Genomic DNA, 52,751 nt, shown 5'->3' with positions numbered 1-52,751 from the left:
GCCTCGCGGTGCTGACCCTGGAATTGCCGCCGCTGCGCGCGCGCGGCGCCGACCTCGAACTGCTGAGCCAAGCGTTCCTGCAGCGGATCGCGGCCGAGACCCGGCGCCCGATCGAGGGCTTCGAGCCGGAGGCGCTGGAGGCGATGCGCGCCTACCCCTGGCCGGGGAATGTCCGCCAGCTCATCGCCGTGATCCGGCGGGCGGTGGTGATGGCGAGCGGGCCGCGCATCCGCCTCCAGGACCTGGCACTCGAGCCGGCCGACCTGGTCGCCAACGACGAGCCGCTCCCGCCCCGCAAGGGCGGGCGGAGGACAACGGGCGGGTCGGAGCAGGAGAAGGAGCTCCTCGCCTCGGCGCTGCGGCGAAGCAACCACTGCGTCGCTGCGGCGGCGCGGCTGCTCGGCGTCTCCCGGGTGACCTTCTATCGCATGCTGCGGCGCAACGGGATCGCACTCCCGCGCCAGACGAGGGAGGACGATTCATGACTGGCCTCGCCGAAGGGCGCGTGCCCGCCCGGACGCGGATGCCGGGGTGCGCCGCCGCCAGCCGCCCGGCTCCCGGCCCCCTCGCCGGGCCGGCCGCGCTGGGGATCGCCCTCGCCGCGCTCCTCGCCGCCGCGCCCGCCCGCGCGCAGGAGGCCGTCACCGTCGAGGATCTGCGCCGTCTGCGCGCGATGCTGGAGCAGCAGCAGCGCCGCCTGGAGGAGCAGGACGCGCGGCTCGCCCGGCAGCAGCGCCTGAGCGCGGCGCCGGCGCGCGCGCTCGAGGGCCTGCGCCGCGCGCTGCGGGCGCCGGGGCCGGCCCGCCCACCCGCCGCCCCGGCGCAGGCCGCCCCCGGCGCGCCCGCCCCGCCCCCTGTCGTTGCCGCGCCGGCGCCGGGCGCGCCCTCCGCCGCCGCGCCGCGCGACCCCCAGGCCCCCTCCACCGCGGCCGAGGCGGCCGCCGTTCGGCGCCGGGAGGAACAGCGCGTGCTCGCGACCGACCCGACCCTGGCCCGCGTCGGCGGCGTGCTGACCCCGCGCGGCGTGATCTCGGCCGAGAGCTCGGTCGAATACCTGTACACGCAGAACACCCAGGCGATCGTCAACGGCTTCTCGATCATCCCGGGCATCACCTTCGGCACGGTGGACATCCGCCGCGCCACCCAGCGCGCCGCCATCGCCGCGCTGACGCTGCGCTACGGCATCACCGACCGCCTGGAGATCAACGCGCGCATCCCCTGGGTCTGGCGCGGCGACACCATCCAGACCGCCCCCGCCGACATCAACGCCTCGCCCATCACCGTCAGCCCGACCGGCAGCGGGCTCGGCGACGTCGAGTTCGGCGCGAGCTACCAGGTCAACGACGGCCTCGACGACTGGCCGGTCTTCATCGCCAACCTGCGGGTCAAGAGCGACACCGGCCGCAGTCCCTTCGACGTGCCGATCTATCGCGTCACCGACCCGCAGGGCGGGTTCCTGCGCGGCCTCGAGCGCGAGCTCGCCACCGGCACCGGCTTCTGGTCGGTCGAGCCGGGCGTGACCGTCGCCTGGGCCTCCGACCCCGCGGTGTTCTTCGGCGGCCTGCGCTACATCTGGAACATCGGCCGCACCGTCTCCCTGCAGGATCCGGCCGGCGGCCCGCCCACCCGCACCCGTCTCGAACCGGGCGACGGCGTCGGCCTCAACTTCGGCGTCGGCTTCGCCCTGAACGAGCGCACCTCGCTCAGCCTGGGCTATGATCACATCTTCGTCATGTCCTCCCGCGCCGGCGGCCGCAACATCGCCGGGTCGGGGCTCGACATCGGTTCCTTCAACTTCGGCTTGTCCTACCGGGCGTCCGAGCGGCTGAGCGTCAGCCTCGGAGTCAGCGTCGGCGCGACCGAGAACGCCCCCGACGCCCGCATCATCCTGCGCGTCCCCTACCGCTTCAGCCTGTAGAGGCGGCGCACCGCCCGGCCCCCGCCGCGCCGGTCCCTGACCGCGCGGCGGAGCGGCCGCTCGCGCGCGTTCGCCCTGCCGTCCTGCCGTTCCGAACGAGGCGCCGGCAGCGCTCCGGCGCACGCCCGCGCGCATCTGCCGCGTCACGCCGACCGTCGGGCTGTCGCGCGCCGCGCCGCCCTGCGGTGTCCGCGTATCCGCATACGCTGTTAAGGGAACGTAAACCACGCCGCGTTGCGCGTTACACATCACGCGCGGCAAGCTCATTGTGGCGCGCATTACGAACGCCCTGGTTGCGCACACCGCGGCGAGGTGGCGCGCACGAAGAGGTGAAGGCGAGGAAATCCGAGGGTTTGCGGCGGATGCGCCGAAGCCGCGACGACGCTGGCATGGCCGTTGCTCCTGTTCCGGCGCGCGCCGGGTGCGTGAGGAGAGAGCAGTGTTTCCCTCGGCTCTCCCCTCGCCTGCCCGGCGGCAACGGCCGATGCGCGCGGCGGTCGGCCGCCGTCAACCGCAACACCAAAAGGGTCAGGCACATGCGTGCGCTTCTTCTCGCTTCGGTCGGTGTCGTCGCGCTGAGCGGCGCGGCGTTCGCGAACGGCAACGGTAACGGCAACGGTCATTCCACCTTCCCTGGACAGGGCCATGCCATCGAGGACTACTACGCGGCCGCGCTCGCGGTGAACCTCGGCACGACCGCCGGAAACCATTCCGGCACCCTCGGCCAGAACAACGCCGTCTCGATGAGCGCGAGCTTCGGCGGCCTGCGCGGCATCGCCAACGTCAACCAGAACGCCGGAGCCAACAGCCAGCAGCAGAACGCGGTCGCCGTCGCCTATGTCGAGGGCTGCGATTGCCACATCGCTGGCCAGGGCAACGGGAGCAGCAATGGCGACGCGAACGCGAACTCGGTCGCGGGCAATGCCGGCTCCGTAATCGGCAACCGCAGCACGAACTTTGGCGGCAGCGCCTCGGCGTCGCTCGACAACTCCTTCGGCAATGCGACCGGGCTGGTGCAGGTCAACCAGAACGCCGGCGCCAACAGCCTGCAGCAGAACGCTTCCGCAGTGACGATGGTGGAGAACATCCGCGGCCGGGAGCAGGACCGTGACGCCTGGGCGATCGCGGGGAACGCCGGGATCGTGACCGGCTCCGGCAACTGGAGCTTCGACGTCGGGCACCGCAGCGCGGCCAGCCTGAGCAACTCCTTCAACAACTTCACCGGCGCGGCCAACGTCAACCAGAACGTCGGCGCCAACAGCCTGCAGCAGAACTCGACCGCCCTCTCGGCGATCACGTACTGCGGCTGCGCGGCGGAGGACCTCTCGACCACCATCGCGGCGGCGGGCAACCTCGGCGCGGTGATCGGCAACCACGCGAGCGCCGGCCTCGGCAACGCCAGCGTGTCGATGTCGAACTCCTTCAACAACGCGACCGGCGTGGCGCAGGTGTCGCAGAATGCCGGCGCCAACAGCCTGATGCAGAACGCGGTGGCGATCGGGGCGATCTATCAGCGCTGATCGTCGGAGAGGCGCCGGCGGCCGCTCGGCCGCCGGCGCGCTTCGCCATGCCGGCTCCGTGTCCGACACCGCCAGGGAATGCAAGGTCAGCCACCATGAAGCACGTCCTGCTCGCGCTCGTCCTCGGCGCGTCCCTCGCCGCCGGGGGTGCCGGCGCTTCGGAGCCGCCGGGCAGCGGCGACGCCTTCGCCGGCCTCGCGCCCATGGACGCGGCCGATTTGGCACGAAGCTCGGGACGCGCCGGGCTTTCCCCGGAGGGCGGCAACATCGCGCTGCTACAGAACAACCAGGTCGGCGCGAACACCGCCACCGGCAACAACACCATTACCGGCTCGCTCAACGGGACCGCCGGCGTCACCACTGTGTTCCAGAACACCGGCAACAACTCCCTCTTCCAGGCCACGACCGCGATCAACATCACCGTGCGCTGAGGCGGACATGGGCGGGCAGCGGTTCCAGGCGCGCATCGCCGCCGGCGCCATCGCCGCGCTGGCGCTGCTCGCTGCGGGCTGCGCCGCGCAGGCGCCCGGCGGCGCCGGCGCGCCGGCCCCGGCGCGCGTGATGCTGAGCGAGACCGCGACCGGCGGCCCCAACCTGCTGCTGCCGGTGCGCGACATCCGCTCGCGCCGCTTCGCCACCACCATCCGCCAGCGCTTCGACTATTCCTGCGGCTCGGCCGCCCTCGCCACCCTTCTCACCTACCACTACGGGCTGCCGACGACGGAGGAGGAGGTGCTGCGCGACATGATCGCGCATGGCGACGCCGAGCGGATCCGCACCGCCGGATTCTCGCTCCTCGACATGCGCAACTACCTGGCGCGGCGCGGGCTGCGGGCGAACGGCTACCGCCTGCCGCTCGCGCGGCTCGCCGAGGCGCGCATCCCGGGCATCGCCCTGATCGACACCAACGGCTACCGCCATTTCGTGGTGGTGCGCGGGCTGTCCGAGGACCGCGTGCTGCTGGCCGACCCCAACCTGGGCACCCGCACCATGCCGCGCGTCCGCTTCGAGGAGGCTTGGAGCGGCGTGCTGTTCGTGATCCTCGACCATCCGGAGATCGCCCAGGCCAGCTTCAACCGGCCGGAGGACTGGGGCGTGCGGCCGCGGGCGCCGGGCACGCTGGTCCGCGAGGCTATGGACGGCGGCCTGCACGGGCTCGGCATGCCCTCGCCGATCCTCCTCAACAGCGGCGAACCGCCGCTGCGATGGCTCTTCTGATGCGACGCGGGGAGACAACGATGCGTGATCCGTTCCTTCGCGGCATCTCCGCGCTGGTGCTCGGGCTCTCCCTCGCCGGTCCGGCCCGGGCCGCATCCGACGGGGCGCGTCCGGCGGAGCCCGGACAGGACCTGGTCGCCGCCTATGCGCACGCGCTCGGCGTGCGCCTTGCGCCCGCCGGAGAGGTGCTGGCGCTCGGCGCCGTGCCGCTGCCGGACGAGGCGCTGGGCGAGATGCGCGCCGGCTTCCGCCTGCCCGGCGGGGTCGCGGTCGCCTTCGGCTTCGAGACCGAAACCCGCGTGGGTGGCGCGGTGGCGCAGCGCCTCGTCCTGCCCACCACCGTCCTCGTCCCGGGGGCGGCGCCCGCCGTCACCATCACCGACGCCCAGGGCGACACCCGGCAGGTGCCCCTCTCCGCCTCGGGCCCCATCGTCGTGGAAAGCCTCTTCAACGGCGGCGCGACCCGGGTCGGCACCGTGGTCGAGGGCGCAGGCATCGTCGGCATCGTGCAGAACCGCGCCAACGGCCAGGCGGTGAGCGTGGCCACCACCGTCACGCTCGACGTCGCCGGCATGCGGGCCCTGCTGAACAACACCGCGAGCCGGTTCGCGCTCGAGAACGCCCTCATGACCCGGACGAGGATCGGGCGATGAGGGCCGGGCGCCCTTCCCTTCTCCTCCGGCTCGGCGCCGCGCTGGCGCTGGTCGCTGCGCTGGGCGCGGGCGGCCGTGCCCTGCGCGCGGAGGAGAGCGGCCGGGCCCCGCCCGCCTTCCAGGTCTCCCTGCTGGCGGAGGCGCTCGCGCCGCCCCCCGCGGCAACCGGCAACGCCGCCCCGCACGCCTTCGAGGGGCTGGAACCCCTCGCGCCGGCGACGCTCGGGCGGATGCGCGGCGGACAGGACGCGCCGCGCCCGCTGGCGCCGCCCGGCGTCAACGCCAGCATCCGCTTCTGGGACGAGATCGGGCGTCCGCCGCAGCCGCTTCCGCCGCAGGATGGGGTGGTCAACGCGACCTCTCGCGTGCTGCGATGAACCAGGAGACTTCCGAGACCATGCGCACCTCCCTTCTGCTGCTGAGCGGCGCGCTGGCGCTGGCGGCTGCCGGCTGCGCCGGCGGCCCCGAGCCGGGCGCGGCTTCCCCCGCGCAGCCCGCCGCGAGCGCCGCGCAGGCCGGACCGGCGCGGCCGGTGCCCCAGGTGGTCGGGGGCCAGCGCCTTTCGGGCGAGGAGTTCCGCCGGCTCGTGTTCGGCAACACCCTCGACCGCCGCCTGCCGAACGGCAGCCGGCTGACGATGCACATCGCCGCCGACGGCTCGCAGCGGCTGCGGCTCGTCGGCGTCGGCGGCCAGACGGCGACCGACCGCGGGCGCGTCGTCGTCCAGGGCGACGAGGTCTGCTCGAGCTGGGAGAAGATCGAGGGAGGCCGACCGACCTGCTTCGCCTGGTTCCGGCTCGGCGAGTCCCTGGTGGCGATCGACGTCTCGGGCGCGATCAGCCCGACCCGCTTCGAGCTCCTGCGCGGGAATCCCGAGCGCATCTGAGACACGGCACCGCGGCGGGCGCCGCGTTCCTGCGCGCGAACCCGCGGCGCGGCAGCCGCCTTTCCCGGCACAGACGGCTGCGCGTGCGCCGCCCCGGCTTCCGCGCCGTCCCGGCCGGAGCGGAGGAACCGCCGGCACCTCCGCCGCCCGCCTCGCGGCAGCGGCCGGCACGCCGGCAAAGGGAAGCCGGCCCGGCGCGAAGGGCCGCGCCCGGGCCGGCCCCGGCCTCCGCTACCGCGGCTGCGTCACCTGCGCCATCGCGATCGCGAAACTGTCCTCGGCGACGCGGAACCAGGCCTGCTGGTCGGCGCGGAAGCGCTCGAAGTGCTCGAGGATCTGCTTGAAGCGCGGATTGCGCGCGCCGATCTCGGCCCACAGCTCCTGCGCGGCACGGTAGAAGGCGGCCATCACCTCGCGCGGAAAGGGGCGCAGCTCCGCCCCCGCGGCGACCAGCCGCCGGAGCGCGGCCGGATTCAGCGCATCGTAGCGGGCCACCAGGTGGCAGTAGCCCTCGGCGCAGGCCGCCTCGAGCGCCTTCTGGTAGGTCGGCGGCAGCGATTCCCAGTGACGGAGATTGACCATGAACTCCGTCGTCGGGCCCGGCTCCCACCAGCCGGGGTAGTAGTAGTAGCGGGCGACGCGCTGGAAGCCGAGCTTCTCGTCGTCGTAGGGGCCGACCCACTCGGCGCCGTCGATCACGCCGCGCTCCAGCGCCGGGTAGATGTCGGCGCCGCCGAGCTGCTGCGCGACCGCGCCGAGCTTCTGGAAGATCTGGCCGGCGATGCCGCCGATGCGGAACTTGAGGCCGTGCAGGTCCTGCACGGTGCGGATCTCGCGCCGGAACCAGCCGCCCATCTGCGCGCCGGTATTGCCCGCGGTGATGCCGTGCACGCCCTGTTCGCGCCAGACCGGCGCCAGCAGCTCCCGCCCGCCGGCATGATACAGCCAGGACCACATCTGCCGGCTGTTCAGCCCGAAGGGCAGCGCCGTGCCGAAGGTCATGGAGGGATCCTTGCCCACGTAGTAGTAGGGCGCGGTGTAGCCGACCTCGACGGTGCCGCTGCCGGCGGCATCCAGCACCTGCAGCGCCGGCACGATCTCGCCCGGAGCGAAGGAGCGGATCTGGAAATTGCCGTCGGTCAGCTCGGCGACGCGGCGGCAGATGAACTCCTGGTTCCCGTAGAGGGTGTCGAGGCTCTTGGGAAAGCTGCCGGCGCAGCGCCAGGTGACGCGCGGCTGGGCGTTGGCGACGTGCGGCGCGGCAAGCGCCCCGGCGACGGTGGCGACAGCACCCGACGCCACCAGAGAACGGCGGTGCATGACGGATCGGACCTCCCTGCGTCGGGCGACCGGTCTCGCGCCGGCCGTCCCGCCCCTCAGCCTGGGCCGGACACCGCCTTGCCCGCAAGCCTCCCTGTCGCGGCGGCCGTTCAGCGCCGCGCCGCCAGCGCCACGCCAGCGGCCGCGAGCGCCATGCCCGCCCAGGCGGCCGGCGCCAGCGCCTCGCCGCGCAGCGCCCAGGCGATCAGCGCCGCGACCGGCGGAACCAGGAAGAACAGGGCAGAAACGCGCGCCGCCTCGCCGCGGCGGACCATCGCGAGCAGCAGGCTCATGGACAGCAGGGAGTTGCCGAGCACGAGATAGGCGAGCGCGAGCGCGAAGGGCGCCGACCAGGCCACGGAAAGCCCCTCCACCAGGGCGGCGAGGGGCAGGGTCGCGGCGGCGCCGACAAGGTACTGCACCAGGTTGGCCGCGACCGGATGGTGCGGCCGGCCGAAGCGCTTCTCGTAGAGCACGCCTGCGGTCATGGTCGCGAGCGCGCCGGCGGCGGCGAGCACGCCCCAGGCGCCGCGCGCCTCCAGCGTGCCGCCGGACATGATCACCGCCGCCGCGCCGGCGAGGCCGAGCACGAGGCCGAGCCAGACGCGCCCGCCCACCCGCTCGCCCACCAGGCGCGGCGCCAGCAGTCCGACCAGCACGGGCTGCAGCGCCACGATCAGCGCCGCCGCCGCCGCGCTCAGGCCGAGCCGGAGCGAGACGGTCATCAGCGCGAAGTATCCGACCTGCACGATCAGCGCATTGATCGCGAGGTGGGCGAGCGGCGCCCCGCGCGGCAGGCGCGGCCGCAGCGCGAGCGCGAGCGGCGCGAGAACCGCGACGCAGGCGGCATAGCGCCATGCGAGCAGGCCGAGCGGCCCGGCGCCGCTCAGCCCGAACTTGATGGCGGTGAAGCCGCCCGACCAGAGGCAGACGAAGGCGAGCGGGGCGAGCCGGAACCCGTGGCAGCCGCGCCCCACTCCTCCCGGGTCCGCTACTGCGCCGGTGCGGCGCCCGCCGCGGCCCCGCCGCGGCGCTGCGGCCCGCCCGGACGCGTCGCGGCGGGCGCCGGCGCGACCTCGGCGGTGCGGATCGCCGCCGGGCCGCCGTTGACCGGGATGCGCTGGCCGGTGTCGCGCAGCCGGTCGTTCTCGACGCGGTACACGCCGATCGTCTTGTCGGCCATGTTGCCGACCAGCAGCGTCCGCCCGTCGCGCGAGAAGGCGGCGCCCTGCACCCAGTCGCCGGCCGGTGCCTCGCTCACCACGCGGAGGCGGTTGTTCTCGACGCGCAGCAGCTTCACCTGCGCCTGGCCGCGCAGCGGATGGCCGAGCGGCCGGCCGGTGCCGTTGTGCACCGTGACGACGGCGTGGCGGCCGTCCGGGCTCGCCATCACGCCCTCGGGCGTGGTGCCGACCGTGACCGTGTCCACCACGCGGAAGGGCTCGCGCGAGAGGTCGATCAGGCTGACGGTGTCGCGGTCGCCCGTGTTGTTGGCGCTGCGCCCGATGTTGCCGACGATCGCCCAGGCGCCGGTCGGCGAGACGCTGAGCGCGTAGGGGTGCACGCCCGCGGTCATGTCGCGGTCGAGCCTGCTCACCGTCTCGCCCTCGATGCGCAGCACCGTGATCAGGTTGTCGCCGTAGCGGGTGACCAGGGCATGGCGGCCGTCCGGCGTGAATTGCGCGTGGCTGACCAGGGAGGCGGGGGTACCGATCTCGACCGTGCCGATCACGCTCACCTGGCCGTCGCGCAGGCGCAGCACGCTGACCGTCCCGGCAGCGCGGTTGGCGACCAGGGCGAGCGTGCCGGCGCGGTTGATCGAAAGGCCGGCGGGCCCGGCGCCGACCTCGACGGTCTGCACCACCCGCGGCGGGCTGGCGCGCAGGTCCACGACCGAGACGCGGTTGTCCGGCACGGTGCGCGCCGGGTTCGCCGGGTCGATGCGCTCGTTCGAGGAGACGAGCGCGAAGCGTTCGTCGGGGGTGACGGCGACCGAGAGCGGCGGGCCGACGACCGAGTGGGGCGCCTCGGCCTCGCCCAGGACGCGCGGCGTGCGGCCATTGAGGTCTATGACGGTGACGGTGTCGGGGCGCGGGTTCTGCAGCAGCGTGTTCACGCCATTGACGAGAGCGCGCTTGTTGTCGTTGCCCGAGACGGCGATCTGCGCCGTCGCCTTCCCCGCGCCCGCCGCCACCGTCATCGCGAGCGCGGCCGCGCCCGCGAGCAGCACTGCCTTCATGGGCCGTTCCTCCCCGGGGCGTTGCGTGCCCCCGGCGCCAGTCTGGCATTCCCGGCCCCGCGCGCAAGCGCCCGTTGCGCGGCGCGCCCCGCGGCGCCATGTCGCCGGCATGATCGGCGTGGATTGGGGCACCACCAGCCTGCGCGCCTACCGTCTGGCCCCCGGCGGCGCGGTGCGCGAGAAGCGGGAGGCGGAGCGCGGCATCCTGGCCGTCCCGCCCGGCGGCTTTCCGGCGGCGCTGCGCCAGGCGGTCGGCGACTGGATCGCCGCAGGCGAGGACCGCATCCTCCTCTGCGGCATGGTCGGCAGCCGCCAGGGGTGGGTGGAGGCGCCCTATCTCGCCTGCCCCGCGGGGGCGGCGGACCTGGCCGCGGCGACCGTCCCCGTGCCCTTCGCGGACGCGACGGCACGGGTGCGCCTCGTTCCCGGCCTCGCCGCCCGCGACGCCGCCGGCGTGCCCGAGGTGATGCGAGGCGAGGAGACGAAGGTCGTCGGGCTGCTCGCCGCGATCGGCGAGGACGCGCCGGAGGCGACGCTCTGCCTGCCCGGCACGCACTGCAAGTGGGTGCGCGTCCGGGCCGGCCGCGTCGCCGGCTTCGCCACCGCCATGACCGGCGAGGTCTTCGCCGCGCTCTCCTCCCATACCATCCTCGCCCGCACCCTGGACGCCGAGGCGCCGCCGCACCGGGGCGCCTTCGACCGCGGCCTGGCGCGCGCGCGCCAGAAGGGCGGGCTGCTGCACCACCTGTTCGGCGTGCGGGCGCTGGCGCTGACGGGGGAGCTGCCGCCCGGAGAAGGCCGCTCCTACCTCTCCGGCCTGCTGATCGGCCACGAGGTCGCGGCGGCGCTGGAGGCGGGCGTGGCGCCGCCGGTCCACCTCGCCGGCGCGGAGCCGCTGGTCGCGCTCTACGCCCGCGCGCTCGACGCCTTCGGCATCCCGCACCGCAGCCACGACCCCGACGCCGCCGCCCGCGGCCTCGCCCTGATCGGAGAACGCCTCGGTGAGACCGCTTGGTGACTGGCTCGCGCGCTGCCCGCTCGTCGCCATCTTGCGTGGCATCCGCCCGGAGGAGGCGGTGGCGGTGGGCGAGGCGCTGGTCGCGGAGGGCCTCGTCCTCCTCGAGGTGCCGCTCAACTCGCCCGAGCCCCTGGAGAGCATCCGCCGCCTCGCCGCGCGCTTCGGCGAGGCGGAGGCGCTGGTGGGCGCCGGGACGGTGACGCGGGCCGAGGAGGTCGCGGCGGTGGCGCGCGCGGGCGGGCGGCTGATGGTGACGCCGCACGCCGATCCGGCGCTGGTCCGCGCGGCGAAGGCGGCCGGGCTGATCGCCGTCCCCGGCTTCCTCACCCCGGGCGAGGCCTTCGCCCAGCTCCATGCCGGGGCCGACGCGCTCAAGCTGTTCCCGGCCGAGGCCGCCTCGCCCGCCGTGCTGCGGGCGCTGCTCGCGGTGCTGCCAAAGGGGACGCCGGTGCTGCCGGTGGGCGGGATCGGGGCGGAGAGCCTCGCCGCCTGGCGGGCGGCGGGGGCGGCCGGATTCGGCATCGGCTCCGCGCTCTACCGGCCCGGCGACCCCCCGGCGCGGGTCGCGGAACGGGCGCGAATTCTGCGCGCGGCGCTCGGTTCCGCTTGAAACGGGCGCGCGGACGGCTAGCCTCCCTGGCGCTCCAACCAACAACGAAAACGTCCTGGGAACGCCCGCCGATGACCGACGCCCTCCGCCGCCGCGCCCTGCTCTCGGGTGCCGCCGCCCTCGCCGCCCCCGCCGTGCTGCGCATCCCCCGCGCCGAGGCGCAGGAGGTGACGCTCCGGCTGCACCACTTCCTTCCGGCCGTCTCCAACGTGCACCGGCACTTCCTCCAGCCCTGGGCGCGCAAGGTGCAGGAGGAGAGCGGCAACCGCCTGCGCATCCAGATCTTCCCCGCGATGCAGCTCGGCGGCGCGCCGCCGCAGCTCTACGACCAGGCGCGCGACGGGGTGGCGGACATCATCTGGACGCTGCCCGGCAACACGCCGGGCCGCTTCCCGCGCATCGAGGTGATCGAACTGCCCTTCGTCGCGCACAAGCGCGCCAGCGTGAACGCGCGCGTCACGCAGGAGCTGTTCGAGAAGCACATGCGCGACGAGTTCCGCGAGACCCACATCATCGCCGCCTGGGCGCACGACCACGGCCTGATCCACGCCCGGCGCGAGGTCCGGACGATGGAGGACCTGCGCGGCCTCAAGCTGCGCTTCCCGACGCGCATGGCGGGAGAGGGGCTGCGCGCGCTCGGCGCCACCGCGATCGGCCTGCCGATCCCGCAGGTGCCGGAGGCGCTGACCCAGGGCGTGATCGACGGCGCGGTGGTGCCGTGGGAGGTGGTGCCGGCCATCCGCCTGCAGGAGATGGTGCGCCACCACACCGAGATCCCGGGCAGCCCGACCTTCTACACGACGAGCTTCGTGCTGGCGATGAACAAGCCGAGGTACGACAGCCTGCCCGCCGACCTGCGCCGCGTGCTCGACGCCAATTCCGGCCAGGCGGCGGCGGCGATGGCGGCCAAGGTGTGGGACGAGCAGGGCCCGGCGGTCGAGGCGCAGGTGCGCCGGCGCGGCAACCACATCGTCGAGATCACGGCCGAGGAGAAGGCCCGCTGGCAGCGCGCGACCCAGCCGGTGGTGGACACCTGGATCGCGCAGATGCGCGAGCGCGGCATTGACGGCGGCGCGCTGCTCGAGGAGGCGCGGGCGCTGATCGCGCGCTACGGCCAGGGTGTCGCCTGATCCCGCGCCCCCCGGCGCCGGCGGGGCGGACGGCGGGCAGGAGCGGCCGGCAGCGCCGCCGCGCGGCGCGGTGGCGGCGCTCGCCGGCTGGCTCGCCTTCGCGGGCGGCGTGGCGCTGCTCGGCGTCGCCCTCCTCACCACCCTGTCGGTGCTGCTGCGTTGGCTCGCCGGCGGGCCGATCAAGGGGGATTTCGAGCTGGTTTCGCTCGGCTCCGGCCTCGCCGCGCTCGGCTTCCTCGCCTACGGCACGATCATGCGCGCCAACATCCTGGTGGACACCTTCACGGCGCGGCTGCCGCGCCGGCTGAACGATGCGGCGGACGCGTTCTGGATGCTGGTCTGGGCCGGCTGCGCCCTGGTGCTGGCCGAGCGCATGGCGCTCGGCGCGGCGGAGGCGCTGGCGAGCGGCACACGCACCATCGGCCTTCTCGGCGTGCCGATCTGGTGGGCGATCGGCCTCGGCGCCGCCTGCTTCGCGGCGACGGCGGCGGCGGCGCTCTACTGGACGGCGCGCTTCGCCCGGGGCCGGGGCTGATGGCGCCGGAGTTCGCGCTCGCCGGCGCCGGCTTCGCGGCGCTGCTCGCCCTGATCGCGGTCCGCTGCCCGGTGGCGCTGGCGATGCTGGTGGTCGGTGCGGCGGGCTACTACTACATCGTCGGGCTCGAGCCGCTGCTCAACTACCTCAAGACCACGCCCTTCTTCCTGTTCGCCAACTACACCCTCTCGATCATCCCGCTGTTCATCCTGATGGGCGCGCTGGCCGAGCGCGGCGGCCTGGCGCGCGACCTGTTCGCCGCCGCAAACGCCCTGTTCGGGCACCGGCGCGGCGGGATGGCGATGGGGGTGATCGCCGCGTGCGCGGGGTTCGGGGCGGTGTGCGGCTCCTCGGTCGCGACCACGGCGACCTTCGGGCGCGCGGCGCTGCCGGAGTTGCGCCGCTACGGCTACGACCCCGGATTCGCCACCGGGACGATCGCGGTCGGGGGGACGCTCGGCATCCTCATCCCGCCCTCGGTGATCCTCGTCGTCTATGCGATCAGCACCGAACAGAACATCGCCAAGCTGTTCATGGCGGCGCTGATCCCGGGACTGATGGCGACGCTGTTCTACATCCTCGCCATCGCCGCGCTGGTGCGGCGCCGCCCGGAGCTCGGCCCGCCGGCGCGCGACGCGGTGCCGGCGGAGGAGCGGCGCGAGGCCGTGCGCAACGTCCTCCCCGTGCTCGCCATCGCCGTCGTCGTGGTGGGCGGCATCTACGGCGGGATCTTCACCCCGACCGAGAGCGCGGCGGTGGGCTGCGCGGCGACCCTCGCGGTCGGGCTCGCGCGCCGCACGCTGCACGCGCGGCACGTGCGCGAGGCGCTGCTCGCCACCGCCGAGACGACGGCGATGATCTTCGCCATCCTGCTCGGCGCCGAGGTGTTCAACGCCTTCCTCGCCCTCTCCCAGGCGCCGGACCTGCTCGCGGTCTGGATCACCGAGCGGGGCTGGCCACCCTACCTGGTGCTGTCGACGCTGCTGCTCGCCTATCTCGTGCTGGGCGCGGTGATGGACGAGCTGGCGATGATCCTGCTGACGCTGCCGGTGTTCTTTCCGGTGGTGACCGCGCTCGACTTCGGCCTTGCGGGGCAGGAGGAGACGGCGATCTGGTTCGGCATCCTGGTGCTGGTCGTGGTCGGCATCGGCCTCACCGCGCCGCCGATCGGGCTCAACGTGTTCGTCATCAGCGGCCTTGCGCGCGACGTGCCGATCGCCCAGACCTACCGCGGCGTGGTGCCCTTCCTGGCGATGGACCTGGTGCGGCTGGCGCTCTGCGTCGCCTTCCCGGCCCTGAGCCTCTGGCTGGTGCGCCTGCTGAGCTGAGAGCGAGGACTTCCGATGGACCGACGTGACTTCCTGGCGCGCGGCGCGCTCGGCGCCGGGGCGGCCGCCGCGCTGGCCGCGCCCGCCCTGGCCCAGATCTCGCAGCCGGCGCTGCGCTGGCGCCTGACCTCCTCCTACCCGAAGAGCCTGGACGCGATCCACGGCGCGGCCGAGGTGTTCGCCCGCACCGTCGCCGAGCTGACCGACGACCGCTTCCAGATCCGCGTCTTCGGCCCCGGCGAGATCGTGCCGGCGCTGCAGGCGCTCGACGCCGTGCAGGCGGGCACGGTCGAGGCGGCGCACACCACCTCCTTCTTCTACACCGGCAAGAACGAGGCCTTCGCCATCGGCACCGGGCTCCCCTTCGGCCTCAACACCCGCCAGCAGAACGCCTGGATGTACGAGGGCGGCGGCATCGAGGCGATGAACGAGCTCTACGCGAAGTTCAACGCCTACGGCCTGCCGCTGGGCGCGACCGGCGCCCAGATGGGCGGCTGGTTCCGCAAGGAGATCCGCACCGTGCAGGACCTGCAGGGCCTGAAGATGCGGATCGGCGGCCTCGCCGGGACGGTTCTGCAGCGCCTCGGCGCCGTGCCGCAGCAGCTCGGCGGGCCCGACATCTACCCGGCGCTGGAGCGCGGCGTGATCGACGCCGCCGAGTGGCTCGGCCCCTACGACGACGAGAAGCTCGGCTTCCACCGCGTCGCGCCGTTCTACCACTACCCGGCGTGGTGGGAGGGCGCGGCGACGACCCACCTCTTCGTCAACCTCGAGCAGTGGAACGCGCTGCCGAGGAGCTACAAGGCGGCGATCCGCACCGCCTGTGCCGAGGCGACCCACTGGATGGTGGCGCGCTACGACATCCGCAACCCGGACGCGCTGCGCCGCCTGATTGCCGGCGGCACCCAGCTCCGCCCCTTCACGCGCGAGGTGCTGGACGCCTGCTGGCGCGAGGCGATGGCGCTGGAGCAGGAGCTCGCCGCGCGCAACCCGGACTTCCGCCGCATCCACGAGTCCTGGGCGAAGGCGCGCGACGACATGCGCCAGTGGTTCCGCGTGGCGGAGCTGAGCTTCGACAACTACGTGGCGCTCGCCTCCTCGCGCCGTTGAGGGGGCCGGCGCGCCTCTCCCGCCAGGGGGGCCGGCGCGCGGGCAATCCCGCCCGGCGACGGGCGCGGACGGCAGCGGCGGCGGTCGCAGGGCCGGCGCGCGGCGCCGCGGTGGCGGGGCTGGCGCTCGCCCGTCCGGTGTGCGATCCCCCTGCCCCGGGCCTCGTCCGCGGCGGCGGCGCCGCCGCCGCCCGGGCCGCCGGCCGATCCCGTCGCGGAGACCTTCGCCGCATGATCCCCGCCACCACCGCCGCCGAGGACCTCGCCTTCGGCCTGATCCACGTCGTCGGCCTGCCGGCGCTGACCGAGGCCGCCGGCGCGCCGCTCTCGCCCGACGACATCGCCGCGATCGTCGCCGAGGCGGACCGCTTCGCGCGCGAGAAGGTCGCGCCGGGCTGGCAGGAGGCGGACCGCCACGGCGCGGTCTACGAGAACGGCGCGGTGCGCACGCCGCCGCACTACCCGGCCCTCTACCGCGACTGGATCGCGGGCGGCTGGCAGTCGCTGCCGGCGCCGGCGGCGGTGCACGGCGTGGCGGTCGGCGGGCAGGGCCTGCCGGGCGCGCTGTGGAACGCGGTGCAGGAGCTGGTGCTGGCGGCCGACACCTCCTTCGCCCTCGGTCCGCTGCTGACTGCGGGGGCGATCGATCTCCTGTGCCATCACGCGACGCCGCGCCAGGCCGCGGCTTGGCTGCCGCCGATGATCGCGGCGCGCTGGTCGGGCGCGATGTGCCTGACCGAGCCGCAGGCGGGCTCCGACCTCGGCGCGCTGCGGGCCCGCGCGGTGACGCGCGGCGACGGCAGCTATGCGGTCACGGGGCAGAAGATCTTCATCACCTGGGGCGAGCAGGACTGCTCGGAGAACACGCTCTACCTGGTCCTCGCCCGGCTGCCGGACGCGCCCGCCGGCACGCGCGGCATCTCGCTGTTCGGGGCGCCGAAATTCCTGCCCGACGGGCGGCGCAACGGCATCCGCTGCGGCGGCATCGAGCGCAAGATGGGCATCCACGCCTCGCCCACCTGCGTGATGCTGTTCGAGGAGGCGGAGGCGGAGCTGGTGGGCGAGCCGCATCGCGGCCTGGCGGCGATGTTCGCGATGATGAACAACGCCCGCCTCGCCGTCGGCGTGCAGGGCGTCGCGCACGGGGCGCGGGCGCTGGCGCTGGCCGAGGCCTACGCGGCGCAGCGCGTGCAGTTCGGCGTGCCGATCGCGCGCATGCCGGACGTCGCGCGGATGCTCGCCGAGATGCGCGCGACCACGCTCGCCGGGCGGCTGCTGGCGCTGGAGGCCTCGGCGGCGGGCGACCGCGCGCGGCTGCTCGGCGACGCGGCGGCGGCGGCGCGGCTTGCGCTGCTGACGCCGGTCGTCAAGGCCTGGTGCACCGAGCGCGGGGTGGAGAACGCCTCGCTCGGCATCCAGGTGCATGGCGGGATGGGGTTCGTCGAGGACACGGGGGCCGCCCAGGTGCTGCGCGACGCGCGCATCGCGCCGATCTACGAGGGCACCAACGGCATCCAGGCGATCGATCTCGTCAGCCGCAAGCTGGCGCGCGACGAGGGGGCGGCGATGCGCGCGCTGCTCGCCGAGGCGCGCGGGCTCGATGCGCGGCTCGACGCCGCGCTCGACGGCCTGGCGCGGGCGACGGAGGCGATGCTCGCCGCGCAGGCGCGGGATGCGAACGAGGCACAGGCCGGGGCCGCCGCCTATCTCGACGCCGCCGGCTGGGTGCTCGGCGGCTGGATGCTGGCGCGGGCGCGGGCGGCGGATGCGGCGCGCTACGGCGCGCTCGCCGAGTTCTACCTGCGCCGCCTGCTGCCGCGCGCCGCCGCGCGCTGCGCCGAGGCCGAGGAAGGCCGGGCGGTGCTGGCGCTGCTCGCCGGCTAGGGCGCGGCAGCGGGTTCAGACCGGCACCTCGCCGGGCGGCTTCAGCGTCGCCAGCACGAAGGAGGAGTGCGTCTCCTTCACCCCGGGCATGCGCAGCAGCGCCCGCAGCGCGAACTCGGCGTAGGCCTCGAAATCCGCCGCCAGCACGTGCAGCAGGTAGTCCATCTCGCCGCTCATCGCGTAGGCGGCGAGCACCTCCGGCCGCGCCGCCAGCGCCCTCTGGAAGGCCTGCACCACCTCCTGGGCGTGCGAGGAGAGGCTGACCAGCACGAAGGCCTGCAGCGGCAGGCCGACGCGCGCCGGATCCACCACCGCGGCATAGCGGGCGATGATGCCGGCCTCCTCGAGCCGCCGCACGCGGCGCTGGCAGGGAGTGGGGGAGAGCCCGACCTGGCCGGCCAGGGCGACGATCGGCAGGCGGCCGTCACGCTGCAGGGCGCGCAGGATGCGGCGGTCGGCGGCGTCGAGGCCGCCGGCGGTTTTCGCCATGAAGGGACCTCCGGCTGGCGAATTCTTCCAATCTGGCCCGCCGCGCCGGGCGAATCGCGACCTTTCGCTCCGCCCCCCGGCCCGGGGTTCGTGCGTTTCCAGGCGAGACACGACCGGGAGGCCGGGGATGGGAACCTCGACCGCCGAAGGGCTGCCTCGGACGCTGCGCGGCGACTACGCCGCCGCGCGCCCCGACTACACCCTGCCGCAGGAGATGGCCGGCTACACGGAAGCCGACCACGCGACCTGGCGCACCCTCCACGCCCGCCAATCCGCCCTGCTGCCGCGGCACGCCGCGCACGCCTTCCGCGAGGGCCTCGCGCGGCTCGACTGCGCCGGCGGCGTGCCGGATTTCGCGCGTGCCTCGGCGCGGCTGCGCGAGGCGACCGGCTGGTCGCTCGTCGCCGTGCTTGGCCTGATCCCGGACGCGGCCTTCTTCGCGCACCTCGCCGCCCGCCGCTTTCCCGTCACCAACTGGATCCGCAGGCCCGAGGAGCTCGACTACATCGTGGAGCCGGACGTGCTCCACGACGTCTTCGGCCACGTCCCGGCGCTGATGCAGCCCGACTTCGCCCGCTTCCTGGAGGCCTACGGCCGCATGGGCGAGCGGGCGCTCGCGACCGGCGCGCTGCGCCCGCTGGCGCGGCTCTACTGGTTCATGGTGGAGTTCGGGCTGATCCGCGAGGACGGGGAGATCCGCGCCTACGGCGCCGGCATCATGTCCCCGCACGCCGAGCTGCGGCACGCCGTCGGCGGGAAGCCGCGCCACGACGCCCTGCGCGCGCAGGGCGTGCAGGAGCCCCGCCGGCTGCGCTTCGACCTCTGGCGCGTGCTGCGCAGCGAGTACTTCATAGACGACCTGCAGCCGACCTACTTCGTCCTCGACGACTACGCCGAGCTGTTCGCCGCCGCCGGACGCGTGCCGGCGCTGCTCGAGGCCGCGCGCGACGCCGCGCCGATCCCGCCCGGCGGCGCGGAGGCGGCGGACGTCGCGATTCCCCTCCGCGGGCAGTGAGGGAGAACCGCCGCGATGGACATCCCGCCCGACCGTTCCTCCTTTGCCGGCCGGATCGGCGAGGCCGACCCGATGGGAACCGACGGCTTCTGGTTCGTCGAGTTCACCGGGCCCGACATCCCCTACCTCGAGGACCTGTTCGCGCGCCTCGGCTTCGCCGCCGTGGCGCGGCACCGCTCCAAGGACGTCACGCTCTGGCGCCAGGGGGGCATCAACTTCGTCCTCAACGCCGAGCCCGAGAGTTTCGCCCAGGCCTTCGCCCGCGCGCACGGCCCCTCCGCCTGCGCCATCGCCTTCCGCGTGGCGGACGCGCGGCACACCCATGAGCGCGCCGTCTCGCTCGGCGCCAGGCCGGTGCAGGGCAAGGCCGGGCCGATGGCGCTGAACATCCCGGCGATCGAGGGCATCGGCGGCTCGCTGATCTATCTGTGGACCGCTACGGCGCGCGCGGCAGCATCTACGACGTGGACTTCCGCTGGCTCGGCGAGCCGGACCCGCACCCGAAGGGCCGCGGACTGACGGTGATCGACCACCTGACGCACAACGTCCACCGCGGCCGCATGGACGCCTGGGCGCAGTTCTACGAGAGGCTCCTCAATTTCCGCCAGATCCGCTACTTCGACATCGAGGGCAGCCTGACCGGGCTGCCCTCGCGCGCAATGGCCTCGCCCTGCGGCATGATCCGCATCCCGATCAACGAGAGCGCGGACGACAGGAGCCAGATCGAGGAGTTCCTGCGCGCCTACCGCGGCGAGGGCATCCAGCACATCGCGCTCGGCACCGGCGACATCTTCGCCAGCGTCGAGGCGATGCGCGAGGCGGGCGTGGCGTTCCTGGACACGCCCGACACCTACTACGAGCTGCTGCCGAAGCGCCTGCCCGGCCCGGGCGAGGACATCGGGCGGCTGCGCCGCAACCGCATCCTGATGGACGGCGCGCCGACACCGGAGGGCGGACGGCTGCTGCAGATCCTCACCCGCACGGTGATCGGCCCGGTCTTCTTCGAGCTGATCCAGCGCAAGGGCGACCAGGGCTTCGGCGAGGGCAACTTCCGCGCCCTGTTCGAGAGCATCGAGCTCGACCGGATCCGCCGCGGCGTGCTGAAGCCCGCGGCCGCGCCATAGTCGCGAAAGCGCGGTGGAAAGGCATTGGCATCCGGCCGCGCCGGCCCGATCCTGTCGCCATGCCGCGCCGCCTCGCCCGCATCGCCGCCCTCGCCGTCCTGCTCGCCGCGGGCGGCACCTGCGCGCAGGTGCCGCCCCCCGCGGGAGTGGTACGCTCCGAGGCCGCGGACTTCCGCGTCGAGGTCTTCGCCGCCGGGCTCGAGCGCCCATGGGGCGGCGCCTTTTTGCCGGACGGGCGGCTGCTGGTGACGGAGCGGCCAGGGCGGCTGCGCCTGATCGGGACGAACGGGCGCGTCTCCGCCCCGCTCGCCGGGACGCCGGCCGTGGAGACGGGCGGACAGGGCGGGCTGCTCGACATCGCCCTGGCGCCGGACTTTCCCGACTCGCGCGCGCTGTTCCTCTGCCACGCCGCGCGGGTGGAGGGCGGAGCGCTGACGCGGCTCACCCGCGCGCGGCTGTCGGAGGACGCGACGGCGCTCGAGGCGGTCCGCACGGTGCTGGACGCGACGCCGGCGCAGGCGCGGGGGCGCAACCACTTCGGCTGCCGCATGGCCTTCTCTCCCGACGGAGGGCGATACCTGTTCCTCTCCACCGGCGACCGCTACGTGGAGATGGGGCGGGCGCAGCGCCTCGACGACCTGGCAGGCAAGGTGCTGCGCCTCACGCGCAACGGCCGCGTGCCGCCGGACAACCCCTTCGCCGGACGCGGCGACGCGCGGGGGGAGATCTGGTCCTACGGCCACCGCAACCCGCAGGGCCTCGCCTTCCAGCCGGGCACGGGGCTGCTGTGGGCCTCCGAGTTCGGCCCGCGCGGCGGGGACGAGCTGAACATCATCCGCCGCGGCGCGAATTACGGCTGGCCGCTGGTGACGCACGGGGTGAACTACGACGGCTCGGTCATCTCCGAACGGCGGAGCGAGCCGGGGATGGAGGACCCGGTGCGGGTCTGGACGCCGGTGATCAGCCCCTCGGGCATCGCGTTCTATGACGGCGCGGCGTTTCCCTCCTGGCGCGGCAATCTGTTCGTCGCCGCGCTCAACCGCCCGGCCCTGGTGCGGCTGACCATCCAGGACGGCCGGGTGACGGGCGAGGAGCGACTCTTGCCGGGGCTGGCGCGGCTGCGCCAGGTCCTGGTCGGGCCTGAGGGGTTTCTCTACCTGCTGACCGACGAACCGGCGGGACGGGTGCTGCGGCTGCGGCCGGCGTGAGGAGGCCGCGCGCCGGACCGCCGCAGGGGGCCGGCGCAGCGCGATTGAGTGCCTTGGGCCGGTGCGCTATCGGGCGTGGCATGGGCCGCGGGCCGGAGACTTCGGCCTGGTCGCGCCCCGGCGGCGCCGACCCGCCCGCGCCGGGTTAGCACAGCGGTAGTGCGGCGGTTTTGTAAACCGAAGGTCGGGGGTTCGAATCCCTCACCCGGCATCGTCCGAAAGCGCCTATGTCTCAAAGGCTTGAGCGCCACGGGACGGCGGTTTCCGCTACGGCCGGCCGGCCCGCTTTCGGGCGCTGCTACGGGATTTGCTACGGGGGGCTGCATCGGCCCACAGGGAGGCGCCTCAGCCTGGCGCCTGCCGCAGCCAGCGCACGTAGCCCTCGGTGGTCTGCACCGTGGCGTGGCCGAGATGGCGCGACACCTCGAAGATCGGCAGCCCGCGCTGCAGCGCGCGGATGCCCCAGGTGTGGCGCAGGTCGTGGCAGCGGAAGGGGCGGAAGGCGGCCGGGCCACACCGACGAAACCCGCCGCCCTCCGCCCCGGTCGCCGCGAACTGCTCCCCGCAAGTGACCAGCTTGCGGAAGTTCGTGGCGACGTTCCTGTAGCGGTCCGGGGTCGGCTTCCCATCCGGGCCGCGCTTCCCCTCCCGGTGCCAGAACACATAGGAGAGCCGCGGATGCCGCGGAAGGGCGCGCAGCATGGCGACGGTGCGCGGCGAGAGCTGGATCACCCGCGGGCTGCGGGTCTTGGTCCGCGCGAAGGTGACGGTGCCGCGCGCGAGGTCCACGTCCTGCCATTCGAGGCTCGCCGCCTCCTCCTGGCGGCAGCCGGTGCGGGCGAGGAAGCGGATCAGCGCGGCGAAAGCGGGGGTGCAGCGGCGCAGCACGAAGGCGAGGTCGCGCAGCCGCACCGGGCGGATCGCCTCGCGCAGCTCCTTGATCTCCTCGAGCTCGGCGAGCGCCGGGTTCTCGCCGCTGACCCAGCCCGCCCGCTTCGCCGCGCGCCAGACCAGACTCACCGCGGTGAGGTCGCGCCGCACGGTGGCCGGCGTCACGCCGTCTTCGAGCCGCTCGGCCACGTAGTCGTTGAGCAGGGCCTGGGTGATCGCGGCGAGCGGCCGGCCTTTCAGGTGCGCCTCGACCTGGGCGAGCGAGCAGAGATACCGCTTCGCCGTGCTCGCCCGCTTGCCGGGCAGGTGGGTCTGCGACCAGCGCACCACCGCGTCCTCCCACACCCGGGCCTCGGCCTCCGGGGCGGGGGGCGGGCTCAGGCCGGCGCGTTCGCGCTCGGCCTGGCGCCGGATCTCCTTGAGCCGCTTGCGAGCCTCCCGCTCATCAGCCGTGCGTAGGCTTCGCCAGACGTCGCGGCCTCGGACCTGGAGGCGCGCATACCAGACCCCGTTGCGGAGAAGGAGGTTGCGCGCGGCGGAGGACACGGGGGCGGGGGGTCGGTGTTGCGGGGACCGCTGGTCTGGCGGCTGAGGTATTCGTGCACGAGTCGCACGGTGGTTGTCCAGAGCTTGCCCACCCTGGCGGCCCTGAGCTCGCCGCGCTGGCACAGGCGCCGCACCGTGCGCGGCGAGACGCCGAGCAGGGCGGCGGCCTCCCGGATCTGGATGCGGCGGTCCATGCTCAGGCGTGCCCCGCCGGCTCGCCGATGGGATCGGCGGCGGCCTCAGCCGCGTCCTGCCGCAGCGTTGCCCAGGCGTTGTTGATGACCTGGCCGAGCAGTATGGTGGGCAGATTGAGCGTGACGAAGCGCCGGTCCTCGTCGCCGTCCGCCTCCGCCGCGACAGCGATGGACAAGGCGGCGAGGTGGTGGATGAGCAGCATAATGGCGCTGGCGCCGTCGAGCTCGGCGAGCAGGGCGCGCAGCCTTGGTAGCGCGGCTTTGATCTGCTCAGGGTCCGCCCGCCGCATCATCTCGCGCGCGGCGATCATCGTGCGTCGGAGGTTCTCGGCGGCGCGCGCCGGATCGTCGGGGAACCGGTTCATCGGCCGGTGCTCCCGAAGCCGCCCACCCCGCGCCAGGTGCTGGGCAGGCTCTCGACCAGCTCGACCACGGGCGTCTCGATGCGCTCGATGATGAGCTGGGCGATGCGCTCGCCGTGCTGGATTTCCACGGCCCGATGGTGGTCGTGGTTGGCAAGGATCACCATGATCTCGCCGCGGTAGTCGGCGTCCACGACGCCGCCGAGCACGTCGAGGCCGCGGATGGCGAGCCCCGAGCGCGGGGCGATGCGGCCGTAGCAGCCCTCGGGGATGGCGAGGGCGATGCCGGTCGGCACCGTCACCCGCTGCCCCGGTGGGATGAGGCAGGGCGGGGCGTCGGTCCCACCCTGCCGCAGGTCGGCGTGCAGGTCGTAGCCGGCGGCGCCGGCGCTGGCGCGGAACGGCAGCCGCGCGGTGTCACTCAGCCGTTTCACGGGCATGCGCATCGGGGTTCTCCTTGGGGCGGAAGGCGAAGAGGCCGCAGCCGAAATCGGCGGCGGTGATCTGCTCTAGGGCGCGGCAGGCGCCGAGGCTGTTGCCGCGCAGCACGACGGCGCCGGGCTGCCAGTGGCGGCAGAAGGCGCAGTCCCAGGTGGGGCCGCAGGGCGGACGCGGCGGCGGCTGGTCTGATGGCGGTCGGTCTGACACGCCGGGCTCTCCCTGAGGGTGGTGGCGCTGATGAAGCCCGCATCGAGCAGGGCGAGGGCGTAGCGCCGGGCCGCCGTGTGCAGGGCGGTCCGGTGCGCGGGCGAGCAGAAGCGCGCGGCGTAGAGGCCGCGGCTCTGCGGCGGCAGGGCGCGGCCGCACCACAGGCAGGCCGCGATCATGGCAGAGGCTCACCGTGCGGGCCGACCGGGCGGACGGCGACGCGCGGCTCGCGCTGCATGTCGAGCGCCGCTTGCAGCTGGATCTTCACGACCCGGGCGCCGTCCCTCATCACGGCCTGGACGGCGAGCAGCGTGTGCAGCGCCGCCTTCATGCGGGCCATCGAGCGGTCGGCCTCGGCCTGCTTCATCCGCCCGCTCGCGACGAAGCGGGGGAAGGCGCGCTCGCGCAGGGCGAGCTCGCGCTTCAGCTCGGCGATCTGCTCGTCCAGCGTCGGCGTGGTCATGGCCTCTCGTCCTTCGGGCCGAGGAAGCCATGCCAGCGGATGTTGAGGCTGGCCCCATCCTCCCCTTCCGTGACCTCGGCCTCCGGTGTGAGGCGGATGTGCAGGTCGCCGTCGCGCCACTCGGCCTCGATCACCGGGCCGAGCCGCTTCATCAGGGCGACGAAGGTTGCCGCCCGCTCGACCCGCATGGCGTATTCCACCGCCTCGGGGATGCTCTCCAGGAGCGCCTCGGGCGTCGGTCCCCGGAGGCAGGCGAGGAAGTTGCGGCACTCGGCCTCGGTCCAGCCGGTCATCTCGCCCATGGCCGCGAGAGCGGCTTCGATCGGGTTCTCGCGCTCAGGCATCGGTGTCTCCTCGTTTCCACACGCGCACGCCGCGCCGGCCGCGTTCCACGCATTGCGAGGTCGCCACCTGGCCGGCGCCGAGCAGGCGGTTGGCGACCACGGCGATGCGCGTCTGCCAGCGCGCCAGCGCCACGTCCTCCGGGCAGGGGAGGAAGAACGACTGCCCGGGGGCGAGCGCGCGCAGCGCGGCGCGGATGCGGTCGTTCTCCTCCCGCGCCGCCACCCGGGCGGGCAGCGGCAGGTCCTCCTCGAAGGCGACCTCAGAAGGGATGCTCATGCTGCACCTCGCTTTCAGAGTGGTGCTCGCCTTCGTGACAGGCGACGCAGAGCCAGCGCACGTCGAGCGGCCGGGTGTAGTCGTCGTGGTGTCCATGCAGGCGCCCACTGGCGCCGCATTGCTCGCAGGCCTTCGGGCGCATCACTCGCCCGTCACGCAGCGCATTTCCGAGCGCGATGTGTGCGGCGCGCTTCTCGGGGTGGCGCTCCTCGTAGCGGACCTTCGCCCGCTGTGCCGCCGCGCGGCCTTTGGGCGTCTGGCGGTAGGCGGCATAGGCCGCGAGCCGCTTCTCGCGCTCGCGTGGGTAGCGCATCCGGTCGCGTTCGCGGTGGCCGTCGAGGTTCTCGGCGCGGCGCCGCTGCATCGCCTGTTTGTGGCAGGCGGCGCAGCGCGAAGTGACGCTCGTATAGAACGGCGCCGTCTCTGGCGTGGCGCCGCAGAGCTTGCAGGAAGCCATGTCGTCGCAGCCCTAAAAGGGGATTTCGTCGTCCCACCCGTCGCTGCTGCCGCTGCCCTCGCCGCCGGCGTCGCGCGCGGCCTGGCGGCCGCCGCCGCCGCCGGTGCTCCCGCCGCCGCTGCCGTTCCTGCCGTCGAGCAGGATCAGCTCGGCGCCGTAGCCCTGCACCACCACCTCGGTCGTGTAGCGCTCGACGCCATCCTTCTCCCACGAGCGGGTGCGGAGCTGGCCGCGCACGTAGAGGCGACTGCCCTTCCGCGCATACTTCTCGGCGACGTCGGCGAGCGGGCCCCAGATGACCACGGTGTGCCACTCGGTCCGCTCCTGGCGCTCGCCGGCCTTGTCCTTCCAGCTCTCGCTGGTGGCGAGGCGGAGGTTCGCGACCTTGTTGCCCGACTGCGTGGTGCGGATCTCGGGGTCGCGGCCGAGGTGTCCGATCAGCTGCACGCTGTTGAGGCTGCCTGCCATCGTGTGCGCTCCGGGCGGGTCGCGCCCGGCCTCCTATCGGTGTTGCGAAGCCCCGGCTCCCGCCTTGCCCTTGTCCTCACGCGGCGCCTGGCGCCGCGGCCTCGACTGGGTTTGCCCACTGCCACGGCCTGGCTACCTGCGGGGGCCGGCTGCCGTGGCTTAGGGAGGTCGGGTTGGTGTTCGGGCCGGCCGGGGTCGGCCGTAGGTAGTCGAGGACCGGCCCCCTAGTTCGCTGCGCGCTCCGTCGCCGCCTGGCCGAGCGGCGTGTCGGCGAGCATCCCGAGCGCGGCCATGATCTGGTCGGCCTCCATCTCCACCGCCTCGCGCCGGTCCCGCTCCTCGGCGGTCTCGAGCTGGCGGGCGGCGACCATGGCGATCGCCTTCGGCGAGAAGCCGGCGCTCTTGGCCTCGGCCTTCACCTCGGCGATCTGGATGGCGAGCTCCTGCTTCTCGGCCAGCAGCCGCGCCAGGCGCTCGACGTAGCCCTTCGCCATCGTCTCGCGGTTGCTGATGGGCGGCGCCCCCGCCTCGGCCTTCTTCCGGCCGCGCTTCCTCTCCGCGCCGGCGACGGCGGGCACGCTGCCGCCCACCGGCACCAGCGTGCCCTTGCCGCCGCTCGGCGGTAGGATCTCACTTTCCATGTCGATCTGCTCCTTGGGTTCAGGCGACAGCGCTCTCGCGCTGCCGTTCCAGCGCGCCGACGCGCTGCTGCGCGTCGCGCACCGCGGCGCCGAGCGTAGCCTCCACGTCGGCGAGGCCGTGCCTCTTGAGCATCGGGCGGAGCGCGATCGCCTCGCCGCGCAGGCGCGTCACCTCGGCCAGCGTCTCGGCCCTGGCGAGCTCGTCCGCGATCTCCTGCGCCCGGCGCCGGGCCTCGGCCGCGCCCTCGGCCGCCGCCGCCTGGTCGAGCGCGCGCTGCTGCTGCTCGCTCTCGGCGGCGCGGTCGTTGACGTACTTGTTGTCGTCCCAGAGCCCGAGATGCACGTCGGCGGCGAAGCCGATGTGGCTGGCGGCCTTGCTGATCGCGTCGGTGAGGCTCTTCTTCCAGGCCTCCTCGTCGGTCTCGAAGCGGCCGGGCTGGCGCTTCTCCGGGTTCGGCCGACGCCAGAGCACATAGGTCGTCTGCCCGACCTGCTCGAACTCGGCCCGCTTCGCCTGGCCCGTGAAGTTGTCGAGGTCGGCGGGCCGGCCGTTCGGGTAGTACCAGAAGCGGATGCGGGTGCGCTGGACGCTCTCGTGCCCGAGGAGCTTGCCGTCCTCGTAGACCGGCGCGCCCGGCACGACGTCGTCGCTCAGGACCTCGTATCCCCAGCCCCAGCCGACCGGGCCGAAGGCCTGGGTCAGCCGCATGACCAGGTAGGTGCCGTTGATCGCGGAGCCGCGGAACCCGCCGCCGCGTGTGAAGGGCCTGACCACTGGCCTGCCCTCGAAGCTCGGGTCGGTCGGCATCTCGCGCAGCCACAGCGCGAGGTTCGGGTTCGTTCGGTCGAAGGGCATGGGCGTCTCCGTCGTGGCGTTGGGGAAGGGGCGCCCGCCCGTCCGCAGGAGGTGGCAGACGGGCGGGCGTGGGGCGAGGCGTGATGGGGGAGGCGCCCCGCCCCGGAGGTCAGGCGGCCTCGGCCTCGTCGGCCTCGTCGTCCTCGTCGTCGTCGGCGCGCGCGAGCTGTGCCTCGGCGCGGAGGCGCTCGCGCAGCGCGGCGCGCTTCTCCTCCTCCGCCTCGGCGGCGGCGCGCTCCTCCTCGGTGGCGCAGAGGTGGCCGAGCGTGTTGGCGGCCACCTGCAGCTCCCAGCGGATGAGGCCGGCGTTGTCGCTCTTGTCGCGGCCCAGGGCCTGGTCGTGGACCAGGACCTGGTAGGCGAACATGCGGAGCGCGGCGGCGATCGCCCGGCGGGCGGTCTCGGTCGGCAGCAGGCCGTGCGCCGTCAGCGCCGCCTCGATGATGGCCGGGGCGGCGGTGCTGACGGAGGCCGGGAGGCGGCTGCCGTAGGTGCCGGCGTCCACGAACACGGGCAGCAGGTTCGGCTTGGGCATGTCGGTGTGTCCCTCTCAGGTCAGGAGGTTGTCGGCCGTCTCGGGGATGCACGCCGGAGCGACGGCCAGGGGCCGCCGGCGTGGTGTCGGGACCGGGAAGGGCGGGAGCGTCGGCGGCTCCGTGCCCTGCTCGATGTGCAGCGCGAGGAGATCGAGGCGGTCGAGGATCTCGGCCTGCAGCACGTCATCCTCCTCCACCACCACGGCCTCCCACTTCGGGGTGCGCCAGAGGACGGAGACGACGGCGGCAGGGGCGCCGAGGCAGAGCATCTGCGCCTGCAACTGCGGCGCCTCGCGCGCGATCAGCGCGGGCAGCGTCATGTGCGGGGAGGTCGTCTTGGCCTCCCAGGGCAGCCACGTGCCGCCGATCTCCACCATGCCGTCGAGGGTGGCGTGCAGCGGGTAGCTGCGATGCCGCACCCGCTGCTGCTGGCCCTGCACGCGCAGGCCGGTGCGGCGGGTGAACCACTCCTCGTGCAGCGGTTCGAGGGCGGCGCCGATCAGCAGCGCGAGTTCGAGGTTGTCCTCGCTGACGCGCACGGCGCCCTTCGCGCGCAGGGCGGCGGCGGAGGCGGCGGCGGTCTCGGCCGGGGTGGGCCGGGGGCGCTCGCCGCGCACCATGGCGGCGAGGTGCGGCAGGTCGCCGGCGATCAGCGCCTTGGCGTCGGAGGCGCCGATGGACCAGGCCCAGGGGTTGGTGCTCATCGCCGCTCAAGCCCCTGGCGGCAGCGGGCGATCGCCGCCTTGAGCGGCGGCAGCAGGTAGCCGCGGCTGCGCATGAGCGGCCGGGCCTGGATGTCCGGGTGGAACAGCCGGGCCATCAGCTCATCGAGCTGCGCGGCGATGAAGTCGAGGTCGAGCGCGAGATGCGCGGCCAGCGCCTCCGGGTTTGTGCGGCGCGGCGGCACCGTGTCGTTGGCCGCGGTCGGCGTGTGGGCATCCATGGTCGGTGGCTCCCTGACTGGCACGATCATGTCTGCAAAAACGCAGACATGCAAGGGCATAAGTGCGTTATTCCTGCATCATCGCAGGATCGTGGGCATGGGCCGGGCGCGCCCGCGCACGGGCGAGCTGCTCCGGCGAGAGGTGGGCCGGGCGGACCGGGCGGGACGGCGGCGCCGTGGCCGGCGTCGCCGCCGGCGCCGGCGGCGCATCGGCGAGGCGCAGCGTCGCCGCGAGCCCCTGCGCCACCCGCTCGGCCGCCGCCTCGCGGTCGGCGGCGATCTCCGCCTGGCGCCAGTCCTCCTCGACCCGCCACGCCCACCACCGCCGCGCCGCCTGCACCTTGGCGAGCAGCAGCCGGCGCTTGGCGAGCTCGCGCTCCACCGCCTGGCGCACCTTGGCGACCGAGGGCCGGAACTCCTCCTCGTCCACGAGACGGGCGATGACCTTGGGCAGCAGGTCGCGCGGACAGGCGGCAAGGCGCATCGCCACCTGCTCGGCGTAGGTCGGGCTGGATGCGTCCTTCTGCGGCCAGCTCTCGATCAGCACCCCGGCCGCCGCCGCCGCCGCGTCCATCCCCTCGCCCGTCACCGGATCGGCGCAGGGCAGCAGCGCCCGGGCCAGCTCCAGCTCCATCACCGCCAGCACGTCGTCGCCCGGCAGGTCGAGGTGCACCGGGTCGTGGGCGTCGGGGCGGAGGTGCGGGTAGAGCCCCCAGGTCGGGTCCATGTCCCGCAGCCGGTGCGCATGGGCGGCGGTCACTGGCGTCACCGCCCGGTGGTCGTGCCGGGCGGCGATCAGCTCGTTCATGCGGTCCTCCTCTTGGCCTGGGCCTCGGCGATGATCTCCCTGAGCCGCCGGATGCCCGCGCTCTCCGGCCGGCCGGCCGGCGGCGGAGCCGCCGCCCGCGCCCCGGACGGGGCGGCGGCGGAGCCGGCGGCCAGGCGGCGTTCCTCCGCCCAGGCCTGCGCCTTCTCGCACCAGACGCGGAACGCGCCCTGCCAGTCGGACTTGAGCTTCCCCTTGCCCTTGCCCTCCAGCCAGTAGAGCCGGAAGGCCGAGAGCTCCCGGCTCGCGTCCACCAGCGGGTAGTGCTCGCGGATGTGGGCGAGCAGCCGCTCGCTCGGGGCGAAATCGGGGGGAAGGGAGGTCGGCACTCGCTTCGCCTTGCCGGGTGCTCCCTTCCCCCCTGCACCCCCCTTCTTCTCCTCCACCACAGAGGAATTCTCTCTGGGAGCAGAATTAGGGGGGGTATGGGGGGGACCGGCGGCCGCCTCGGGCGGCGCCGGCAAGTCGTTGATTTCGTTGGGGGCGGATCGGTCATTCTGACCGACGGTCATTCTGACCGACGGCCGATTTGACCGACGGTCAATCTGGCCGCCCGGTCCGGGCACCTGCACCGCCCAGGCCGTGCCGCCCCCAGGCAGCTTGACCGGCGTGGCGAGCCCGGCGTCGGCGAGCTCGGCGAGCGCCCGGCGCATCGTCTTGTCGGCCAGTCCCACCACCGAGCGCAGCGCGCGGAGGGAGGCGCGGGCCAGGCCGTCGCCGGCGAGGCAGGACGCCAGCGCCATCCAGGCGAGCTTCGCCGCTGGGCTGACGTCGGGCCGGGCCAGCAGCTCGGCGGGCACGGCCAGCGGCAGGCGCGCCGCCAGGCGTGGCATCATCGTCTGCTCCTCGGCTTGACCAGCTGGACCTCGATGCCGTGTACGGCACGCATCAGGGCGATGCGCAGCACGGCGTCCCGGGTCATGTGACCCTTCACGTCCTCGACCACCGTGGTCCCGGCGCGGCAGTCGAAGTAGAGGAAATCCGCCGTGTAGCGGACCTTGCGGCCGCCGATGGTCAGCGGCACGCCGTTGATCGGGAAGTGCCAGGCGGGCTGGCAGGTCAGGCCGCGGATCTCGCCCGCCGCCTCAAGGTGCCGCAGCTCCTCGTAGCGGTCCCGCTCGGCCTTGCTGGCAAAGCGGCGGCCGTCTCGCGACTCGGCCCGCTCGGAGCCGAACTTAGAGGGGCGACGGTGAGCCCGAAGCCGAGCACGCCCGCCCAGATCGCCAGCAGCCAGGCGCTCGGCCTGCGCACGCCGCATTCCCATTTCGACAGCAGCCCCCGGGTGATGCCGATGCGCGCTTCCAGCTCTTCCTGCGACAGCCCACGGCGCCGCCGCTCGGCGATCAGCGCCTCGATGGCCGTCTGCAACTCGGGCGCGAGTCCAGGCACCCCTCTCTACCTCGCCTTCGCGCGCTTTCCTGCGATGGATCGCGTTTCTGTTGACAGCCCGGCGGAGATGCCGGAACTGTCAACGCACAGAGCATGAGCCTGCGATATCGCAGGACGCAAGGGGAAAGAATGGGCGAGATCGTGCGTCTCCGGGCGCCGGGCGGACGGCATGTGTCGGACGACGCCGAGACCGTGCGGCGGCTGCAGGCCTGGATGCGGCGGGCGATGGCCAACCACCACCCGCCGCTGTCGGCGGAAGCGTGGGCGAACAAGGCGGGGGTGGCCGGCACCTCGATCACCCGCTTCCTGAAGCACGGCTACCCCGTGCCCAAGACCAGCACGCTGGCGAAGCTGGCGGCGGCGATCGGGCTGCAGCCCCCGGACCTGGTGCTCTCCGCCGACGCCCGGCCCTTCATTGACATCCCCGTCATCGTTCCCGCATTGTTCCGCAGCGGAGGGTTGGAACGGGCGGTGCGGTCATCGGTCGAAGTCACACGCGCGCCGGCGAAGTTCGCCGGCTGCGTCGCCGTGCGGATCACGACGGGCACGGGCATCCTCGCCGGCATCCTGCCGGGCGACCTGGTGGTGGTGGATCCCGGCACCGAGATGGAGCCGGGGGATCTGGTCGTGGTCGCGCTCGACACCGGCGACGCCGCCGTCTATCGGGTGCAGGAACCCTGGCTGGTGCCGGCCACCGTCGAGCAGGTGCCGCCGCTGCGCATCGGCGAGGCGCACGTGATCGGCGTCGCCGTGCAGGTGCAGCGGGAGCTGCCCCGGCAGGGCCGCTAGGCCGCCTCGTCCACCGCCTCGTCGTCGTTCTCCCAGCCGTCCACCTCGTCGGCGCACGGGTTCTGCGCCTCGTCGTTGCCGGCGATCCAGCCGCACTCGCAGCTCTCCCGCCCGGCCGCCTTGCCGCACCCGTCGTCGGCGGCGGAGATGTCGGCCTGCCAGCGGTAGGGCAGGCGGATCGCCGCCGAGCAGGCAAGCACCGGCAGGTCGGCCGGCGTCAGCGTCACCATCCCCTCCTTCGTGCCGAGCATGCGGACGATGTGGTTCTTGAGCTCCTTCTGCGTGTTGAAGCCGGGCAGCGAGCGCGCCGTCCGCACCGCCTCGAGCGCGTCCCGCTTCAGCTGATCAAGCCCCTCCCGGTTCAGCGTCAGCCGCGGCTCGACCGCCAGCCCCATGCCGATCCGCTCGACCAGCGCCAGCGGCACGTCGGTCTCGGCATAGCGGTTCGTCGTGGCCTGGCCGATCGCCCAGCCGAGCAGCTCCACCGCCGCCGCATTGATCCGCTCGATCCGGTCCTCGCTGTTGCAGTCGATCGCCCCGTCCCCGCCGACCAGCAGCCGGTTCATCGCCGGCGTCGTGACGCCGAGCTTGTGGCGCAGCAGCAGCAGGGCAATCAGCAGCAGGTCGTGCGAGCCGAGCCCGACCAGCCCGGCCTTCACCGCCTCACGCTTCGCCACCTCGACCAGATGCATCCCCTTCTCGGTCAGCATCCCGGCCTCGGCGTCCCGCCCGTCGGTCCGGCCCGTGGTGCGGGTGTTCACCTTCCCGCCGGCGCCGGCCTCCGCCGTCGCCGGTGCGCCGTCGCCCGCCTTCTTCGTCGGCTTCTTGCGGTAGAGCGCCAGGTCCGCCCGGCCGTCCCAGAGGATCTTGCCGACCGCTACCCACTCGCCCCGCTCCGCCTTCTTCATGGACTTGGCGGCGCCGATCGGCCGGCTTTCCCAGGTGCAGCCCGGGGGGTGGGCGGAGGCGTCGGTCAGCGTCGTCGTCTCGACGCCGAGCTTCGCCACCGTCGCCAGCTTCGCCTCGATGGCGGCGAGCTGCAGCCGGCGGAAGGCGATGACGTCATGGAAGTAGCCGGGGTGGTCGGCCGGATCGAACAGATCCCGGGCCCAGCCCGCCTCGGCCTTCGCCTCCTCCGTCATCTCGAAGATGGCGTGCTCGTAGGGGATGCGCTTGACCTCGAGCGCCTGCGCGATGGACCACCACTGCGCGCTCCTCTCCCCCTTGCGCGGCCCCTTCTGCTTCCAGACCGCCAGCACCTTGTCGGGCTCGGCCTGGCAGATGACCCGCAGGTAGCGGACCTCGGGCACGTCGCCCTGCTCACGGATCCACTGCACGATCGGCTCGGGCAGCTGCGCCATCTGGATCAGCTGCCGCACCCGATGCGCCGTGAGGTTGAAGGCCAGGCCGATCGCCTCCGGCTGCCAGCCCTCCTTCGCCAGCCGGTTCACGGCGAGCCACACGTCCACGGGCGTCATGTCCGAGCGCACCGTGTTCTCGGCCAGCTGGATCGCCGTCGCCTCGCCCTCGGCGAGCTCCTCCCGCACGTCGCAGGGCACGGTCTGCAGCCCGGCGATGCGCGCCGCCGTCAGCCTCCGGTTGCCGGCCACCACCCGCCAGAGGATCGGGTTGTTCTCGGCGTCAAGCCGCGGCTCGCCCGTCATCGTCCTCGGCGCCGGCCGCACGATGAGCGGCTGCAGGACGCCGAGCGCCCGCACGCTGGCGAGCAGCTGGTCGTCCGCCTCCTTGCTCGCCCCCCACACCCGCACGTTCTCGGGGTCGGGCTCGATCTCCAGGGTCGGAATGCTGCGGATCATTCGGTCCTCTCCTCTGCGCCGGCGTCGCCGGCGACGATCTCCTGCGTGATGGCGTAGGGTTCGCCGAGCTCCCGGTGCGCCCGCCGCTGCGCCTGCAGCGCCCGGAAGAATTCGTCGAGCCCGACGATCCTCTCGTTGGTGTCGGGATGCACCGCACCGCCACGCACCGGGTCGTGCGTGACGGTGCAGTGGCGGTTGCGGAATGTGGTGATCGGTCGGCGCATGTCCCTCCTCAGGCAGCCGCCGGCAGCGCGGGCGGGTCCCCATCCGGATCGCCCGGCGATCCGGATGGGAGCCCGGGCGCCGCCGGTCCGTCGTCGTCGGGCGGCATCCCCAAGAGCCACTCGATCTTGCGCGAGAGCTCCTCGACGCGCGCCTGCACGGCGGCGCGCTGCGGCGAGCCCCACGGCAGGCCGTTCCGCTCGCGCAGCGCCGCCGTCAAGTCGTGCACGAGCGCGTCGATCTGCTCCTGCACGAGCGCATAGGTGTCGGTCATGTCGGTGTTCCTCCTTCCGCCCTGGTCAGCGGTTCGCCGGACGGCCCGCCGCCGCCCGCACCCGGGACGGGGGCGGCGGCGGGGCGGCCGGCGGTTTCCGTCGGGCCGTCGCAGGCCTCTTTCGTCTCGGCGAGCCCCCGCGCGAGCGTGTTGGGCCTGGTCTCGATCGGCGCCGGCGAGACGCCGGCGCGTCGGATTTTCCGCGCGGCCACGCAATGCATCGTCGGCCGCCAGCCGCCTTTGTTCGTGGACGGAGCCCGGCCGCCCTTCCCCTTTTCGCGGCGCCGCCGAGCTGCTGTGCGCCACCGCCGCCCGCCAATGCGACCAGCCTGGCCGTGCGCCTGCGCGTCACGGCCTGGCGTGATCCGGGTGCCGCATGAGGGACGGCATTCTCCTCAGGCTGGCGCCCGTTTCTGGGGGGTCCAGGGGGGCGAAGCCCCCCTGGTCGCGCTGGGAGGGGGGGTGGAAGCGGCGCCAGGCCGGCGCCGGATCCGGCGCAACGACGAAGGGGACCGGGGCCTGGGCCCCGATCCCCTCTCGGTCGGTCAGTCGAAGATCGCCATCGCAGCGGCGGCGGCCTCCGCCGAGGTGGCGACGGGGCGAGCTGCGCCCGAGTAGGGCTTCCAGTCCTCGCCGACGATGTTCAGGTAGGCGGTGGCCGCGGCCTCGGCCATCACGCGCGCGGTCATGGCGCGCAGGCCGAACCGGGCGGCCTTCTCGCGCGCCCGCTCCTGGGCCGAGGCAAGGCCCCAGATCGCGTCGCGGTCGCCCTCCGACATGCTGGCGATCTGGGCGGTGATGGCGCGCGCGTCGCTCACCGCATCGCTGTAGAGCTGGCCGGTCTTGCAGGCGTCGGCGACGATCGCCGCCACCACGCGGCCGAGCAGGAAGCGCGCGCCGTCCTCGCCGGCCGCGTCCGCCAGCGCGTGCAGGGCGCTGTGCGTCCGCTCGGTGACGAGATCGGCGTGGCCGTCGCCCGGCGCCTCGACGCCGGCCACGGTGGCGTAGGACTGCGCCCGCATGGGCGACCAGGCGGGGCAGAGGAGCGCCGCGCGCTCCAGCGTGTCCGGCGTGCGGACGCCGGGCGCGAAGGTCTTGACCGGAGCAACCTTCGGTGACTTCTTCGTGGCAGCCTGAGCCATGATGCGTTCTCCATCTGGTTCGGGTCAGGCCCCGCTCGGTGTTCCAGCACCGGACGGGGCCGCTTCTTCGGGGAGTTGATCTCCCTCTTCGCATTGCCTCCCTCTCCTCAGGGGGTTCCCGAGGAGAGGGAGGGGCCGGACCTGGGGTGTTTCGGCGCGCCCAGCCACGTAGGCATTCCCTCGACGCTCACCCGCCGGCTCGCCGGGGGGCATCCGCTCCGCGTAAGCCCGCCCGGCGTGGGGCCGCGCAGCCTGAGCCGCACGCCGCCCGGTCGAGGCCGCGCAGCGGGACCGGAGCCGCGCGCAGCCACGCGCAGCGCAGCGAGCATGGCGAGCACGGCGAGGACCAACGCCTCGACCGGGTGGACCGGCTCAGGCAAGCATCAGGCCCGTTGCCGGGCGGGCGCGGAGCGGACGCCTGCGCCGACGCCGGGTGAGAGGGTGCGGGGATGCCGGCGCAGGCCGGGCGCGATGCGCCACCAGGTCCGGCCCGTGCCTCGGGCAGCTCCCGCTTCCTTCCTCCTCGCCTCGATCGGCCATGTGCGTTGACAGGAGCGGCGTCCTACCGTCCCACTCCACGCGCGCGCGGCCATGAGCACCGACCTCATCCCACACTCCCCACCGGAGGAGACGGAGGATCTCCCCTGCCTCCCCGGCCTCACCCCCATGCAGTCGGCCTTCGTCCGCTGCTACGTCCAGCACGGCGACGGCAACGCCACCCGCGCCGCCCTCGCCGCCGGCTACGCAAGCTCCTCCGCCCACGCCGTGGGGTATCGCCTGCTCCGGAAGCCGGAAGTGCTGGATGCTATCCACCGCCTGACGCTACAGGCCGTTGGCGCCTCTGCCCCGCAGGCCTTGCGGACGATGGTGAAGCTGCTCGAGCACCCGAGCGGGTATGTCAGGCAGCAGGCCGCTGCGGATCTCCTCGACCGAGCGGGCTTCAAGCCGCCCGACAAGCACCAGCACCTGGTCGCGGGTCAGGTCTCGATCCGCATTGACCTGGGGGACTGAGCCGGTCCTGCTCCGCCCCGCCTGATCTGCATTCGTCCGCCTCCGCATCCGACACCGGGGGTGCTGATCCGCGAAGGCCCCCCGGAAAATCCGGGCGCGCGCGGGGGAGAGGACCCCCGCCGATATGTTGGCCGCCTACAGCCGCTTGCTGTGCGTGGCGCTGCTTTGCCTGGATGGGCCAGGGGTGTTCTGGTCTTGCTGGGAGAGGGGTGGCGTGGATGGCCGACTTCGCGCGGATCGAGCGGTATGAGGCGCTGCGGGCGCGGCTGCGGGACCTGGTGGAGCGGGGGTTTCACCACAATCTGGCTGCGGCCACGGACCTGGATGAGCTTGAGCGTGCGCTCGGGCGGCTTGAGGCCGTGGTGGCTGTGGTGCCGGGGCGGGTGGTGTCGGCGCCGGTGATGGCCGAGGCCGCGCCGTCGCCGCCGCCGCCGCCGAAGCCCGTCGCGAAGCCCGTCGTGGCGAAGGTGGCGAAGAAGGTGCAGAGGCGTCCCGCGGCGCGCCCGAAGCCGGCGGCCCCGAAGGCGCCGCCCGCCGAGCGGGGGGCGGAGGGGGCGCCGGGGGAGGTGTCGTGACGGTGCTCCGCGAGGGGGTGTGGGACGGCGCGGAGATCAGCATCGAGGAGCTGCGCCGCGAGGCCTGCGAGATCGCGGGGCAGAGCCTCTCGCTGACCATCTGCCAGGTGGGGGCGGGTGACAGTTACGCGGTGCATCTCGGCAATGGGCATCGGTTGGTGCGGCTGGTGTGTTCGGCGGCGCGGGTGCATCCGGTGGTGCGGCGGCTGGCCGAGGCGCTGCGCGACCGGCCCTATGTGGACCCGGTCGCCCCGCCGCAGGACGGGCTTGCGTCGGATTACTGGTGGCGCGAGGTGCCGCTGGCGACGGCGAAGGCGGCGCGCGACTGGGTGCGCTGGCGGCTGCTCGCCGACCCCTCGCAGAGCGACCTGGCGATGGACCGCTTCATCGCCTCGCTCGATCCGCCGAAGCGCGAGGAGCTGCTGCGGCGGGCGGTGAACGGGCTCGGCCCGGAGGGCTTCTGATGCGCCGCCGCCCCCTGCGCGTGATCGCCGGCGGTCCCTCGCGCGAGGTCGCGGGCATGGTGGCCGGCACCATCGCCAGGCTGCGCCGCGGCGATTGCCGGGCCATGGCCGTCGTGCTCGTGCGCGCCGATGGATCGGTGGAGGCCGGCTATGCCGGGCATCGGGACGGGCATTTCTTCCGCCTGTCCGGCGGCATGACCGACCTGCTGCACCGCCTGCACCGGGAACGCTGATGGGCTTCGCGCTACACTACCGGCCGCCCGGCCCGGTGGCGCGCGACTTCCTGCGGCACCGGCCGGCGGCGGCGGGCGAGGAGCTGCCGATTGACGGCATCGTCGGGCCGATCGGCTCCGGCAAGACCGGCTCCTGCATCATGCGGATGTTCCTGCACGCGACCGAGCAGCCGCCGGGGGCGGACGGCTGGCGGCGCTCGCGCTGGGTGGTGGTGCGCAACACCAACCCGATGTTGGAGACGACGACCATCCCGAGCGTGCTCGACTGGTTCCCGGAGAGCGTGTTCGGCCGGTTCAACTGGTCGCCGCCCTACAGCTACATGATCCGGCTGCCGGAGGCGCGGATCGAGTTGGAGCTGTGGTTCATCCCGCTGGACCGGCCGGAGCAGGTGCGCAACCTGCTCTCGATGGAGGTGACGGGCGCCTGGGTGAACGAGGCGCGCGAGGTGCCGCGCGAGATCCTGATCGGGCTCAGGCGCCGCTGCGGCCGCTACCCCTCGCTGCGCTCGGGGGCGAAGCCGGGCTGGGCCGGGGTGATCTTCGACACCAACGCGCCCGAGGACGACCTGCACTACCTCGCGCTCTGGGCCGGGTGGAGCGAGCCGCCGGACTGGATGGACCCGATGACGCGCCAGCTCATGGCGCGGCCCGAGGGGGTGACGATCTTCGTGCAGCCGCCGGGGCTGTTCCCGGTGCGCGACGAGCGCGGCCGGGTGGTGCGCTTCGACGACAACCCGGCGGCCGAGAACCTGCAGAACCTCCGGCCCGGCTACTACCGGGCGCAGCTCTCCGGCTCGACGGTGGACGAGGTGCTGAACCTCATCTGTGTCGAGGTGCGCAAGGGCCAGGCGGCGCGGCCGGTGCATCCTCAGTTCCACCGCGAGACGCATGTGGCGCCGCGCCCCATCGGCTGGGACCCGCAGGCGCGGAGCTGCCTGATCGGCATGGACTTCGCGCGCAACCCGGCGACCGTGCTGGCGCAGGAGGTGGGCGGGCAGCTCCGCTTCGTGCGCGAGTGGATCGGCCAGAACATCTCGGTGGAGATGTTCGTCCGCAACCACGTCGTGCCGGCGCTCAACGCCGAATACCCCGGCTGGGCCGAGCATCTGCGGGGGTGGGGGGATCCTTCGGGCGGCAACCGCACGGGCGGCGACGACAGCACCGCCTTCACGCACGCGCGCAAGGAGGGGCTGCCGCTGGTCAGGGCCTGGACCAACGACCCGGACGAGCGGCGGGCCGCGCTCGAGCGGCGGCTGACGCGGATGGTGGACGGGGCGCCGGCGGCGATCTTCTGCCCGAGGGGGTGCCCGACGCTGATCAGCGGGCTGGCGGGGGGCTTCCGCTACCGGCGCATCCAGGTCGAGGGGACGCTGGACCGCTACGCCGAGGAGGTGGAGAAGAACATCTACTCGCACATCTGCGAGGCGGCCGAGTATCTGGTGCTGGGGCTCGACCGGCGCGGCGTGCGCGGCGCGGAGGAGCAGCGGCGGGCGGCGGCGCGCGGGCCGGGGACGCCGAACGGGCGGACCCGGGTGGACCCGCTGGCGATGGCGCGCCTGTCGGGCCGCCTGCGCGGGTGGCGGGGGGCGGAGCCGCGACCGTGAGGTGGCGGATCGGCTTCCTCGCCGCGGCAGAGCCGGCGACGGGGTGGTGGCAGCGGCTGCTGCGGCCCGGCTACGCCCATGTCTGGGCGTCGCGGCGGCTCTGGCGCGGGCTGTGGCTGTGGGCCGAGTGGACGCCGGAGCGGATCATCCTCGGCGTCTGCGGCCCCGACCTGGTGAGGCGGGCGAGCGTGGCGGCGCATGAGGTGCTGGTGTTCGACGCCGGCGTGGCGGGCGAGCCGCGCCGGTGGCGCCTGGCCTGGCCGCACCTGCTCGACTGCGTGACGCTGGTGGCGGACACGGTGGGGGTGCGGGTGCCGCCCTGGTGCACGCCCTGGCGTCTGCGCTGTGCGTTGCGCCGGCGCGGCGCCTTCCCGCTTCGTCGGCCTGGTCGCGGAGGGGTGCCGGCATGAGCATGAGGCGGATGTTCGGGATCAAGGCGCCGCGGATGCCGGCGCCGTCGCAGGAGGAGCTGCAGGCGCAGCAGGAGCAGCGCGCCGAGCTTGAGCGGCAGCGGCGGCTGGCGGCCGAGGAGGAGGCGCGGCTGGCGGCCGAGCGCGAGCGCGAGGAGCAGCTGCGCGCGGCCAACCGCGTCGGCGCGCGCTCGCTGCTCTCGGGCGACTGGCAGGGCTTCCGCCGCGGCGGCGACCTGGGGGCGGCCTGATGGCGGAGCCATCGCGCCAGGTGCGCGCGAGCTTCGAGCTCGCGCAGCGCCTCCGCCAGCCCTGGGAGGGGCGGTGGCAGCGCCTGATCGACGTCGCCATGCCCTACCGCACCCCCTTCACCGGGGGGCTCGCGCCGCGGCACGGGCAGAACACGGCGAGCGTCTATGACGAGACCGGCATGGTCGGCATCGAGGAGTTCGCCGGCCGGCTGGTTGGCGGCATCGTGCCGGACGGGGTGGAGTGGGCGCGCTTCGACACCGACCCCGGCCTGCCCGACCCGGTGCGCGCTGGCGTGGCCGAGGTGCAGGCGGAGCTGTTCCTGCAGCTCAGCCGGAGCAATTTCGCCCCCGAGGTGTTCGACGGCTTCAAGGACCTCGCGGGGTTCGGCAACGTCTGCCTCAAGGTGGTGCCGGGCGACTGGGCGCAGCCGCTGCGTTTCCAGGCGATCCCGCTGGCCGATGCCTGGGTGACGCCTGGGCCGGACGGCACCATCGCCGACATCCACGTGCGCTACCGGGTGCCGGGCTACGTGGTGCGGGCGCAGTATCCGAACGCCGAGCTGCCGCGCGACCTCGGCGGGGTTGGCGGCGCCGACAACGTGGCGGTGATCGATAGCTGGATCCGGGACCTCGACAGCCCGACTGAACGCTGGCTGCGCCAGGTGCATGTCGAGGGCAAGCACCTGCTGGTCGCCAAGGTGGAGACCGGGCGCGGGAGCTGCTGCTACGTCTTCGGGCGGTGGAGCAAGGCGGCCGGCGAGCTCTACGGGGTCGGCCAGGGGATGCAGGCGCTGCCCGCGATCGAGGTGGTGAACGAGGCGGTGCGGCTGATCCTGGCGCACGGCGAGATGGCGCTCTCCGGGATGTGGCAGGCCGAGGACGACGGGGTGCTGAACCCGTGGAGCGTGCAGCTCGCCCCCGGTGCCATCATCCCGATCGCGCCGGGGAGCCGGGGGCTGCAGCCGCTCACCCTGCCGAGCACCCGGCTCGACATCGGCCAGATCGTCTTGGAGGAGCAGCGGCACGCGATCCGCAAGGCGCTGTTCAACGAGACGATCACGCCGCGCACCGCCGACACCCCGCCGACCGCGCTGGAGATCCGCCAGCGGATGCAGGAGCTGGCGCGCCAGATCGGCCCCGCCTACGGGCGGGTGTGGCACGAGGTGGTGGTGCCGCTGCTGCTGCGCATCCTGCGGGTGCTGACCGAGCAGGGGCGGATCGTCATGCCGGAGGTGGACGGGCGGCGGGTGCGGATCGCCCCGGCCTCGACCCTGGTGCGCTCGGCGCGCACCGAGGAGGTGGCGCGGATCAACGAGTGGCTCGGGGCGATCGCGCAGCTCTACGGCCCGGCGGCGGTGCAGACGCTGGTGCCGGCCGAGCGCTACATGCGGATCACCGCCGACCGGCTCGACATTCCGGCCAACCTGCCGTTCTCGTCCGAGGAGATCAGCCAGAACGCGCAGGCGGCCGGGCAGCTGCTCGCCCAGGCCGGGCAGGGCGGCGCGGAGGCGGCGGCGATGGCGCCGCTGCTCGCCGCGCTCGGGGCGCGCGCCGCATGACGCCCGAGGAGCGGATCGACCGCGCCTGCTTCGAGCTGATGACGGCCGAGGACCTGGCGCCCTTGCGGCTGTGGTGGGAGCGCGAGGCGCTGCGCTCCGTGCTCCCGCCCGGCCCCGTGGACCCGAACCGCCTGCTGATGCTGCAGGGCGACCGTGAGCGCTTCCTCGCGGTCATGGCCCGCGCCGAGCGGCACCGGCGGCGGATGCAGCAGAAGGAACCGACCTGACCATGCACCCCTTCCCTTGGCGCTTCCCCTTCGTGCACGAAACCGCCGATCCGCCTGCGGGGGGCGGCGGGGGTGGTGAACCGGCGGCCGCGCCGGAGGCGGCGGCGGGCCCCCATTCGGATCGCGGGGGCGATCCGAATGGGACCCGGGCGCCGGCCGCGCCGGACTGGCTCCATGCGGCGCCGGAGCGGCCCGACTGGCTGCCCGAGACCTTCTACGACCCGGAGCGGAAGGGCATCCGCGTGGATGCGCTGGCGAACAGCTACCGCGAGCTGCAGGGGCGGTTCAGCCAGAAGAACGAGACGCTCAAGGCCGAGGTCCTGAAGGAGCTGCGGGCCGGCGTGCCCGAGACCCCGGAGGGCTACAGCTTCGAGATCCCGAAGGAGCTGGTGCCGGAGGGCTTCGAGGTGCAGCAGCCGCCGGCCGACGACCCGCTGCTCGGCGAGGCGCGCAAGGTGCTGCACGAGCTCGGTGCGAAGCCCGAGCAGTGGCGGCGCCTGATCGGCGCCTTCGTGCGCTGGCAGGTGGCGCAGGCGCCGGACCTCGAGGCCGAGCGGCAGAAGATCGGCGAGGGGGCGGAGGAGCGCATCGCCGCGGTGGACATGTGGCTCGCCCGCCAGCTCCCCGAGGAGCAGTATCGGGCGCTGATGGGCGCGGCGACCAGCGCGCCCTTCGTGCTCGCCATGGAGAGCCTGATGCGCAAGGCCACGGGGGGCGCGGCCGGCGGGCTCCCGGCCGGCCTGCCCGGCGGGGGCGAGGGGCAGATGACCGGGGAGAAGGCGCGCGAGCTGATGCGCCACCCCGACTACAACCATCCGGAGAAGGGCGAGCCGATGCGCCGGGCGGTCTATGAGTTCCTCAAGGCGGGCGGGCAGATCCCGCGCACGCTCCACCGCCCGAGCATCTGACCTCTGTGCGTGGAACCGGCGGGCCGCGAGGCGCTAGACGCGCCTCCGGCCCCGCCGCGCGCCGCCCGGCCCCCGCTCAGGGACAAGCCGCGGCCGGCGAACGGGGGACAAGCCACGGCTCATCCCGCCTCCGGCGGAGATCCCCATGTCGCAGACCTCCGACGCAATCTTCATCCAGCAGTTCGAGGCCGAGCTGTTCGAGGCCTTCCAGAACCAGGGCGGTGCGATGCGCGGCCGGCTCCGCCGCAAGACCGGCGTGGTCGGCACCCGCACGCACTTCCCGAAGATCGGCCTCGCCCCGGCGGCGCAGCCGAAGAGCCGCAACGGCAAGGTGCCGCTGCTCGACATCGTGCGCGACCGGGTGCAGTGCGACCTCGCCGACTACTACGGCGCGGACATGATCGACAGCCTCGACGAGCTCAAGACCAACGTGGACGAGAAGGCCGCGGTGCAGCGCGCCATCAGCATGTCGCTCGCCCGCACCGAGGACGACATCGCCCTCGCGGCGCTCGCCACCACCACCAACGCGGCGAACAACCTCGCCACCGACGACGCCTGGACCTCGGACGCGGTGCCGCGCTCGGTGCTGCAGACCTTCGGCCAGAACGAGGCGATCGCCGGCGGGCAGATGCACGCCCTCATCACCTGGAAGGCGTGGAACGACGCCCTGTCGCTCAACACCTTCATCCACGCCGACTACGGCGGCGACCCGCAGCTCACGGTCGAGGGCCAGCGCCCGAAGATGTGGTTCGGCTTCGCCTACGCGCCGTTCTCGCGCCTGCCGACCCACATCTCGGGCTCGAAGCTGAACCTGTGGTGGAACGCCTCGGCGGCGGCGGTCGCGGTCGGCCAGGAGATCACCAGCGAGGTCGCCCGCCTGCCCGACTACGACGCCACCTTCATGATGGGGAAGATGCGCATGGGCGCCGCCCTCATCGAGAGCCTCGGCGTCATCGCCCGGCGCTACGCGAACTGAGGAGGGCCGCACCATGGCGCTCACCCCCAACAGCCTGACGGTGCTCTCGATCGGCGCCACCCGGCCGAACGGCCAGGCCGGCGCGCGGCGCAAGCTGCACCTCTACACCTCGGACGACACGCACGCCACGGTCAGCGGCGCCGGCTACTTCAGCGCGCTCTACCAGCGGCTGAACCCCGGCGACATCATCCTCGCCGCGCTCGACCTCGGCGGCACGCCGCAGCTCCGCGCCTACATCGTCACCGCGAGCTCGGCGAGTAGCGTCAGCATCGCCCAGATCACCACGGTCTGAGCGTTCCCCTGCCGGGCGGGGCAAGTCCGGCTCCCCTTGCAAACTCGGGCGGGGCGTGATGCGCGCCCCGCCCGCTTTCTGTCTGTGCGTGGCGCGTGGGCGCACTCCGGCCCCATAGCGCGGCCATGGCCCAGGCCGACGCCCTCCGCCTCTGCTCCGACGCCCTGGTGCTGATCGGCGAGAGCCCGATCGAGACCTTCGAGGGCGCCTCCGCCGCGCAGGTGGTGGCGAACGCCCGCTACCAGCCGATCGCCGACCTCCTCCTCGCCTCGCACCCCTGGCGCTTCAACCGCCGCATCGAGACGCTGGCCCGCCTCGCCGACCCGCCGGCGGAGGCGTCCGGCTACTCCGCCGCCTACGCCCTGCCGACCGACTGCCTGCGCATCGTCGCCCCCTTCGTCGATGGCACGGTGGCGCCGGGCTGGGAGCCGGCCGAGACGGCGATCTGGCTGGACGCCGAGGCGTCGCAGACGGTCGCGCTCGAATACCACGCCCGGGTGGACGAGCTGCGCTGGACCCCGGCCTTCCGCCAGGCGGTGGTCTATCGCCTCGCCGCCGAGTTCGCGGTGCCGATCCGCGACGACCCGAAGCTGCAGGGGGCGATGCTGCAGCTCGCCGCGCGCGAGCTGGCGATCGCCCGCCACCAGAACGCCTCCGAGCGCCCGGCGCGCCGCATCCCGCTCGGCCGCTTCGAGGCGCTGCGCCGCCGCTGAGGCCGGCCGGTGAAGACCCACATCTCCCAGACCAGCTTCGTCGCCGGCACCTTGGACGAGGCGGCGCGCGCCCGGCAGGAGACCGCGCTCTACCGCCACGGTGCCGCGGCGCTCCTCAACTGCCTCCCCCTCGCCACCGGCGGGGTGGTGTCGCGCTGGGGCACCCGGCACCTGGCCGAGCTGCCGACCGCCCCGGTGCTCGAGCAGTTCGCCTTCAGCCTCGACCAGTCCTACATTGCCGCCTTCCTGCCGGGCGAGGTGCGGTTCTACTACGCCGCGGACGGCGCCGCGGCCGGCGCCCTCACCGGCTGCCCGTGGACCGCCGGCCAGCTCCGCGGCCTGCGCTTCGCCCAGGGCGGCGACCTGATGTGGGTGGTGCATCCCGACCTCGCGCCGCGGATCATCCGCCGCACCGGCGCCGACACCTGGTCGCTCGAGACCCTGGCCTTCGACGGGCCGCGCGGCACGCCGTTCTTCCGCTACGCGGCGAGCGCGATCACCGCCACCTGGAACGCCGCCGGCGGGGTGCTGAACTTCTCGGCCGGCTGGCTCGCCGCCGGGCACGCCGGCACCGCGCTCCGGGTCTGGGACGTGGACGCCAGCCGCTACCGGCACGGCACCATCGGCGCGGTCAACAGCGCCACCCAATGCGCCGTGACCTGGGACGGCGGCGCCGCGCCCCCGGACGGCAAGGCGACGACGCTGTGGGAGGAGGCGGCCTTCTCGGCGGTGCGCGGCTGGCCGCGCTCGGTCTGCCTGCATCAGCAGCGGCTGGTGTTCGGCGGCTCGCGCGACGCGGGCGATGCGATCTGGATGAGCCGCGTCGGCCAGTATTGGAACTTCGACCTCGGCACCGCGGCCGACGCCGACGCGATCGCGATGGCGCTCGGCGCGACCCGGGTGCGGACCATCGCCCACGCCGTCTCCGGCCCGCAGCTCACCTTCTTCACCGAGGCCGGGGTGTTCTTCGTCCCCGAGCAGGAGACGCGCCCGATCACCCCGACCACGGCGCGCATCCGCCACGTTGCCCCCTTCGGCACCGGCGACGTGCGGCCCGGCGCCTTCGACGGCGGGGTGCTGTTCGTGCAGGGGCGGGGGCGGGCGGTGCGCGACCTCGCCTACACCGCCGAGGCCGACAACCTCACCGCCGACCCGGTGAGCCTGCCCGCGACCGACCTGATCGGCGAGATCGTGGATGCCGCCTACCTGCCCGGCGCGCAGGACCGGCCCGAGCAGTATGCCTTCTTCGTCAACGCCGCCGGGCGCATCGCCCTGTTCCACTCGATCCGCGAGCAGAAGATCGGCGCCTGGTGCGAGTGGACGACGCAGGGCGCCTTCCGGGCGGTCGGCGTCGCCGGCGATGCGGTGTTCGTCGCCGTGCAGCGCAACGGCACGGTGCGGCTGGAACGCTTCGATCCGGCGCTCGCCTTCGACGCCACGGTGGAGGACGTGACGCCCTCCCTCGCGGCGCCGCACCTCGCGGGCTTCGAGGTGCACGGGCGGATCGGCGACGACTACCTCGGCGGCGCGGTGGCGGGGGGCGACGGCGCGGTGACGCTGCCGCGCCAGCTCGACGAGCAGGGCGGGCTCGACGACGGGCTCACGGTCGAGCTCGGCCTCGCCTTCGACTGGTGGATAGACCCGCTGCCGCCGGTGATCGACCTCCCCGACGGCACGCTGGCCCAGCGCACGCAGCGGGTGCTCGAGACGCACCTGCGGCTCTACCGCGCCCGCTCGGCCCGCGTCGGCGGGACCAGCCTGACGCTGCTCAGCGACGGCTTCACGGTGGGCGCGGCGCCGCCGGCGCGCGACGGCTGGTGGATGACCCGCCATCTCGGCTTCGCCCGCCCCAACGAGCCGGCGGCGCTGACGCGGCGGATCGACCGCGACGTGCCGATGCCGGTCGGCGTGCTGGCCCTCAAGCGTGTGGTGGTGGTGCCCCTATGACCTGGAGCTTCGCCCTGTCCGCGGGGATGGCCGCGGCTTCCCTCGGCGTCGCCGCGCTGCAGGCCGGCGCCCAGTATTCCAACGCGCGGGCGCAGGCCTCGATCGGCCGCCAGATGGCGGCGCTCAGGCGCGAGCAGCTCGCCATCGAGCGCGACACCGTGGCGGTGCAGGCGCGGCAGCAGGAGGTGGAGCGGCAGCGCCGCGCCGGCCTGACCGAGAGCAGCCTGCGCGCCACCGCCGCCGCCTTCGGCCTCGACCCCTACGGCTCGGGCACCATCGCCACCCTGGAAGGCGAGAACGAGCGGCAGGTGATGGGCGACATCTCCGCCATCCGCCTGCTCGGCGCGGCGCGGCAACGCCAGCTCCTCCTCTCCGACCGCGCCGCCGTGCTCGAGCACGACTCCTTCGCGGCGATGGGGCGCACCGCCTGGATCCGCCCGGCCGCCACGCTGCTCGGCGCCGGCCTCTCGGTCTATCAGACCTGGCCGGTTTCGGCCCCTGAGGGCGGCGGCGGCGCCCCCGACAACCGCCAGAGCCTCTACCGCGGCCTGACCGACGAACAGGTGGCGATGATCGAGCCGCTGACCGGCCGCGCCCGGGGGCCGGTCTGATGAGCGGCAGCCTGCCGCGCGAGGAGCGCACCGTCCTCCCGCAAGGGGCGGGGGTGGTGGATCTCGGCCGCACCGGCGAGGTGGCGCGCCGCGCCACGGCCCAGGCCTTCGACGTCGCCGGGGTGCTGGACCCGCTCGCCTCGCTGCTCGAGCGCGAGCGCACCCAGGAGGCGATCGCGAGCGGCGAGGCGGCCGGCGCCTCCGAGCCGATCGAGCGCGACGCCGAGGGGCGCATCGTGGTCCCCGACCTCTCGCGCCGCCCCTTCGAACGCATCGCCGAGCGGCGCCGGCGCGAGGTCCTGACCAGCCGCTACGCCTCCGAATTCCTGCTCGACAGCCAGGGCGAGATCCAGCGGCTCCGCCAGCAGCACGCGGACGACCCCGAGGCCTTCCGGCAGGCGGCGGAGCGGTGGCGGCAGGGCACGCTCTCGGCGCTGCCGCCCGAGCTGCGCCTGCCGGTGGGCGAGGGGATCGGCCGGCTGATCGGCCAGCACTACGGCAACCTGCTCGGCCAGCGCGCGGCGCGCGACCGGCAGGAGGCGCGCCGCCTCTCCGAGCAGGCGTTGGGGCGGCTCGGCGGCGAGGCCTTCGACCTCATCCTGCAGGGGCGCGACCCGGCGCCGGTGCTGGCGTCGCTCCGGGCCAAGATCGCGCAGGACACGGGCGGGGTCTGGGACCGTGGCGAGGCGGCCGAGATCGAGCGCCGGCTGCTGGTGGTGGCGCCGCTGCAGGCGCGGCTGCAGCGCGAGCTGCGCGGCGGCGCCGGCGCGGCGCTGCTCGGCGACGGGCCGGAGCGGTTCGGCGCCCGGCTGCCGGAGGGCTGGCGCCCGATCGTCGCCGCGGCGTCGGCCGAGACCGGCCTGCCCGAGCGGCTGCTGCGCGAGGTGTTCGGGCTCGAGAGCGGCGGCGACCCGAACGCGGTGAGCCGGGCCGGGGCGGTCGGGGCGGCGCAGATCATGGCGGCGACGGCGCGCGACCCGGGCTTCGGCCTGCCGCCGCTGCGGCCGGAGGACCGCAGCGACCCGGCGAAGGCGATCCCCTGGGGCGCGCGCTACCTGCGCGCGCTGCTCGATCACTACGGCGGCGACCTCCGCCTCGCGCTCGCCGCCTACAACGCCGGGCCCGGCCGGGTGGACGAGCACCTGCGGACGGGCCGGCCGCTGCCGGAGGAGACGCGGCGCTACCTCGCCAACCTGCTCCCCGGGGCGGGCAGCGGGCCGGGCGGCGCGGCCGACACGGTGGAGGCCGGGCGCATCGTCGAGGCGCTGCGCGCCGGCCCCGGCGCGCCCGGCTGGCGCGAGGAGTGGAACGGGCTGACGCCGCAGGAGCGCCAGCAGCTCGCCGCCTTCGGCGACGCGTTGGTGCGCGAGCAGCGCCAGGAGATCACCTGGCGCGAGCAGCGCACGCGGCTCGCCGCCTCGCGGGTCATGGCCGACCGCGCCATGGAGCTCGCGGAGATGGAGCGCCAGCGCCGGCCGGACGGCACACTGCCGCCGGCGCTGGTCGCGCGGCGCAGCCAGATCGAGCGCGAGCTGCACGAGATCGGTCGGGTCATCGGCGCCGATTGGGGCGCGGACGTCGCCCGCCGGAGCGAGCAGGCCGACCGCGCCGCCGAGGGGCGGGCCGCGGCCGAGGCGGTGATGCAGTTCCGCCGCGAGCGGGCGCTGGCCGCGCTCGGCGTCACGCCCGACGCGCAGCCGGCGGGCGAGGTGGCGGAGGTGCTGCGGCGCATCCAGGGCCTCCCCCTCGCGGCGCAGGTGGACATCCTCGAGACCTTTACCCGCGACCGCGCGCAGGCGCTGCGCCTGCAGCAGCAGCAGGCCGAGCGGTGGCAACGCTTCGCCGAGGCGATGCGGCCGGGCGACCAGCAGGGGCCGCAGGTCGAGAACAACCGCGAGTATCAGGCGATCGCGCTGGATTGGATCCGCGGCGAGGCGCAGGCGCCCTTCACCGACCCGGGGGCGCAGGCGCGGATCGTGCAGGCGGCGCGCGCCGGCGTGCTGCCCGAGCAGGTGGTGGGCTTCATGCTCGGCGCGCTCGAAAGCCGCGACCCGCGCACCTACGCCGCGGCGGCGGCCATCCACCAGGCGCTCGAGGCCGACCCGCAGGCGCGGCGCGTCTATCACGCGCAGCTGGACGAGAAGAGCCGCAGGGCCTTCGAGGGGGTGGCCGAGCAGCTGCGGTCGATCCCCGAGGAGGGCTTCGAGCAGCGGGTGCAGCCGCTCATCGAGGCCTCCCGGCGCATCGCGCGCGGCGACCCGGCGCTCGCCGAGGAGATGATGGCCCGGCTCGGGGCGACGCCGGACGAGCAGCGCAGGGAGCTGCGCCGACTGGTCGAGGGCGCGCTGTCCGAGGCCGGCGGGCCGACGACCCTGCCGCCCGCGATGGAAGCCGAGCTCAACGGCAAGATCCTGATGCTCATGGCGAACGTCCCCGACCGCCAGCGGGCGGCGCGGCAGGCGCTCCGCGAGATCACGGCGAGCGGCGAGTGGGGCCTGTCGCGATACGGCCTGCCGCCGGGCGGGGCGCAGGGGATGCCGTCCGGCCTCAGGGCGCGGCTCTTCGGGGCGCCGCAATGGGTGCGGCACCCGCCCGAGCAGCACGTCGCGCCCTACGGGCGGGGCGGCGAGGTCGGCGCGCGCTGGCAGGAGGAGCTGGTGCAGGACGTGCTGCGCCGACAGGGGCTCTCCGATGAGGAGCGGGCCAACTGGGTGCTCGGCGGCAGCGCCTTCCTCCGCCCGACCGACCGCTTCGAGCGGGTCGAGGTGGAGGACGGCCGCGGCGGCAGGCGGGTGGTGGTGGCGCGGCTCTACGAGCTCTGGGGCCCGGTCGCGCCCGGCGTGCGGAACTATCTCGGCATGATGGGGCCGGACGGCGTGCGCACCGGCGCCCCGGTGCTGATCCCGCTCGAGGCCGAGGCGTGGCGCCACCGGCTGCGCTGGCTGCAGCGCCGCGCCGGTGAGGAGGGGGTGGCGCGCGAGCGGCGCGACGCCGCGGCGCCGAACGAGCCCTGGCCCGGCTCGGTGCCCAACCCGTCCGCCCCGCACCTCGACAGCCTGCGGCCATGAGCGAGACCCTCCCCGAGTGGGCGCCGGGCTCGCGCCCCTTCCGCCTGCCGGCCGCGGAGACGAACAGCGGCCTGCGCAACTTCGTCGCCGGCTGGATGCAGCAGAGCTTCCTCGCGCGCACCGCCGAGGAATACCGGCAGCGGCTCGAGGCCTTCGGCGCCTGGGCGCCGCCGCCGGTCGCGGGCTACAACCCCTATGCCGATCCGGCCGAGCTGCGCGGCTACGAGGACAGCCTGCACCTGTTCCGCGACAGCCGCAGCCCGGAGGAGACGGCCTTCCTCAAGCGGCGGGTGGACGCGCTGCGCGAGCGGGCGCGCGAGCTGGAAGGGGCGGGCTTCCTCGGCCAGTTCCTCGCCGGGATGCTCACCCCTGAGAACCTGCTGACGCTGCCGCTCGGCATCGGCGGGCTCTCGGCGACGACGCGGCTCGGGCGGGCGGCGCAGGCGGCGGGGCGCACGGCGGCGCTCACCGGCGGCATGGCGGCGGCCGAGAACGTGCTGGCGCGCCCCGGTCTGCCGACCGGGCTGCAGGGCGACCTCGGGACGGAGGTGGCGCTGTCGGCGCTGCTCGGCGCGGCGCTCGGCGGCGCCGCCGGGCTGGTGAGCGCACGGTCCCTGGACGCCGCGGCGTGGCGCCACGCCCTCGCGCACGACCTGGCGGACGGGCTGCGCACGCCCGGCGCACGGCCGCGCGCGGCCGAGGGTGAAATTTCGCCGGCCGGCGCATCCCCCGCCGGGGCCGATGCGGCGCGGGTTTCGGCTGCCGCCGGTGAAATTTCACCGGCCGGACGATCCGGCGCCGCCGCCGCGGCCGACACCCCGGAGGGCGCGGCCCGCGCGTCGGCGCCGCCCGCCGAGGCCGAGACCTGGCTGACGCTGCGCCACGTGGAGACGGATCGGGAGGTCGCCGTCCGCGTCCTGCGTCGCGAGGGCGATCTTCTGGTGGACGCCGAGGGGCGGCGCTACCCGGCCGCGCCCGGCGCGCGCGTCGGCGACTACGAGGTGGTGCGCGTCAGCGAGAGCCGCGCCGCGCCGCCGCCCGAGCGGACCGCGCCGCCGGCGGCGGGCCTTGAGGTCAATCTCCCCGGCGCCGGCTGGGCGCGGCTCGACGCGGCGGGCCGGCTCGTGCCGCGCCAGGTGGACGACCTCGCGCGCGGCACGCTCGCCGCCAACGACCTCGATCCGGCCGATGCCTGGGGAGTGGCCAGCGAGCAGCGCCTGCGCCTGCTCGGCGGCCCGCAGGCCGCGGCGTGGCGCGCGCTCGCCCGCAGCCGGGACCCGGAGGACATGGCGCGCGCGGCCGAACTGCGGCGCACGCCGCTGCCCGAGCTGTTCCAGGCCGCCGAGCGCCTGCGGCATGAGGCTGACGAGCTGCACGATGCGTTCCTCCGCCTCGCGGCGCGCATCGCGGCGATGGACGAGGCCGACCCGGCGCGCCGGATCCTGCTCGACGAGGCCGAGGCGCTGGCCGAGCGGGCGGAGGCGGCGATCCGGCGCGCCGACGAGGCGGAAGGCGCGGCGACCGCCCGCGCGCATGAGGACCTGGCGCGGCAGGCGACCGGCGACGACGCGCCGCTCGCCGAGCGCCTGCTGCTCGCCGGCGCCAACGACGACCAGCCACCGCCTCCGGGCATGGGACGGATCGAGGGGCCGCCGGCGCCCGAGGGCGGCGACCGCCTCGCCGCCACCGGCACCGGCGCCGAGCGGGCGCGCATGGCCGAGCTGCCCTACTACCGGCTGAAGAACAACCGCTTCGTCGGCGAGGTCGGCAACATGCTGGCGCGGCTGGCCGACCAGATCGTGCAGATCCCGGGCCTTCGCCTGCGCGGCAACGCCGTGGGCCACGCCACCGACACGGCGAGCGTCGAGGCGCGGGCGGCGCAGGCGGCCTGGCGCTACGCCGCCGCCGAGCGCCGGCAGGCCGAGCTCTACTACGCCTACCGCGGCTGGGACCCGGCCAGGGCGACGCCGGGGCGCGCCCGCTTCGAGGAGCTGCGCGAGGGCCTGACGGGGCGCCCCGAGGGGGTGCTGTCCTTCGCCGAGTTCGACCGGGCGGTGGGGCTCGCGGTGGCGACCGGCGAGCACCGCATCCCGCAGGTGGTGGAGGCGGCGCGGTTCTGGCGCGAGCACTTCTACGAGCCCTTCGAGCGCGAGGGCGCCGAGGCCGGCGTGCTGCTCTCGCCGCGCCACCGCGAGGCGGCCGAGGCGGCGCTGCGTCGCGAGCGCGACGTGGCGACGCGCCAGCTCGAGCAGGTGGAGCGGGAGATCGACGCCCGCGCCGGCATCACGCCCGAGCAGCGCCAGGCGGCCGAGGCGGCGCAGGCGCGGCTCGCCGCGGCCGAGGACGCGCTGCGCGCCGCCCGCGCCTTCGCCGACCAGAGCCGCGAGGCGCTGAACCGCGAGGGCACCACGGCGCGGCGGATCCAGATGGCCGAGGCGGCCGCGGCGGTGAAGCAGGCGCGCGAGGAAGTCGAGACGCTGCGCGCCGCGGCCGACGCCCGGCTCGCGGCGGCGCGCGAGAAGGCCGCCGCCGACCCGGTGCTCGCCGAGTGGCTCGCCCTGCGCGAGGACCTCGCGGCGCAGCTCGCGGACCTGGGCGAGCGGGCGAAGGCGC

Annotated in this window: 63 protein-coding genes, 1 tRNA gene and 1 pseudogene (2 of these 65 only partly in view); 38 read left to right on the top strand and 27 right to left on the bottom strand. The window is 74.4% G+C overall.

Going from position 1 to position 52,751, the window contains the following annotated elements; translation table 11 throughout:
• From K1J50_RS02470 to K1J50_RS02435, 8 genes are all read left to right on the top strand, one after another.
• Window positions 1–485, top strand: partial view of a sigma-54 interaction domain-containing protein gene (locus K1J50_RS02470; protein ID WP_255574838.1) — the 3' end only. Its footprint begins 727 nt before the window's first position; 485 of the gene's 1,212 nt are visible here — the last part of the coding sequence; the start codon falls outside the window, past its left edge; the stop codon is at window positions 483–485.
• Window positions 482–1,918, top strand: coding sequence for a transporter (locus K1J50_RS02465; RefSeq protein WP_220115847.1), 1,437 nt, complete (start codon window positions 482–484; stop codon window positions 1,916–1,918). Before K1J50_RS02470 ends, K1J50_RS02465 begins: the two co-directional genes overlap by 4 nt.
• 536 nt (window positions 1,919–2,454) lie before the next feature.
• Window positions 2,455–3,438, top strand: a complete 984-nt coding sequence (locus tag K1J50_RS02460; RefSeq protein ID WP_220115846.1) for a hypothetical protein — start codon at window positions 2,455–2,457, stop codon at window positions 3,436–3,438.
• A gap of 95 nt (window positions 3,439–3,533) precedes the next feature.
• Window positions 3,534–3,869, top strand: a complete 336-nt coding sequence (locus tag K1J50_RS02455) for a hypothetical protein (RefSeq protein WP_220115845.1) — start codon at window positions 3,534–3,536, stop codon at window positions 3,867–3,869.
• Window positions 3,870–3,876: 7 nt separating this feature from the next.
• Entirely contained in the window at window positions 3,877–4,656 is a 780-nt protein-coding gene (locus K1J50_RS02450; protein ID WP_220115844.1) for a C39 family peptidase, read from the top strand.
• A gap of 20 nt (window positions 4,657–4,676) precedes the next feature.
• Window positions 4,677–5,309, top strand: a complete 633-nt coding sequence (locus K1J50_RS02445; protein ID WP_220115843.1) for a hypothetical protein — start codon at window positions 4,677–4,679, stop codon at window positions 5,307–5,309.
• Window positions 5,306–5,686 (top strand): hypothetical protein, encoded by a 381-nt coding sequence (locus tag K1J50_RS02440; protein WP_220115842.1) that lies wholly within the window; start codon window positions 5,306–5,308, stop codon window positions 5,684–5,686. The genes K1J50_RS02445 and K1J50_RS02440 overlap by 4 nt, the downstream gene beginning before the upstream one ends.
• Window positions 5,687–5,706: 20 nt before the next feature.
• Entirely contained in the window at window positions 5,707–6,195 is a 489-nt protein-coding gene (locus tag K1J50_RS02435) for a hypothetical protein (RefSeq protein WP_220115841.1), read from the top strand.
• 231 nt (window positions 6,196–6,426) lie between these two features.
• Here the strand turns inward: K1J50_RS02435 and K1J50_RS02430 are convergent, their stop codons facing one another.
• The 3 genes from K1J50_RS02430 to K1J50_RS18915 form a co-directional block, all read right to left on the bottom strand.
• Window positions 6,427–7,515 (bottom strand): TRAP transporter substrate-binding protein, encoded by a 1,089-nt coding sequence (locus K1J50_RS02430; RefSeq protein WP_220115840.1) that lies wholly within the window; start codon window positions 7,513–7,515, stop codon window positions 6,427–6,429.
• A gap of 110 nt (window positions 7,516–7,625) precedes the next feature.
• Window positions 7,626–8,492: a DMT family transporter gene (locus tag K1J50_RS19510; protein ID WP_369413503.1), complete on the bottom strand. Its 867-nt coding sequence runs from the start codon at window positions 8,490–8,492 to the stop codon at window positions 7,626–7,628.
• Between the two features lie 14 nt (window positions 8,493–8,506).
• Window positions 8,507–9,754: a lactonase family protein gene (locus K1J50_RS18915; RefSeq protein WP_255574837.1), complete on the bottom strand. Its 1,248-nt coding sequence runs from the start codon at window positions 9,752–9,754 to the stop codon at window positions 8,507–8,509.
• Between the two features lie 109 nt (window positions 9,755–9,863).
• On the opposite strand from K1J50_RS18915, the gene K1J50_RS02420 reads away from it, so the two are divergent.
• The 7 genes from K1J50_RS02420 to K1J50_RS02390 all read left to right on the top strand — a co-directional run bounded on the left by K1J50_RS02420 (window position 9,864) and on the right by K1J50_RS02390 (window position 17,368).
• Window positions 9,864–10,772, top strand: coding sequence for a 2-dehydro-3-deoxygalactonokinase (locus K1J50_RS02420; protein WP_220115839.1), 909 nt, complete (start codon window positions 9,864–9,866; stop codon window positions 10,770–10,772).
• Window positions 10,756–11,382, top strand: a complete 627-nt coding sequence (locus K1J50_RS02415; RefSeq protein ID WP_220115838.1) for a 2-dehydro-3-deoxy-6-phosphogalactonate aldolase — start codon at window positions 10,756–10,758, stop codon at window positions 11,380–11,382. Before K1J50_RS02420 ends, K1J50_RS02415 begins: the two co-directional genes overlap by 17 nt.
• Window positions 11,383–11,453: 71 nt before the next feature.
• Window positions 11,454–12,512 (top strand): TRAP transporter substrate-binding protein, encoded by a 1,059-nt coding sequence (locus tag K1J50_RS02410; protein ID WP_220115837.1) that lies wholly within the window; start codon window positions 11,454–11,456, stop codon window positions 12,510–12,512.
• Complete coding sequence (locus K1J50_RS02405) at window positions 12,502–13,047, top strand: TRAP transporter small permease (protein WP_220115836.1); 546 nt, start codon at window positions 12,502–12,504, stop codon at window positions 13,045–13,047. The genes K1J50_RS02410 and K1J50_RS02405 overlap by 11 nt, the downstream gene beginning before the upstream one ends.
• A complete protein-coding gene (locus K1J50_RS02400) occupies window positions 13,047–14,375 on the top strand; it encodes a TRAP transporter large permease (RefSeq protein ID WP_220115835.1) in 1,329 nt (442 codons plus the stop codon). Before K1J50_RS02405 ends, K1J50_RS02400 begins: the two co-directional genes overlap by 1 nt.
• A gap of 15 nt (window positions 14,376–14,390) precedes the next feature.
• Window positions 14,391–15,485, top strand: coding sequence for a TRAP transporter substrate-binding protein (locus K1J50_RS02395; protein WP_220115834.1), 1,095 nt, complete (start codon window positions 14,391–14,393; stop codon window positions 15,483–15,485).
• Between the two features lie 230 nt (window positions 15,486–15,715).
• Window positions 15,716–17,368: an acyl-CoA dehydrogenase family protein gene (locus tag K1J50_RS02390; protein ID WP_220115833.1), complete on the top strand. Its 1,653-nt coding sequence runs from the start codon at window positions 15,716–15,718 to the stop codon at window positions 17,366–17,368.
• A gap of 15 nt (window positions 17,369–17,383) precedes the next feature.
• Here K1J50_RS02390 and K1J50_RS02385 read toward each other — a convergent pair whose 3' ends face one another.
• Window positions 17,384–17,857 carry an Lrp/AsnC family transcriptional regulator gene (locus tag K1J50_RS02385; RefSeq protein WP_220115832.1) on the bottom strand — a complete coding sequence of 158 codons (474 nt, stop codon included), beginning with the start codon at window positions 17,855–17,857 and terminating at the stop codon, window positions 17,384–17,386.
• A 127-nt stretch (window positions 17,858–17,984) separates the two neighbouring features.
• On the opposite strand from K1J50_RS02385, the gene phhA reads away from it, so the two are divergent.
• The 5 genes from phhA to K1J50_RS02365 all read left to right on the top strand — a co-directional run bounded on the left by phhA (window position 17,985) and on the right by K1J50_RS02365 (window position 21,415).
• The gene (gene phhA, locus K1J50_RS02380; RefSeq protein WP_220115831.1) at window positions 17,985–18,872 is read left to right on the top strand and encodes a phenylalanine 4-monooxygenase; all 888 of its coding nucleotides are present in this window, start codon (window positions 17,985–17,987) and stop codon (window positions 18,870–18,872) included.
• Window positions 18,873–18,887: 15 nt separating this feature from the next.
• A complete protein-coding gene (locus K1J50_RS19710) occupies window positions 18,888–19,391 on the top strand; it encodes a hypothetical protein (protein WP_456304546.1) in 504 nt (167 codons plus the stop codon).
• Window positions 19,301–19,996 carry a 4-hydroxyphenylpyruvate dioxygenase gene (gene hppD, locus K1J50_RS19705; RefSeq protein ID WP_456304545.1) on the top strand — a complete coding sequence of 232 codons (696 nt, stop codon included), beginning with the start codon at window positions 19,301–19,303 and terminating at the stop codon, window positions 19,994–19,996. The genes K1J50_RS19710 and hppD overlap by 91 nt, the downstream gene beginning before the upstream one ends.
• 59 nt (window positions 19,997–20,055) lie before the next feature.
• Window positions 20,056–21,204, top strand: a complete 1,149-nt coding sequence (locus tag K1J50_RS02370) for a PQQ-dependent sugar dehydrogenase (protein ID WP_220115830.1) — start codon at window positions 20,056–20,058, stop codon at window positions 21,202–21,204.
• Window positions 21,205–21,343: 139 nt separating this feature from the next.
• Window positions 21,344–21,415: transfer RNA gene (locus tag K1J50_RS02365), tRNA-Thr, on the top strand.
• 134 nt (window positions 21,416–21,549) lie between these two features.
• Here K1J50_RS02365 and K1J50_RS19505 read toward each other — a convergent pair.
• The 19 genes and pseudogenes from K1J50_RS19505 to K1J50_RS19495 all read right to left on the bottom strand — a co-directional run.
• A complete protein-coding gene (locus tag K1J50_RS19505; protein ID WP_220115829.1) occupies window positions 21,550–22,440 on the bottom strand; it encodes a tyrosine-type recombinase/integrase in 891 nt (296 codons plus the stop codon).
• A 32-nt stretch (window positions 22,441–22,472) separates the two neighbouring features.
• Window positions 22,473–22,835: a helix-turn-helix domain-containing protein gene (locus K1J50_RS19500; protein ID WP_220115828.1), complete on the bottom strand. Its 363-nt coding sequence runs from the start codon at window positions 22,833–22,835 to the stop codon at window positions 22,473–22,475.
• A 2-nt stretch (window positions 22,836–22,837) separates the two neighbouring features.
• Window positions 22,838–23,200 (bottom strand): hypothetical protein, encoded by a 363-nt coding sequence (locus K1J50_RS02350; RefSeq protein WP_220115827.1) that lies wholly within the window; start codon window positions 23,198–23,200, stop codon window positions 22,838–22,840.
• Window positions 23,197–23,643: a dUTP diphosphatase gene (gene dut, locus K1J50_RS02345; RefSeq protein ID WP_220115826.1), complete on the bottom strand. Its 447-nt coding sequence runs from the start codon at window positions 23,641–23,643 to the stop codon at window positions 23,197–23,199. Before dut ends, K1J50_RS02350 begins: the two co-directional genes overlap by 4 nt.
• Window positions 23,615–23,845 (bottom strand): hypothetical protein, encoded by a 231-nt coding sequence (locus K1J50_RS02340; RefSeq protein ID WP_220115825.1) that lies wholly within the window; start codon window positions 23,843–23,845, stop codon window positions 23,615–23,617. Before K1J50_RS02340 ends, dut begins: the two co-directional genes overlap by 29 nt.
• Before the next feature lie 175 nt (window positions 23,846–24,020).
• Window positions 24,021–24,308, bottom strand: coding sequence for a hypothetical protein (locus K1J50_RS02335; RefSeq protein ID WP_220115824.1), 288 nt, complete (start codon window positions 24,306–24,308; stop codon window positions 24,021–24,023).
• A complete protein-coding gene (locus K1J50_RS02330) occupies window positions 24,305–24,652 on the bottom strand; it encodes a hypothetical protein (protein ID WP_220115823.1) in 348 nt (115 codons plus the stop codon). Before K1J50_RS02330 ends, K1J50_RS02335 begins: the two co-directional genes overlap by 4 nt.
• Window positions 24,645–24,929 carry a hypothetical protein gene (locus K1J50_RS02325; RefSeq protein ID WP_220115822.1) on the bottom strand — a complete coding sequence of 95 codons (285 nt, stop codon included), beginning with the start codon at window positions 24,927–24,929 and terminating at the stop codon, window positions 24,645–24,647. Before K1J50_RS02325 ends, K1J50_RS02330 begins: the two co-directional genes overlap by 8 nt.
• Entirely contained in the window at window positions 24,913–25,386 is a 474-nt protein-coding gene (locus tag K1J50_RS02320; RefSeq protein ID WP_220115821.1) for a hypothetical protein, read from the bottom strand. Before K1J50_RS02320 ends, K1J50_RS02325 begins: the two co-directional genes overlap by 17 nt.
• A 12-nt stretch (window positions 25,387–25,398) precedes the next feature.
• Window positions 25,399–25,854, bottom strand: a complete 456-nt coding sequence (locus K1J50_RS02315; RefSeq protein ID WP_220115820.1) for a single-stranded DNA-binding protein — start codon at window positions 25,852–25,854, stop codon at window positions 25,399–25,401.
• A 224-nt stretch (window positions 25,855–26,078) separates the two neighbouring features.
• Window positions 26,079–26,495, bottom strand: coding sequence for a GapR family DNA-binding domain-containing protein (locus tag K1J50_RS02310; protein WP_220115819.1), 417 nt, complete (start codon window positions 26,493–26,495; stop codon window positions 26,079–26,081).
• Between the two features lie 19 nt (window positions 26,496–26,514).
• Window positions 26,515–27,351: a hypothetical protein gene (locus K1J50_RS02305; protein WP_220115818.1), complete on the bottom strand. Its 837-nt coding sequence runs from the start codon at window positions 27,349–27,351 to the stop codon at window positions 26,515–26,517.
• Between the two features lie 109 nt (window positions 27,352–27,460).
• Window positions 27,461–27,886 carry a hypothetical protein gene (locus tag K1J50_RS02300; RefSeq protein WP_220115817.1) on the bottom strand — a complete coding sequence of 142 codons (426 nt, stop codon included), beginning with the start codon at window positions 27,884–27,886 and terminating at the stop codon, window positions 27,461–27,463.
• A gap of 15 nt (window positions 27,887–27,901) precedes the next feature.
• Window positions 27,902–28,591 carry a hypothetical protein gene (locus K1J50_RS02295; RefSeq protein WP_220115816.1) on the bottom strand — a complete coding sequence of 230 codons (690 nt, stop codon included), beginning with the start codon at window positions 28,589–28,591 and terminating at the stop codon, window positions 27,902–27,904.
• Window positions 28,588–28,830 carry a hypothetical protein gene (locus tag K1J50_RS02290; RefSeq protein ID WP_220115815.1) on the bottom strand — a complete coding sequence of 81 codons (243 nt, stop codon included), beginning with the start codon at window positions 28,828–28,830 and terminating at the stop codon, window positions 28,588–28,590. The genes K1J50_RS02295 and K1J50_RS02290 overlap by 4 nt, the downstream gene beginning before the upstream one ends.
• Before the next feature lie 67 nt (window positions 28,831–28,897).
• Window positions 28,898–29,638 carry a hypothetical protein gene (locus tag K1J50_RS02285; protein ID WP_220115814.1) on the bottom strand — a complete coding sequence of 247 codons (741 nt, stop codon included), beginning with the start codon at window positions 29,636–29,638 and terminating at the stop codon, window positions 28,898–28,900.
• Window positions 29,635–30,492 carry a helix-turn-helix domain-containing protein gene (locus K1J50_RS02280; protein ID WP_220115813.1) on the bottom strand — a complete coding sequence of 286 codons (858 nt, stop codon included), beginning with the start codon at window positions 30,490–30,492 and terminating at the stop codon, window positions 29,635–29,637. Before K1J50_RS02280 ends, K1J50_RS02285 begins: the two co-directional genes overlap by 4 nt.
• A complete protein-coding gene (locus K1J50_RS02275; protein WP_220115812.1) occupies window positions 30,489–30,914 on the bottom strand; it encodes a DUF1064 domain-containing protein in 426 nt (141 codons plus the stop codon). Before K1J50_RS02275 ends, K1J50_RS02280 begins: the two co-directional genes overlap by 4 nt.
• Window positions 30,911–31,045 (bottom strand): annotated as a pseudogene (locus tag K1J50_RS19495) (helix-turn-helix domain-containing protein); the annotation flags it as partial. The gene K1J50_RS02275 and the pseudogene K1J50_RS19495, both read right to left, overlap by 4 nt.
• 129 nt (window positions 31,046–31,174) lie before the next feature.
• Between K1J50_RS19495 and K1J50_RS02270 the strand changes: the two are divergent.
• On the top strand, window positions 31,175–31,834 hold the full coding sequence (locus tag K1J50_RS02270) for a LexA family protein (RefSeq protein WP_220115811.1): 660 nt from the start codon (window positions 31,175–31,177) through the stop codon (window positions 31,832–31,834).
• Here the strand turns inward: K1J50_RS02270 and K1J50_RS02265 are convergent.
• The 4 genes from K1J50_RS02265 to K1J50_RS02250 all read right to left on the bottom strand — a co-directional run bounded on the left by K1J50_RS02265 (window position 31,831) and on the right by K1J50_RS02250 (window position 35,289).
• A complete protein-coding gene (locus tag K1J50_RS02265) occupies window positions 31,831–33,651 on the bottom strand; it encodes a ParB/RepB/Spo0J family partition protein (RefSeq protein WP_220115810.1) in 1,821 nt (606 codons plus the stop codon). The genes K1J50_RS02270 and K1J50_RS02265 overlap by 4 nt on opposite strands.
• Window positions 33,648–33,875, bottom strand: a complete 228-nt coding sequence (locus tag K1J50_RS02260; RefSeq protein WP_220115809.1) for a hypothetical protein — start codon at window positions 33,873–33,875, stop codon at window positions 33,648–33,650. The genes K1J50_RS02265 and K1J50_RS02260 overlap by 4 nt, the downstream gene beginning before the upstream one ends.
• An 8-nt stretch (window positions 33,876–33,883) precedes the next feature.
• On the bottom strand, window positions 33,884–34,147 hold the full coding sequence (locus tag K1J50_RS02255; RefSeq protein ID WP_220115808.1) for a hypothetical protein: 264 nt from the start codon (window positions 34,145–34,147) through the stop codon (window positions 33,884–33,886).
• Window positions 34,148–34,692: 545 nt separating this feature from the next.
• Window positions 34,693–35,289 carry a hypothetical protein gene (locus tag K1J50_RS02250; RefSeq protein ID WP_220115807.1) on the bottom strand — a complete coding sequence of 199 codons (597 nt, stop codon included), beginning with the start codon at window positions 35,287–35,289 and terminating at the stop codon, window positions 34,693–34,695.
• A gap of 591 nt (window positions 35,290–35,880) precedes the next feature.
• Between K1J50_RS02250 and K1J50_RS02245 the strand changes: the two genes are divergently transcribed.
• The 17 genes from K1J50_RS02245 to K1J50_RS02165 all read left to right on the top strand — a co-directional run.
• Window positions 35,881–36,300, top strand: a complete 420-nt coding sequence (locus tag K1J50_RS02245; protein ID WP_220115806.1) for a terminase small subunit — start codon at window positions 35,881–35,883, stop codon at window positions 36,298–36,300.
• A 218-nt stretch (window positions 36,301–36,518) separates the two neighbouring features.
• The gene (locus K1J50_RS02240) at window positions 36,519–36,875 is read left to right on the top strand and encodes a hypothetical protein (RefSeq protein ID WP_220115805.1); all 357 of its coding nucleotides are present in this window, start codon (window positions 36,519–36,521) and stop codon (window positions 36,873–36,875) included.
• Complete coding sequence (locus K1J50_RS02235; protein WP_220115804.1) at window positions 36,872–37,339, top strand: hypothetical protein; 468 nt, start codon at window positions 36,872–36,874, stop codon at window positions 37,337–37,339. The genes K1J50_RS02240 and K1J50_RS02235 overlap by 4 nt, the downstream gene beginning before the upstream one ends.
• Window positions 37,339–37,572, top strand: a complete 234-nt coding sequence (locus K1J50_RS02230) for a hypothetical protein (RefSeq protein WP_220115803.1) — start codon at window positions 37,339–37,341, stop codon at window positions 37,570–37,572. Before K1J50_RS02235 ends, K1J50_RS02230 begins: the two co-directional genes overlap by 1 nt.
• The gene (locus K1J50_RS02225; RefSeq protein WP_220115802.1) at window positions 37,572–39,176 is read left to right on the top strand and encodes a DUF721 domain-containing protein; all 1,605 of its coding nucleotides are present in this window, start codon (window positions 37,572–37,574) and stop codon (window positions 39,174–39,176) included. The genes K1J50_RS02230 and K1J50_RS02225 overlap by 1 nt, the downstream gene beginning before the upstream one ends.
• Window positions 39,173–39,586, top strand: coding sequence for a hypothetical protein (locus K1J50_RS02220; RefSeq protein WP_220115801.1), 414 nt, complete (start codon window positions 39,173–39,175; stop codon window positions 39,584–39,586). The genes K1J50_RS02225 and K1J50_RS02220 overlap by 4 nt, the downstream gene beginning before the upstream one ends.
• Window positions 39,583–39,837 carry a hypothetical protein gene (locus K1J50_RS02215; protein ID WP_220115800.1) on the top strand — a complete coding sequence of 85 codons (255 nt, stop codon included), beginning with the start codon at window positions 39,583–39,585 and terminating at the stop codon, window positions 39,835–39,837. Before K1J50_RS02220 ends, K1J50_RS02215 begins: the two co-directional genes overlap by 4 nt.
• The gene (locus tag K1J50_RS02210) at window positions 39,837–41,396 is read left to right on the top strand and encodes a portal protein (protein WP_220115799.1); all 1,560 of its coding nucleotides are present in this window, start codon (window positions 39,837–39,839) and stop codon (window positions 41,394–41,396) included. The genes K1J50_RS02215 and K1J50_RS02210 overlap by 1 nt, the downstream gene beginning before the upstream one ends.
• A complete protein-coding gene (locus K1J50_RS02205; protein ID WP_220115798.1) occupies window positions 41,393–41,623 on the top strand; it encodes a hypothetical protein in 231 nt (76 codons plus the stop codon). Before K1J50_RS02210 ends, K1J50_RS02205 begins: the two co-directional genes overlap by 4 nt.
• 2 nt (window positions 41,624–41,625) lie before the next feature.
• Window positions 41,626–42,531: a hypothetical protein gene (locus K1J50_RS02200; protein ID WP_220115797.1), complete on the top strand. Its 906-nt coding sequence runs from the start codon at window positions 41,626–41,628 to the stop codon at window positions 42,529–42,531.
• Between the two features lie 145 nt (window positions 42,532–42,676).
• Window positions 42,677–43,507 carry a phage capsid protein gene (locus K1J50_RS02195; RefSeq protein ID WP_220115796.1) on the top strand — a complete coding sequence of 277 codons (831 nt, stop codon included), beginning with the start codon at window positions 42,677–42,679 and terminating at the stop codon, window positions 43,505–43,507.
• A gap of 13 nt (window positions 43,508–43,520) precedes the next feature.
• Window positions 43,521–43,799: a hypothetical protein gene (locus K1J50_RS02190; protein ID WP_220115795.1), complete on the top strand. Its 279-nt coding sequence runs from the start codon at window positions 43,521–43,523 to the stop codon at window positions 43,797–43,799.
• Window positions 43,800–43,924: 125 nt separating this feature from the next.
• On the top strand, window positions 43,925–44,512 hold the full coding sequence (locus K1J50_RS02185) for a hypothetical protein (protein WP_220115794.1): 588 nt from the start codon (window positions 43,925–43,927) through the stop codon (window positions 44,510–44,512).
• 9 nt (window positions 44,513–44,521) lie between these two features.
• Complete coding sequence (locus K1J50_RS02180) at window positions 44,522–46,459, top strand: phage nozzle protein (RefSeq protein WP_220115793.1); 1,938 nt, start codon at window positions 44,522–44,524, stop codon at window positions 46,457–46,459.
• Window positions 46,456–47,070, top strand: a complete 615-nt coding sequence (locus K1J50_RS02175) for a hypothetical protein (RefSeq protein WP_220115792.1) — start codon at window positions 46,456–46,458, stop codon at window positions 47,068–47,070. Before K1J50_RS02180 ends, K1J50_RS02175 begins: the two co-directional genes overlap by 4 nt.
• Window positions 47,070–50,138 carry a lytic transglycosylase domain-containing protein gene (locus tag K1J50_RS02170; RefSeq protein WP_220115791.1) on the top strand — a complete coding sequence of 1,023 codons (3,069 nt, stop codon included), beginning with the start codon at window positions 47,070–47,072 and terminating at the stop codon, window positions 50,136–50,138. Before K1J50_RS02175 ends, K1J50_RS02170 begins: the two co-directional genes overlap by 1 nt.
• Window positions 50,135–52,751, top strand: partial view of a hypothetical protein gene (locus K1J50_RS02165; protein ID WP_220115790.1) — the 5' portion only. 2,078 nt of this gene lie beyond the right edge of the window; only the first 2,617 of its 4,695 coding nucleotides appear in the window; it begins with the start codon at window positions 50,135–50,137; its stop codon lies beyond the right edge, outside the window. Before K1J50_RS02170 ends, K1J50_RS02165 begins: the two co-directional genes overlap by 4 nt.

The sequence above is a fragment of the Caldovatus aquaticus genome (genome assembly GCF_019458025.1).
Classification (GTDB): domain Bacteria; phylum Pseudomonadota; class Alphaproteobacteria; order Acetobacterales; family Acetobacteraceae; genus Caldovatus; species Caldovatus aquaticus.
Note: the sequence above shows the minus strand (reverse complement) of the source record. Positions and strands in the feature narration are given on the sequence as shown.

Coding starts and splice junctions, on each gene's coding strand:
- K1J50_RS02465 (WP_220115847.1), top strand. CDS start 482: ATGACTGGCCTCGCCGAAGGGCGCGTGCCCGCCCGGACGCGGATGCCG.
- K1J50_RS02460 (WP_220115846.1), top strand. CDS start 2,455: ATGCGTGCGCTTCTTCTCGCTTCGGTCGGTGTCGTCGCGCTGAGCGGC.
- K1J50_RS02455 (WP_220115845.1), top strand. CDS start 3,534: ATGAAGCACGTCCTGCTCGCGCTCGTCCTCGGCGCGTCCCTCGCCGCC.
- K1J50_RS02450 (WP_220115844.1), top strand. CDS start 3,877: ATGGGCGGGCAGCGGTTCCAGGCGCGCATCGCCGCCGGCGCCATCGCC.
- K1J50_RS02445 (WP_220115843.1), top strand. CDS start 4,677: ATGCGTGATCCGTTCCTTCGCGGCATCTCCGCGCTGGTGCTCGGGCTC.
- K1J50_RS02440 (WP_220115842.1), top strand. CDS start 5,306: ATGAGGGCCGGGCGCCCTTCCCTTCTCCTCCGGCTCGGCGCCGCGCTG.
- K1J50_RS02435 (WP_220115841.1), top strand. CDS start 5,707: ATGCGCACCTCCCTTCTGCTGCTGAGCGGCGCGCTGGCGCTGGCGGCT.
- K1J50_RS02430 (WP_220115840.1), bottom strand. CDS start 7,515: ATGCACCGCCGTTCTCTGGTGGCGTCGGGTGCTGTCGCCACCGTCGCC.
- K1J50_RS18915 (WP_255574837.1), bottom strand. CDS start 9,754: ATGAAGGCAGTGCTGCTCGCGGGCGCGGCCGCGCTCGCGATGACGGTG.
- K1J50_RS02420 (WP_220115839.1), top strand. CDS start 9,864: ATGATCGGCGTGGATTGGGGCACCACCAGCCTGCGCGCCTACCGTCTG.
- K1J50_RS02410 (WP_220115837.1), top strand. CDS start 11,454: ATGACCGACGCCCTCCGCCGCCGCGCCCTGCTCTCGGGTGCCGCCGCC.
- K1J50_RS02400 (WP_220115835.1), top strand. CDS start 13,047: ATGGCGCCGGAGTTCGCGCTCGCCGGCGCCGGCTTCGCGGCGCTGCTC.
- K1J50_RS02395 (WP_220115834.1), top strand. CDS start 14,391: ATGGACCGACGTGACTTCCTGGCGCGCGGCGCGCTCGGCGCCGGGGCG.
- K1J50_RS02390 (WP_220115833.1), top strand. CDS start 15,716: ATGATCCCCGCCACCACCGCCGCCGAGGACCTCGCCTTCGGCCTGATC.
- K1J50_RS02385 (WP_220115832.1), bottom strand. CDS start 17,857: ATGGCGAAAACCGCCGGCGGCCTCGACGCCGCCGACCGCCGCATCCTG.
- phhA (WP_220115831.1), top strand. CDS start 17,985: ATGGGAACCTCGACCGCCGAAGGGCTGCCTCGGACGCTGCGCGGCGAC.
- K1J50_RS19710 (WP_456304546.1), top strand. CDS start 18,888: ATGGACATCCCGCCCGACCGTTCCTCCTTTGCCGGCCGGATCGGCGAG.
- K1J50_RS02370 (WP_220115830.1), top strand. CDS start 20,056: ATGCCGCGCCGCCTCGCCCGCATCGCCGCCCTCGCCGTCCTGCTCGCC.
- K1J50_RS19500 (WP_220115828.1), bottom strand. CDS start 22,835: ATGGACCGCCGCATCCAGATCCGGGAGGCCGCCGCCCTGCTCGGCGTC.
- K1J50_RS02350 (WP_220115827.1), bottom strand. CDS start 23,200: ATGAACCGGTTCCCCGACGATCCGGCGCGCGCCGCCGAGAACCTCCGA.
- dut (WP_220115826.1), bottom strand. CDS start 23,643: ATGCGCATGCCCGTGAAACGGCTGAGTGACACCGCGCGGCTGCCGTTC.
- K1J50_RS02335 (WP_220115824.1), bottom strand. CDS start 24,308: ATGACCACGCCGACGCTGGACGAGCAGATCGCCGAGCTGAAGCGCGAG.
- K1J50_RS02330 (WP_220115823.1), bottom strand. CDS start 24,652: ATGCCTGAGCGCGAGAACCCGATCGAAGCCGCTCTCGCGGCCATGGGC.
- K1J50_RS02325 (WP_220115822.1), bottom strand. CDS start 24,929: ATGAGCATCCCTTCTGAGGTCGCCTTCGAGGAGGACCTGCCGCTGCCC.
- K1J50_RS02320 (WP_220115821.1), bottom strand. CDS start 25,386: ATGGCTTCCTGCAAGCTCTGCGGCGCCACGCCAGAGACGGCGCCGTTC.
- K1J50_RS02315 (WP_220115820.1), bottom strand. CDS start 25,854: ATGGCAGGCAGCCTCAACAGCGTGCAGCTGATCGGACACCTCGGCCGC.
- K1J50_RS02310 (WP_220115819.1), bottom strand. CDS start 26,495: ATGGAAAGTGAGATCCTACCGCCGAGCGGCGGCAAGGGCACGCTGGTG.
- K1J50_RS02305 (WP_220115818.1), bottom strand. CDS start 27,351: ATGCCCTTCGACCGAACGAACCCGAACCTCGCGCTGTGGCTGCGCGAG.
- K1J50_RS02300 (WP_220115817.1), bottom strand. CDS start 27,886: ATGCCCAAGCCGAACCTGCTGCCCGTGTTCGTGGACGCCGGCACCTAC.
- K1J50_RS02295 (WP_220115816.1), bottom strand. CDS start 28,591: ATGAGCACCAACCCCTGGGCCTGGTCCATCGGCGCCTCCGACGCCAAG.
- K1J50_RS02290 (WP_220115815.1), bottom strand. CDS start 28,830: ATGGATGCCCACACGCCGACCGCGGCCAACGACACGGTGCCGCCGCGC.
- K1J50_RS02285 (WP_220115814.1), bottom strand. CDS start 29,638: ATGAACGAGCTGATCGCCGCCCGGCACGACCACCGGGCGGTGACGCCA.
- K1J50_RS02280 (WP_220115813.1), bottom strand. CDS start 30,492: ATGATGCCACGCCTGGCGGCGCGCCTGCCGCTGGCCGTGCCCGCCGAG.
- K1J50_RS02275 (WP_220115812.1), bottom strand. CDS start 30,914: ATGCGGCGTGCGCAGGCCGAGCGCCTGGCTGCTGGCGATCTGGGCGGG.
- K1J50_RS02270 (WP_220115811.1), top strand. CDS start 31,175: ATGGGCGAGATCGTGCGTCTCCGGGCGCCGGGCGGACGGCATGTGTCG.
- K1J50_RS02265 (WP_220115810.1), bottom strand. CDS start 33,651: ATGATCCGCAGCATTCCGACCCTGGAGATCGAGCCCGACCCCGAGAAC.
- K1J50_RS02260 (WP_220115809.1), bottom strand. CDS start 33,875: ATGCGCCGACCGATCACCACATTCCGCAACCGCCACTGCACCGTCACG.
- K1J50_RS02255 (WP_220115808.1), bottom strand. CDS start 34,147: ATGACCGACACCTATGCGCTCGTGCAGGAGCAGATCGACGCGCTCGTG.
- K1J50_RS02250 (WP_220115807.1), bottom strand. CDS start 35,289: ATGGCTCAGGCTGCCACGAAGAAGTCACCGAAGGTTGCTCCGGTCAAG.
- K1J50_RS02245 (WP_220115806.1), top strand. CDS start 35,881: ATGAGCACCGACCTCATCCCACACTCCCCACCGGAGGAGACGGAGGAT.
- K1J50_RS02240 (WP_220115805.1), top strand. CDS start 36,519: ATGGCCGACTTCGCGCGGATCGAGCGGTATGAGGCGCTGCGGGCGCGG.
- K1J50_RS02230 (WP_220115803.1), top strand. CDS start 37,339: ATGCGCCGCCGCCCCCTGCGCGTGATCGCCGGCGGTCCCTCGCGCGAG.
- K1J50_RS02225 (WP_220115802.1), top strand. CDS start 37,572: ATGGGCTTCGCGCTACACTACCGGCCGCCCGGCCCGGTGGCGCGCGAC.
- K1J50_RS02215 (WP_220115800.1), top strand. CDS start 39,583: ATGAGCATGAGGCGGATGTTCGGGATCAAGGCGCCGCGGATGCCGGCG.
- K1J50_RS02210 (WP_220115799.1), top strand. CDS start 39,837: ATGGCGGAGCCATCGCGCCAGGTGCGCGCGAGCTTCGAGCTCGCGCAG.
- K1J50_RS02205 (WP_220115798.1), top strand. CDS start 41,393: ATGACGCCCGAGGAGCGGATCGACCGCGCCTGCTTCGAGCTGATGACG.
- K1J50_RS02200 (WP_220115797.1), top strand. CDS start 41,626: ATGCACCCCTTCCCTTGGCGCTTCCCCTTCGTGCACGAAACCGCCGAT.
- K1J50_RS02195 (WP_220115796.1), top strand. CDS start 42,677: ATGTCGCAGACCTCCGACGCAATCTTCATCCAGCAGTTCGAGGCCGAG.
- K1J50_RS02190 (WP_220115795.1), top strand. CDS start 43,521: ATGGCGCTCACCCCCAACAGCCTGACGGTGCTCTCGATCGGCGCCACC.
- K1J50_RS02185 (WP_220115794.1), top strand. CDS start 43,925: ATGGCCCAGGCCGACGCCCTCCGCCTCTGCTCCGACGCCCTGGTGCTG.
- K1J50_RS02175 (WP_220115792.1), top strand. CDS start 46,456: ATGACCTGGAGCTTCGCCCTGTCCGCGGGGATGGCCGCGGCTTCCCTC.
- K1J50_RS02170 (WP_220115791.1), top strand. CDS start 47,070: ATGAGCGGCAGCCTGCCGCGCGAGGAGCGCACCGTCCTCCCGCAAGGG.